This is a genomic window from Novosphingobium sp. Fuku2-ISO-50, assembly GCF_001519055.1.
Taxonomy (GTDB): Bacteria; Pseudomonadota; Alphaproteobacteria; order Sphingomonadales; family Sphingomonadaceae; genus Novosphingobium.
In genome coordinates, this window is sequence record NZ_KQ954297.1 from 1 (window position 1) to 55,587 (window position 55,587).

Genomic DNA, 55,587 nt, shown 5'->3' on the forward strand with positions numbered 1-55,587 from the left:
TTCTGGGGTCTGATGCCCCGCTGGTACCCGCACGCATCAAACATCGGCCGATTCGAGCCATATTTCCAATCTAAGTTATTGAAAAATATGGTGAGCCCAGCTGGATTCGAACCAGCGACCTACTGATTAAAAGTCAGTTGCTCTACCGACTGAGCTATGGGCCCGGCACTTATACGTGCGGTCGCGGTGCCTTAGGCAGGTGTGCGCGGCGGGTCAAGCGGGCGTGGGCATGTTTCACGCAAAGACCGGTTTTTGGGTCGCGCCAATCAGCAGCGATACGCGACGCCGGGCCCAGAACGAAGAGGCGGCGGCGATATTCGGGGTGCGGGATGGTCAGCCGGGGATCGTGCCACAGGCCGCCGCTCCACAGCACCACGTCGAGATCGAGCGTGCGGGCGCCCCAGCGTTGCCCGCGACGGGTGCGGCCGAATGCGGCTTCGATCGCCTGCAAGCAGTCGAGCAGCGCCAGCGGGGCCAGGGCCGTCTCGATCAGCGCCGCGCCGTTGGCATAACGGCGGCGCGAAGGGCCGAGCGGGGCGCTGGCGATGATCGGCGCGGCGGCGATCAGCGTGAGGCCATCCGCATCGAGCGCGGCCAGCGCGGCGCGCAGGACGCGCGGCGGGGGGCCGTGGCGCGGGTGCGCGACATTGGAGCCCAGCGCGATCAGATAGCGCGTGGGGGGCAGATAGCGCGTGGGGGGCGTCACTTGTCCTCGGTCAACCGGCCATAAAGCTGCGGCCGACGGTCGCGGAAAAAGCCCATGCCGGCGCGGCGCGTGCGCGCCAGCGCGAGATCGAGCGTGGCGACCAATACGCCGGTTTCCTGCGCGCCGTATTCGACCACCAGATCGCCCCATTCGTTGCTGATGAAGCTGTGGCCGTAAAAGGTCTGGTCGTTTTCTTCGCTGCCGATACGGTTGGCGGCGATCACCGGCATGCAGTTTGACGCGGCGTGCCCCTGCATCGCGCGGCGCCAGACGCGGCTGGTATCGAGATCGGGGTCTTGCGGCTCGGTCCCGATCGCGGTGGGATAAAGCAGCATTTCCGCGCCCATCAGCGCCATCGCCCGCGCGCATTCGGGATACCACTGATCCCAGCACACGCCGACGCCGATCGTTGCGCCAAACACGTTCCACACCTTGAATCCGGTATTGCCGGGGCGGAAATAGTACTTTTCCTCGTAGCCCGGGCCATCGGGAATGTGGCTCTTGCGATAGATCCCCATGATCTCGCCTTCGGCGTCGATCATCGCCAGGGTGTTGTAGTAATGCGGCCCCTCGCGCTCGAAAAAGCTGGTCGGGATGGCCACGCCCAAGGCTTTTGCCAGCCGCCGCATCGCCGCCACCGACGGGTCGTCAGCGAGCGGATGGGCGAGCGCAAACCGCGCCTCGTCCTCCTGCTGGCAGAAATAGGCGCCTGCAAACAGTTCGGGCGGCAGGATCACTTGCGCGCCAAGCCCGGCGGCCTGTTCGACGAGAGCGGCCACCGCGCCGATGTTGTCGGCGGAATCGGGGGCGTTGAGTTCAAGCTGCAGCGCGGCGATGGTGATTTCGGTCATGGCCGCGCGTTTTAGGGGCAAGTGACCGGCAATTCAACGACCAGACGATGACATCGCGACGCGGCGCCCCTATCTTCCGCGCCTACGAGCGATCAGGAAAGGATCCCCCATGGCCGAAGCCATCCTTGCCGGCGGCTGTTTCTGGTGCACCGAGGCGGTGTTTCAGGACGTGATCGGAGTCAGTGCGGTCGAAAGCGGCTATATCGGCGGCAGCGTGCCGGGCCCGACGTACAAACAGGTCTGTTCGGGCACCACCGGCCATGCCGAAGCCATCCGCGTGACATTCGATCCCGCAGCGATCGATCTGGCCACGCTGCTCGACATCTTTTTCGCCATTCACGACCCGACCCAGCTCAATCGTCAGGGCAATGACGTCGGCACGCAATATCGCTCGGCGCTGTTTCCGCTCGACGACACGCAGCGCGCCGAGGCCGAAGCGGCGATTGCCCGCGCCGCCGCCCATTGGCCCGCGCCGATCGTGACCACGATCGAGGGACCGGCGACCTGGTATCCGGCGGAAGACTATCATCAGGAATATTGGGACGGCGAAGGGCAGCGCAATCCCTATTGCCTGGCCGTCATTCCGCCCAAGCTGGCCAAGCTGCGCAAGAGCTTTGCCGCGCGGGCCAAATCCTGATCAGGCTCTCCAGCGGGCCGCAAAGAACCCGTCGACCCCGCCCGCCCCGGCAAGCATGCCGGGGTCGCTGCGCAGCCAGCCTTCGGCTGTCGGCGCAATGCCTTCGGGCAGTTCGGGGGCGGTGATCGGGTGCGGCGCAAGGCCGGTAACGGTTCGCGCCTGCGCCTCGCCTTCGTCCGGTTCGAGCGAGCAGACCGCATAGACCAGCGTACCGCCGGGATTGAGCCAGCCGGCCGCGCGCGCCAGCAAGGTCGCCTGCAACGCGGTCAGCTCATCGATCGCGGCCCGGCGATGAAGCACATCGGGATGGCGGCGGCAGGTGCCGGTCGCGCTGCACGGCGCATCGACCAGAATCGCGTCATAACCGCCCTCCGGCTGCCATTCGAGAGCATCGGCGGCGACCACATGCGCGGCAAGGCCGGTCCGCGCGAGATTGTCCGACAGCCGTTCGAGCCGCCGCGCCGATTTGTCGAGCGCGGTCACGTCCCAACCGGCAGCGGCCAGTTGCATCGTCTTGCCCCCCGGCGCGGCGCACAGATCGAGCGCGCGCGCGCCTTCATGCGGCGCCCTGCCAAGCAGCCGGGCGGGAATCGCGGCGGCAAGATCCTGGACCCACCAAGCGCCTTCGCCAAATCCGGCCAGCGTTTCGACCGCTTGCCCGCGCGCCAGACGGACAGATCCGGGCATCAGGCTGATCCCGCCGAGCCGTTCGGCCCATTGCGCCGTCTGAGCCGGGTCGGCGAGCGTCAGGTCGAGCGGCGGCGGCACGGTCAGCCCCGCCGCGATCGCGCCCAGCCGATCGGGCCATGCCGCGCCCCAGCGTTCGGCGACCGGCACGGGCAGGCTCGGCGCAGCGGGCAGCGCAGCCGCATCGCCGCGCGCCAAAATCGCGGAAAACACCCCATGCGCCAGACGACGCGGCCCGCCCATCAGCAAAGGCAGCCCGGTCGCGATCACCGCATGCGGCGGCAATCCCAGCCGCAACACTTGCACCAGCATCAGCCGCAGCACGCTGCGCGCCTTGGCATCTTCGGGCAGGATCTGGCGCGTGGCGCTGTCGATCAGCGCGTCGAGATCGGTCAGCCAGCGCAAGGCTTCCTGCGCGATCGCCATGGCCAGCGCGCGATCGTCGGCGCGCGGCACCGGGCGCAACAGCGGCGGCGCCGCCTGATCGAGCGGATCGCCCCGGCGCAACACCGCATCGATCATGCGCAGCGCGGCAAGGCGCGCGGCGCTTCCGGGAATTTCGGCAGGACCGGTTGGTTCCGGGGTGAAAAGGTGATTTTGGGGTGGACGCGCCATGGCCCCCTATCGCCGCATAAGCCCGTCTTGGCAATTGCGCGCATTTGGCAATTGCAATGGAGCCCGTCCGCGCCCATTTGACGGGGCATGACCGAACCGACCAAGCGCGCCACCACTCGCCCGGCGGCGTTCACTCCGCCGCCACACTGGACCAACCCGCCCGTGCCCGAACCGCGCGCGGCCGAACGCGGCGACGATCCCGACGGGCTCGACCCCACTCGCTTTGGCGACTGGGAACGCAACGGCATCGCGATTGATTTCTGATCAGGTCAGGGATTTCTGATCAGGCCGGGAATTTCTGATCAGATCGGCGATTTTCGATCAGTTCGGGTTGCTCGCCTCGGCACCGGCCAGCGGCGGCAAAGGGTGCCAGCCCCACGGATTGAGCGAAAAGCCCGAAACGGTGCCGCGCACCAGCGACCAGCGCAGCGGTCGGGCAAGCGGGATGAAGCCGTTGGCGGCGGTAATCTGCGCCTCGGCCTGGGCAAACAGCCGCGCGGCCGCGTTGGCATCGCCGGCATGGATCGCGGCCTGCACACTGGCATCCCCATCCGCATTGCAGACTTGCGGATGCGCCGCACAGCCGAGCCGTTCGAGGAACCAGCGCGCGCGGGGATAGCGCGCCACGCTGTCGATCAGCGCGAGGTCCGCCGCCTCATCCGGCGCAGCGCGGGTCAAAGTGATGCCGATCGCCGCCAGATCGGTGCGCAACCGCTGAAACAGAATGTCCGCCCCCGGCCCGTCGGGCAGCGCGAGGACAAGCACCGGCGCGCCCTTCCACGCCTTGACTCGCGACGCGGCGACCGCGCGGCGCTGATCCAGCGTCTGATCGGCCCAGCGTTCGCCGACCGCGCCGCTGTCGCCATCGAGCCCGGCAGAAATGATCCGCGTCGTCGCCGACCAGCCGCCGACACCGAATGCACTGGCCAGCGCATCGCGGTCGATCGCCATGGCCACCGCCTCGCGATTGGCCGGCTCAGCGAGAAAGCCGCGCGCGGCTACGATGTCGAGCCCGAACAGCCCGGCGACCGGATCGAACTGAAAATTGCCGCGCGCCATCGCCACGCGTGTCGCCAGCGGCAGGCTGCCGAACGTACCGCCGAGCACGAGATCGGCCTTGCCCGTCGCAAAGCGCGCCACCGCATCTTGCGCCGATTGAAACCGCAACGCGAGCGCGTGGCCCGACGCGGATGACGGAACCAGCGTTGCAAACCAGTGATCATGATCGCGCCGGATCTCCATCGGCCCGGCATGATGCTGCGCCCTTGCGCCGACGGCAACCGCGAGCTCGGGTTGGGCAAGCAGGGACAGGAGATCGGGTTGCGGCGCATCGAGGTCGATTTCGATCACCCGGCGCGCCATGACCCGCACATCGCGAATCCCGGCAAGGTCGGGCCCGAGGCCGTTGCCGCGCGCCGCCGCCAGCGCGCGGCGCAGCGCGGCGGCGACATCGGGCGCGGCGATCGGGCTGCCGTCGCTCCACTGTCCATCGCGCAAACGAAAAATATAGCCTTGCGCGTCGTCGGTCACGACCCAGCGTTCGGCCAGCGCCGGGATCAGCCGCCCTTCGGCGTCAAAGCCGACAAGGCCAGCGCGTGTCGCCGCGATCACGCCATAGCCGGCAACAGGCACACGGCGCAGGCCGATGGGAGAAAGGTCCGGCTCCGTGCCGATCACGCTGATATCGACCGGCCCCGAGCCGGGGCCGCCGCACGCTGCGGGCACAATCAGCAAGGCGCTGGCAAGAAGCGATCGGAACCGGGCCACGCCCGAGCGTTAGCAGGTTTTCGCCCCCCGGTCAGTGCCGGTCAGCGTTCCGATGCCGAAAAGCTCAAAGTTTGCGCAAGCTGCGCGGATCGGGCGGCACAATCGGCGATTTGAGATAGCGCGGCGTATGCTCGCTCGGCCCCGCATTGCTGGCGCGCACCAATCGCGGATCGATCTCTTCGAGAAAGGCTATGCCGAAGCGATTGTCCTGAATCCATGCGACCCGGCCAGGCACCCAGCCGACATTGCGCAAATTGACTTCGACCCCGGCGCCGGATGTCACCCGGACCGTGCATTCGGCCATCATGCCGTGCGCAGAAAGGTTGCGGACTTTGACCCTGTGGTCGCCCGCCTGTCCTTCGATTCTGACGTCAGCCATGAGAAACAGGCTGTCCCGTCCGACTTGCCGATGATCGATGTCAGTCACCGTCCGGTTCCGTTTCATGTCTGTCAGTCTCCGCACCAAGGAATCCTGGCCCGAAAACCCGCGCTTTCACACCCGCCACATCCGGCAAAAGCGCCGGAAAGCTCAGGCCGGAGGGTACGGCCGGAGCTGCAAACGAAGCGTTAACCCGGCGCGACGTTAACCATACGCCTTCGCCATGGTCCCGTTTTGAAACATGTCTGCAAACGGGCGGACACCGACGGCAAACACCATCCGCCGGCATCTTTTGCCACCCCGGATCGTACCCGCGCCCGCTCGCGATCAATTGTCGCGAGAGACCTTTTCGCGGCGTTCGTGCGCCTGCTGCGCTTCGACGGTCATCGTCGCGATCGGGCGCGCGATCAGTCGGCCCAGCCCGATCGGTTCGCCGGTCACTTCGCAATACCCGTATTCGCCTTCGTCGATCCGGCGCATGGCCGAATCGATCTTGGCGATCAGCTTGCGCTGACGGTCGCGGGTGCGCAATTCGATGCCCCAGTCGGTTTCGCTGGAAGCGCGATCGTTGAGATCCGGTTCGCGAATCGGCCCTTCCTGCAAGGCGGACAACGTATTCGATGCCGCCGAAAGGATCGATTTCTTCCATTCGAGCAGCAGGCGCCGGAAATAATCCTGCTGCTGCTCGTTCATGTAGGGTTCGTCATCACTGGGAACGTAGTCACCCGGCACCAAGCGCCGAGCTTTGGCCAACACGTCGATTTCGTCACTCAGAACCCCAGCCATCCGGCCCTCCGCATTCGCGCCTTGCCGACCCTGGCCCGCTTGCCGTCATGGCTTGCGGGCTCTTGGTTTGCCGGGCCTATAAGCGGGGCGATCCTCGCGCACAAGTTATTACACCACCCTCTTTTTCATGCGTCCGTCGCGATGCGGGATTTTGCCTGCGGGAACGGCCCGACCGTGCGAAACCTTTGCCGCCCTGTCATTCTTGCCGCCAACCCGGCAAAATCCTGCCGTCGTTAACCTTATGTTGACCAAACCCGGCGACCTTGCCGCTATCGCGCCGGTGTGTGGGCAATGGCGCAGATCTTTGGGGATTACGGGGTATGGATCAGGTCAGAATCAAGCTGGTCGGCGGGACCGACACGCAGGCAGAGACAAAACGGGCCGAATATGACGCAGTCGTGGCGCAATGCCTGGCTGCCGCAGAGCATGGCAGCCATGACGCGCTCTTTGATCTGGGCGTGGTCTTTTCGACCGGCGATCACGGTGTCGCGGTCGATCTGGTCGAAGCGCACAAGTGGTTCAACCTTGCCGCAGTCGGCGGTCATGAAGACGCCGCAGGCTGCCGCGCCGACATTGCCGAGGATATGACCGCGCGCGAAGTCGCCGAGGCACAACGTCGCGCCCGCGAATGGCTGCGCGCTACTCCGGCCCGCCGTGTTGCCTGATCATTACTCGGCTTCCGGCAACGGGCCTTTGCGAAACGGGGCATGCTCGCCCAGCCATTGCTGATCCTGGGCAATACCCGCCCGCTCGCGCACGAGAAAATCGGCCACCGCGCGGCGGAATGACGGATCGACGATGTAATGGGCCGAAACGGTCTGCACCGGCTCATAGCCGCGCGCCAGCTTGTGCTGCCCTTGCGCGCCGGCCTCGACCCGCGACAGGCCCATGGCAATCGCGGCATCGATCGCCTGATAATAGCACAGTTCGAAATGCAGAAAGGGCTTGTCGACCATAGCCCCCCAATAGCGGCCATAAAGCGTATCGCGGCCAATGAAATTGAGCGCGCCGGCCACGGCCTGCCCTTCGGCGAAAGCCATGACCAGCAGCACTTTGTCGGCCATGCGCGCGCCGATCAGATCGAATGCCGCACGGGTCAGATAAGGCTGCCCCCATTTGCGCGCGCCGGTATCCTGATAAAATGCCCAGAACGCATCCCAATGTTCGGGCAGGATCGCATCGCCGGTCAAGGCGCGGATCGTCACCCCGCCCTGCGCCGCGGCGCGCTCCTTGCGCAGATTTTTGCGCCGCGCCGAAGACAGCGCGCCCAGAAAATCGTCAAACGCGCGATAGCCCCGGTTTTCCCAATGAAACTGGATGTCGGCGCGCAACAGCCAGCCCGCCGCCTCGAACAGCGGCACTTGTTCGGGCGCGATGAATGTGGCGTGGGCCGATGACAGGCCATTGTCCTGTGCCACCTGTTGCGCGGCAGCCAGCAGCGCGCGGGCCAGATCGCCGTGTTGCTCCGGATGCGGCCCAAGGAGCAGGCGCGGGCCATTGGCGGGGGTGAACGGCACGCTGATCTGCAGCTTGGGATAATAGGCCCCGCCCGCGCGTTGCCAGGCATCGGCCCAGGCATGGTCAAAGACGTATTCGCCCTGGCTGTGCGTTTTCAGATAGGCGGGCAGCGCCGCCGCCGGGCGCCCCGCCCCATCCTCGATCACGATCGGCAAAGGGCTCCAGCCACTGCGCCCGCCCACGCTGCCTGAATCTTCAAGGCTCGAAAGGAACGCGTGGCTGACAAACGGATTGTCATCGCCCGCCATGCGGTCCCAGTCTGCGGCGGGGATAGAACTGACCCCCGGATAGATCCGGGCCGTGCAGATCATGCCGCAGCACCTTGCCCGATCAGCAGCGCGAGCCCTTCGCCTTCGGCAATCGGCGCATCGGCGCGCGCGCTCGCCCGCGTGACTTTCGCCGCGTTGTCGACGGTCCAGGTCAGCAGCGGAAAGCCGCGCCGTCGCTGGGCACTGGCAAACGAACCGCCAATGTCGTCGATGTCATAAGCCAGGAAATCGGGCCGCGCGCGCCACAGCGCAATGTGGCGCCGCGCTTTTGCGCCCAGCGTGCGCCAGCCCGCCTCGGTCATCACCAGTCCGCGCACGATATGCGGCGAATAGCGACCAAACCACGAGGAAACGCGCGGGTCAAAGCTCATCACCGCGACCGGCCCCGCATAGCCTTCCAGCCCACGATGCACCGCCAGACACAGCGGCGTGACCCGGCTGCCCCGCGCAATCTTCACCTCGATCAGCAAAGGCACGCGGCCCGCCACTTGCGCCAGCAAGGCGCCGAGCAGGGGAATCGTGTCGCCGCTGCCCGTCAGCGGGATCTGCGCCAGCACGCCCGCGCTTTCATCACAAACCCGCCCTTCGCGACCGGTCAGCCGCGCGAGGTCTTCGTCATGAAACACCACCGCCAGACCATCGCGGCTGCGCTGCACATCGCATTCGATGCCAAGCCCCGCAGCGATCGCCGCAGCAAAAGCCGAGGGGCTGTTTTCCACGCGCCCGCTTTCTCCGGGCCGGGCGCGCCCGTCATGCAGCCCGCGATGGGCATAGACCCACGCAGTCAGCCAGTCGCACCGGCCCGCTGGCGGAGCCGGTGCAAGCAGGCGATCAAAGAGGGCGAACAGCAAATACAGCATCGACTTCCACCGCAGCGCCCAGCGGCAGGACAGGCACGCCGACCGCGCTGCGCGCATGGCGCCCGGCCTCGCCAAAGGCGGCAACCATCAATTCCGAAGCGCCGTTGGCGACTTTGGGCTGATCGGTAAAGCTGCCCGTCGAATTGATGAACGCGCCCAGCTTGACCACACGTTCGACCCGGTCGAGCGAGCCCAGCGCCGCCTTGACCTGGGCCAGCAGCATCAGCGCGCAAGCCTGCGCGGCGGCCTGCCCGGCCTCAAGGCTGACATCTTCGCCCAGGCGCCCCGTCACCAGCGCGCCGTCGACAAACGGCAACTGGCCCGAAACATGGAGCAGCCCGCCCGCCAGCACGGTCGGCACATAGGCCGCCACCGGCGCGGCGGCCTTGGGCAGGACATAGCCGGCTTCGGCAAGCTTTTCGGCAATCGCATCAGTCATTCTTGTCTCCATGAACATGCGCCATGATCCACGGCAGCGCGTCCGGCCATGCGTCGATACGGGCATGGGCATGGCCGGCTTCGTGGGCGCAGGAAATATGCGGGGCCAGCAAGGGTTCGCCGCACAAGTGCAGGCGGCGGACATCGGGGGCGATTTCGCTGACCGAGGCGTGGTGTTGCGGCAAGTCGTCGATAAAAATCGCCCGGCTTGGGCGATATTCATCAAGAATCGCGCGCAAGGCGGGCCCTTTGGGCCCCTCGTTGGTAAACACCCGGGCGTTGATGCCATGATCGGCCAATTGCCGCGTCCGCGCCTCACGCCGGGCATCGCCCAGATTGGTCAGGATCACCACGTCGGCATGGTCTGACAGGGCCTTGATCCCTTCGACCGCGCCCAGGATCGGAACCTGACGATACATCTCGGTGTCGAAGAACAGGTTCAGCAGGCGCCAGATCTCTGCCGGTTCGACTTGCCGACCATCGGCGGCATAGCGCATCGCCTTGCCGAAATCGTTGTCCTTCATGGCGAAATCAATGCCATGGCATTCCGCCACATAGGCCTTGAACGGCGCGACCATGTGCAACAGCACTTCGTCGCAATCGCTGATCACGAGTGGCCGGTTCATCGCAATTTCTCCCAGGCGGCGGCAAGCGTTTCGGGCAGAATATCGAGCGCCGCAGCCGCCGCGACAAGGTCCGCTTCATGATTGGCGAGAAATTCGAGCACCGCGCCCATGATGACCGGATCGCCCACCCCGGCGCGCAAGGCATCGGGCGTAAGCCCGGTCAGGGCGAGAAACCGGCTCGCCCGCCCTTCGTCGCCCAGCACGAAGACCAGCGCGCCGAGCGCCAAAGCCATGGGATCGGCGTTCGAAGCGGGTTCACGCGAAGAGGGTTCACGAATGATTGCCAGCACCCTTTCCGGGGAATAGACCGCTTGTCATCGCCCGCAAGGCGATCGATTACCAGCGGGGATAGCAGGGCTAAGTGGCAAAAAGAATTCTGGTTGTCGAGGACAACGACCTCAACCGCAAGCTGTTCAGCGATTTGCTCAAGGCCAAGGGCTTTGAAGTCGAACCCCTGGCCGACGGGCATGCGGTGATCGAGCGCGCCCGCGCCTTTGCCCCCGATCTGGTGATCATGGACATCCAGCTGCCGCGCATTTCGGGCCTTGAGCTGATCGAGGCGCTCAAACGCGACGAAACGCTCAGCCGGATTCCCGTGCTGGCGGTGACCGCCTATGCCGGAAAGGGCGACGAGGAACGCATTCGCGAGGCCGGCGCCGAGGGATACCTCGCCAAGCCGGTCTCGATCATGCCGTTCCTCCAGGCCGTCGGGCAGTTGATCTGAATGCCGCACCGGGCAGGTGCGGCCAAGATCAGATAACAGCCACCAGTTCGATTTCGACCAGCATGTCGGGATCGAGGAACGGCTTGACGTGGACCAGGCTCAGCGCCGGGCCATGCGCGCCGAACACTGCGCCGTGGGCGCGGCCAACCGCTTCCCATGCGCTGATGTCGGTCAGATAGACGCGCGACTGCACCACGCGGTCAAACGACGATCCGGCATCGGCCAGCACCGCGCCGAGCTTTTCCAGAATCACGGCGGTCTGGCGTTCGAAATCGCCCTTGCCCACCACCGCGCCGGCGGCATCGGTCGCTGCGGTCGCCGAAATGTACACCATGCCATTGGCAATCACTGCGCGCGAATAGCCCATTTTCGCTTCCCACGGGGATCCCGTTGAAATCCGCTTCACGCTCATCGTATCGCTCCAAAGCCTGAGGAAAGGACGCGCTTATACGATTCCACGCCCCGCTGGGTAGTCCCGATCAGCGCCCGACCGATCAAGGCTCAACAGGGGCGAGATCGGGCAGAACCGCCGCCAGCGCCGCGCGGGCCGCCGCATCGCCGCCCATGTCGGGCCCGGCATTGGCAACCACCATGACCCCGGTCCCCCGCGCCGGGAACAGCACCATGATCGCATACCAGCAGGTGTCGGACCCGGCATGGACCAGCACCGGCCCGGCCCGCCCGGCATAGCGGGGCACGACTTCCCAGCCCATGCCATAGCCGCCGCCCAGATCGCTCTGCATCCGCCGATAGCCCGCCGCGCTCAGCAACTTCCCCTGCCCGCGCGCGCCCGCCAATTGGTCGAGGCCGAATTGCGCCCAGTCGGCCAGCGGCAGGACAAAACCCCCCGCAGGCGCAAAAAACGGCGGGTTGGTCTCGCCCGGCCCGGTCGCGTGGCCGCCGCGATGCCCTTGCGGCTCGCCCGGCCCGGTGGTGCCATAACGGGCATGATCCATCTCCAGCGGCGCCAGAACTTCGCGCCGGAGCAGATGTTCCCAATCATCCCCGGTCGCGCGTTCGGCAATCGCCGCCGCGATCAGATAGCCCGTGTTGGAATAGCCAAATGCCCCCTCGCGCCGTGCCGGCGGATCGGCCAGCGCGAGAGCGATATAGCGCCGCCGTTTGTCCGACAGGCTGGCCGCACTGTCATCGCCGAACAGCGCCGCGCGCCTGGCCGGATCGACAAGATCGTGCGGCAAGGCTGCGCGATGCGACAAAAGCTCGGCCAGCGTGGCGCGGGCATAACTCGGCTGCATCGCGACATCGGGCAGCAGGCGCCCCAGACGATCGCCCCAGTCGAGCGCCCCGCGCTCCACCAGCCGCGCCATCAGCACCGCCGTCATCGCCTTGGCATCCGAACCGATGTGCCAGGGATCGTCGGGCAGGACCGGATCGCTGCCGCCCGTCATGCGTACCCCGCGCACCGCGAGCGCGGCAATATGCCCGTCGCGCAGGATCGCCATGCCCATCGCCGGAACACGCGTCCCCGCCATCGCCGCCGAGAGCGCCGCCCCCGCATCGGCCGCGCGCGCCGCCCCGGCGACAAGCGCAACCATGCCGGCGATCACGGTCAGACAGCGGGTTGCGAAGGGCAATTTCATGGCCTGCATGCGATGCCTTGCCCACTTGCGCTTGACAAGCGGCACGATCAGCCGCTTTTCCGCCTCATTCGTCTGGCAGGGGCTGACCTGCCCAATTGGAGAACCTCTCATGGACCGCGCCGACACCAGCGCACGGATTGCCGCCGTCATCGAACCCTTCAACAAGAAGGCCGTGGCGCTGACCGACGACAGCACTTTTGCCGGGGATCTCGAATGGGACAGCCTGACGGTGATGGACTTCGTCGCCGCCATCGAAGACGAATTCGACATCATCATCAGCATGAACCAGCAGGCCGAAATCGAAACTTATGGCCAGCTGATCGACGCCGTGACCAAGATCAGGGGCTAACAGACCAGCGATGACCGACGCCGCCACCACACCCGACCTGTTTTCGAAGTTCGACGGCCTGATCGAACAGCGCCGCGCGCTGCTCGCCAACGGCATCGAGGATCCGTTCAACCTCGTCATGGAAAAGGTGCTGTCGCCGACCGTGGCGGTGTGCAACGGGCGCGAAACGATCCTGCTCGGCACGTACAACTACATGGGCATGACGTTCGATCCCGATGTCATCGCCGCCGGCAAAAAGGCGCTCGACGAATTCGGCGCGGGCACGACCGGCAGCCGCGTGCTCAACGGGACGTATGCCGGACACCGCGCGGTCGAACAGGCCTTGTGCGATTTCTACGGCATGGATCACGCCATGGTCTTTTCGACCGGGTATCAGGCCAATCTCGGCATTATCAGCACGATCGCGGGCAAGGGCGACTATATCGTGCTCGACATCGACAGCCATGCCTCGATCTGGGATGGCTGCAAGATGGGCGACGCCGAAGTCGTCCCGTTCAAACACAATGACATCGAAGCGATGGAAAAGCGCCTGCGCCGGATTCCCGAAGGCGCGGGCAAGCTGGTCGTGCTCGAAGGCGTCTATTCGATGCTGGGCGACATCGCCCCGCTCAAGGAAATGATCGCCGTGGCCAAGGCGCATGGCGCGATGGTGCTGGTCGACGAAGCGCATTCGATGGGCTTTATCGGGCCGAACGGGCGCGGCGTGGCCGAAGACCAGGGCGTGCTCGATCAGGTCGATTTCGTCATCGGCACGTTTTCGAAATCGGTCGGCACGGTCGGCGGTTTCTGCGTGTCGAACCATCCGAAGTTCGAAATCCTGCGCCTCGTGTGCCGCCCTTATGTGTTTACCGCCAGCCTGCCGCCGAGCGTGGTGCATACCGCCGCGACCTCGATCCGCAAGCTGATGCATGCCGGTGACAAGCGCGCGCACCTTTGGGAAAATTCGCGCACGCTGCACGCCGGATTGATCGCGCGCGGCTTCACGCTCGGCACGCAAACGCCGCAGAGCGCGATCATTGCGGTGATCATGCCCGATCTCGAACGCGGCGCCGCGATGTGGGAAGCGCTGTTGCACGAAGGGCTCTACGTCAATCTGGCGCGCCCGCCGGCAACGCCTGCGGGCATGACGCTGCTGCGTTGTTCGCTTTGCGCAGAACACACCGCCGAACAGGTTCAGACGATCCTGGGCATGTTCGAACGCGCCGGAAAGACCGTCGGGATCATCTGATGGCGCGCAGGGCGGTATTGCCGCTGAGCCTGGCTCTGGCGGCTGGACCGGCGCTTGCCCAAGTGCCGCAACAGCCGCCCCCGGTACCCCCACCGGCGCCGGGTGCCGTCAGCGCGATGACCGCCCAGCCCTGCCCGCCCGACCGCGATCCGCTGACCGACTGGCCATCGCAATGCCGCTATCGCGAGGCCAATCGCGCCGTCGACAAAGCATCGCGCGCGGTGTTCATCGGCGATTCGATCACGGAATTCTGGCTGCGCACCGCGCCGGGCCTGTTTGCCGCAGGCGTCGTCGATCGCGGCGTTTCAGGCCAGACCTGCCCGCAGATCATGGCGCGGTTCTACCAGGACGCGGTGCGCCTGCGCCCCCGCGTGGTACACATCATGTGCGGCACCAACGACGTCGCGGGCAACACCGGGCCGACGAGTCCGGATGACTATGCCAACGCGGTGCTGGCGATGGTCGACATGGCGCGCGCCAACGGCATCGCGGTGGTGATCGGCTCGATCCTGCCTGCGGGCGCGTTCAGTTGGCGCGTCGGCTATCGCCCGGCGCCCGAAATCGCCGCGCTCAACGCCTGGCTGCGCGATCTGGCGCAGCAGCGAGGCCTTGTCTTTGCCGACTACTACGCAGCCATGGCCGGACCCGACGGCGCGATGAAGCCAGGCCTCGCCAACGACGGCGTCCATCCCAATGCTGCAGGCTATGCCATCATGGAGCCGATCGCGCGCGCCGCGCTGGCCGAAGCGGAACGCCGCGCGCGCAAGCCCTGAAGCGCAAAAATCAGGCGGGCTGCACAATCTGCGTTGCGGCGGAACAGGCATCGCCCTTGGCGCCATGATGCCCGGTCAGGACCGAAATCGCCAGAAATCCACCGATGACCAGCGCGACGAAGCCCAAAGTGACGAGCACGAGATAGCGATCGATGAAGGCCTTGATCGGCGCGCCGAACAGGCGAAACAGGACGCCCACGATCATGAAGCTGATCGAACGCGAAATCAGGCTTGCCGCAACGAACGTCCCCATCGGAACCGCAACGAAACCGGCCGCGATCGTCACCAGCTTGAAGGGGATCGGCGTGACCCCCTTGCCCACGATCAGATAGAACGCATTGGCGCGCAGTTCGCACGCGGCATAAGGAAAGCTGTGAGACAGGTGCAGAATGCTCAGCAATTGCGCGCCGACGGTGGCAAACAGGAAATGGCCGATGGCATAGCCCAGAAAACCGCCGGCGACCGAACCGATCGTGGCGACAGCGGCATAGCGCACGGCCTTTTTCGGTTCTGCAAGACACATCAATCCCAGCAGCGGATGCGGCGGAATCGGAAAGAAGCTTGCCTCGACAAAAGCAAACAGCGCCAGCCAGGCGGCAGCGTGGCGATGCGCGGCCTTGGCCATAGTCCAGTCATACAAGCGGCGAAGCATGGCATATCCCGTCGAAAGCAAGATCTCGGGCCGAGCTGACCGGCCCAAGGCCCCGCTGAGTACGAGAGCGCGTCTTAAAGCACCAGAGGTAAACGCCAGACAAACCGCGCCGGGTTTACACGTTGTGCGACTCGGTGCGAAGAGAGATGCCGCGCGCTTGGCAAAGTTTGCGGCAAAGACCGGCCAAATCGTGTTGGACAGTCGCGATCAAGCAGGAAACAATCTTCACATGCATCGCCGTAGTGGCGGAAATGCAACACAATTGTGTTCCTCCCGCTTGCGGAAATTGCCTGAAAACGATAAACGCCATTCACGACGTAGCGAAATTACCTACATAAAGGGGAAACGATAATGCGGAAATTGGTCCTGGGCCTTGCCCTGGCAACAACCGCCATGGCTACTCCCGCCTTTGCGCGCAGTGGTCAGTGGTACGTCGAAGGCGAAGCCGGCCCTTCCATCCTTGAACACATGGATGGCAGCGATTCGGTCGGTGACAGCGGTTCGCTGACTCACCGGACCGGCGGCACTTTCAACGGTGAAATCGGTTACGATTTCGGTGCATTCCGTCTGGAAGCGGAAAGCGGCTATCGCACAAACAAGAACAAGGCGCTGACCATCAACGGCGCCACGGCTTATCCGGGTGGTTCGACCCACGCGTGGGACGCTATGGCTAACGGCCTCGTCGACTTCGGTCCCGACAACGGCCTGCAGGGCTTTGTCGGCGGCGGCCTGGGCGTTGCCCGGGTTACTGCGAACGTCCCGGTTTATGCCGTTAGCGACGCTCAGACCAAGTTTGCGTGGCAGCTGATCGCCGGCGTGCGCATGCCGATCACCGATCACTTCGACATTGGTCTGCGTTACAGCTACTTCAACGTGGACGGCCTGTTCAATCGCGCCGAAGACATCGGTGGCGGGGTCAACACGCATTACCGCCAGCATTCGTTCCTCGGCACGCTGACCTACAACTTCGGCGGCAAGCCGGCACCGGCTCCGGCAGCTCCGCCGCCGCCCCCGCCGCCCCCGCCGCCCCCGCCGCCCCCCCCGCCGCCCCCGCCGCCTGCTCCGGTGTGCAACAAGGGCCCGTACATCGTGTTCTTCGATTGGGACAAGTCGGACATCACGCCCGAAGCGGCGACGATCCTCGACAACGCGATCACCGCGTATGGCAATTGCGCCAGCGTTCCGATCCAGCTCGACGGCTACACCGACCTTTCGGGCACGGTGAAGTACAACCTGGGCTTGTCGGCTCGCCGCAACACCTCGGTCCAGGCTTACCTGACCGCGCACGGCATCCCTGCCGCCGCGATCAGCACCAAGGCTTGGGGCAAGGCCAACCCGCGCGTTCCGACCGCGGACGGCGTGCGCGAACTGCAGAACCGTCGCGTGGAAATCACGTACGGTCCGAACGCAGGCAACTGATCCCGCCTATCGGGGTGGTCATCGACCGCCCCGATACCCGGACAAGACAAGAAAGGGCCGGAGCAATCCGGCCCTTTTTTCGTGAGCTTTCGGCATCGACCGGCAAAGCGTTCGCCTGTCTCTTGTCTGAATTGGCAAACGCGGGCATTGCCCCCTGCGGGGATATGTCTCTGCCGGCCCGCAGCGCCGGCCAGGAGTCTGAAGGAAAGGAACGGGTATGGGCGATCTGACGATCGAACCGATCAGTACGCCGCGTGAACGCAGGGAATTTGTCGACCTCGCCTACCGCATCAATGCCGCCGACCCCAACTGGGTGCCGCCGCTGCACATGGAAGCGGTCGAATTGATGACCCCGGGCAAAAACCCGTTCTTCGAACATGCCGATGTGCAACTGTTCCTTGCGCGCAAGGATGGTCGCGCGGTCGGGCGGATTTCCGCGCATATCGACCATCTTGCCATCGCCATGGACCCGGTCCAGGGAATGGGCCCCGGCACCGGTAACTGGGGCCTGCTCGAAGCCGAAGATCAGGCGACCGCCCATGCGCTGATCGCGCGGGCCGAAGAATGGCTGCGCGCAAAGGGTATGACCCGCGTGCTCGCGCCGATGTCGATGTCGGTGTGGGAAGAGCCGGGCCAGTTGACGCGCGGTTTTGACCATCCGCCGACGGTGATGATGGGCCACCAGAGCGAGCGCTATGCCGATTACATCAAGGCGCTGGGCGATTATGTTCCGGCCAAGCTGCTCAAGACCTACGAACTCGACATCACCAAGGAGTTCCCCCCGCTGATCCAGCGGATCATCCAGTCGGGCGAAAAGAACCCCCGGATCCGCATCCGCGACGTCGACAAGTCAAAGTTCGACAGCGAAGCGGCGCTGATCCTCGACATTCTCAACGATGCCTGGTCGGACAACTGGGGCTTCGTCCCGTTCACCGACACCGAAATCGCCTACGCGGGCAAGAAATTCAAACCGATCGTGCACAACGATCTGATCATGGTTGCCGAATACGATGGCGAACCGGTCGCGTTCATGATGACGCTGCCCGACCTCAACGAAGCCATCAAGCCGATGGGCGGCAAGCTGTTTCCGTTCAATTTCATCAAGCTCTTGCTGTGGCTGCGCAAACCGCGCGTGCGCACGATGCGCGTGCCGCTGATGGGCGTGCGCAAGAAGCTGCAGTCCTCGCGCCTTGCCAGCCAGCTCGCCTTCATGATGATCGAATATATCCGCCGCAATTCGGTCAGCCGTTATGGCGCCAGCCGAGGCGAAATCGGCTGGATCCTTGAAGACAACCAGGGGATGGTGGCGATCGCCGACGCGATCGACAGCCACGTCAACAAGGAATACACGATTTACGAAAAGGCGCTCTGACGCCATTTCCGGCCCGGTTTCAAACCGGGCCGGTTATCTTCCCGGCTACCGCTCGTTACGTGCCAGATGCCGCCAGGCCAGCGCCAGAGCGATCAGCGCGAACGGCACCGCGACCAATATCGCGACCAGCCCGGTCCACAACGAGTGCGTTGCCTGCGATATGCGCCCGGCGGCATAAGGCCCAAGCGAAAGCCCCAGCATCGTCGCGCCCAGGAAAAAGGAAGCGGTCGCCGTTCCGCGCAGGCGCGGCGGAACGATATTGACCACCGTGCCTGCCGAACTGCCCAGGGCAGCACTGAGCAGGAACCACAGCGGAAACACCGCAGCGTAGAACACGGTCAGCGAATGCGTGCCCATCAACACCGCATTGGGCACCATCGCCAGAACCAACGCGCCAATGACCACCGCCACACGCCGCGAATGATAGAGCCCGCGCGACAGCCAGTCGCCCAGCCAGCCCCCCGCGACCACGCCGAGCGCACCGCCCGCCGCCCCGCCGCCGCCGACAATCAGCGCGACTTGCGCCGCCGGAGCGTGAAAGGTTTCCATCGCATAGAGCGGCCCGAACGCCGACGCCGCATAAGCCACCGCGCACGTCAGGCCGTAACCGACGATAAGCAGGACCAGCGCCGGATTGCGCCAGATCCGCTCGTAAGCATCGGGATCGTCATGACGCAGGCTTTGCGACCACGAAGCCACCGCATAGAATCCGGTCCCCAGCACAAACCATTGCGCCGGATCGGACACCAGCGCGGTCATTCCCGTCGCAGCCAGCATCGCCAGCGCAAGAAACAGCAGATTGGTCCGCAGCGCCCCCCACCCGCGCCGGGCCGCGGCGATCACCGTGAACGGCGGGGCAATCGCGCCGATGTCGCGCACAAACGCGCCCCAGGCCTCGCGCGTCGACATCCCCGTCACGATCGGCGCCCCCTCGAATCGTCCGCGCGCCGGTTCACGCAACGTGCGCACCCACATCGCCATGACCAGCCCCGGCAGCCCGAGACCAAGGAACGCGGCCTGCCACCCGGCAAGGCCGAGCGGGCGCGTGCCGGCCACAAAGGCATGGTCCCATGCCTGCGCGAGGCCCGTACCGATCGACAGCGCGACCCCACCGCCGAGATAGATGCCCGCCGAAAAGATCGCGATCGCCGTCGCGCGCCGTCGTGCCGGAAAATAGTCGGACAACAGCGAATAGCCGCAAGGTCCGGCGGTCGCCTCGCCGACGCCGACGCCGATCCGCGCCAGCCCGATCTGGGTAAAATTGCCCGCAAGCCCGGAGGCGGCCGTCATCGTCGACCATGTCGCCAGCCCCACCGCCAAAAGGCGCGTGCGCGGCCAGCGATCGGCCAGCTTGCCCAGCGGAATGCCGAACACGGCATAGAATACACCAAACGCGGTGCCGTAAAGAAACCCGAACTGCGCGTCGGTAATATGCAGGTCGCGCTTGATGTCGGCCGCCAGGATGGTGAGCATCTGGCGATCGATGAAATTGAGCGCATAGACCAGCATCAGCACCCCAAGGGCATACCAGCCATAGGCCGCCCCCGGGGATGATGCATCCATCTCCGGCGTTTCAGGTCGCTTCGGCGTCTCCCGCTGCATAGCGTGTTCCATCCTCTATTCCCGCTTCTGCAAAGCCCGCGCGGCGCAACCGGCAGCTGTCGCACAAACCGCAGGCCCGACCATCGGGCAAGGGATCGTAGCAGGACCAGCTCTCCCCGACGTCCAGACCAAGCCGGACGGCTTCGCGGGCAATGTCGGCCTTTTTCAGATATTGCAGCGGGGCATGGATGGTGACCTTGCCCCCCTTGTCGCCGAACGTGGTCGCCACCCGGGCCAGCGATTCAAAACCGCTGATGAATTCCGGGCGGCAGTCGGGATAGCCCGAATAATCGAGCGCATTGACCCCGATGAAGATGTCGCCGGACCCGGCCGCTTCGGCCCAGGCCAGCGCCAGCGAAAGGAACACGAGATTGCGCGCCGGGACATACGTCACCGGAATGTCCGGCCCGACCCCGTCCTTGGGCACCGCGATGTCATCGGTCAGCGCCGATCCGCCAAACTGGCGCAGATCAAGCGGCAAGACGACATGGCGCTCCACCCCGACCCGCGCCGCCACGCGCCGCGCGGCATCGAGCTCGACGCGGTGGCGCTGGTTGTAATCGAAAGTCAGCGCCAGGACGCGAAAGCCCTGTTCGCGCGCCAATGCGGCACAGACCATCGAATCGAGGCCGCCGGAAAGAAGCACCACGGCGCGTCGTTCCGCACCGGTCGTATCGCCTGCTGTCATGACCGTGGGCTAGCCGTGCCGACGCCCTTTGGCAATCACGCGTCGAGCACGATGTCGAAACTGCGTGAACAGAACGCGCAATCGACGACGATCGCGCCTGCGTCATTGGCCATGCCGCGACGTTCTTCCGGGCCAAAGCGGGACAACACTTCGCGGTAATATTCGGCGGTACAGCGGCACCCGCGCGTCAACTGCGGCCCGACATCGACGCGCACTTCGCGCTCTTCATGAAACAGGCGCCAGACCAGCGCTTCCATCGACAGCGCCGGATCGAGCAGCTCGTCGCGGCGGATCGAGCCGCCCATGATCGCCAGATGCTCCCATTCGGGATGGTCGAACTGGGCATGCAGCCGTTCGCGCCCTTCTTCGCCTTCGGGCAGGTGTTGCAGCATCAGGCCGCCGGCAATCGCCCTGCTCCCGCTGCTATCGACGCCCCCGCTGCAATCAACGGCCACGCGAATCAGCGTCGGGATCTGTTCCGACTGAAGGAAATAGCTTTCCACCGCCGCCGCCAGCGTGTCGCCATCAAGCGGAACAACCCCCTGATAGCGCTGATCGGTCGCGGCAAGATCGAAGGTTACTGCCAGATAGCCATCGCCAAACAGCGCGTGGAGCGTCGGATTGGGGCCCAATTCATCGAGCCGCGCGCGATCGTGACGGACATAGCCGCGCAATTCCCCGCCCCGATAGTCGCACACGAGCAGGTCGATCACCCCGTCGTTGGTCTGCGCCTGGAGCGTCAGCTGCCCGGTGTCATCCTTGAGCAAAGAGCCGAGAATCGCGGTAAGCACCAGCGCCTCGGCCAGCAGATTGCGGATCGGCGTCGGATAGGCATGCGCCGCCAATATGGTGTCGAGCACCGGCCCCAGCCGCACCACCCGCCCGCGCGCGTCGCGGTCGGGCACGGTGAACAGCAAGGTGCGATCGAATCCGGTTTCCTCCGACTGGTCGAGCGTGTGCATCCGATCAGACCTGTCCGAACGCCCAGCGCAGAATTGCCTTTTGCGCATGGATGCGGTTTTCCGCTTCGTCCCACACCACCGAGGCAGGGCCATCGATCACGGCATCGGTCACTTCCTCGCCGCGATGCGCAGGCAGGCAATGGAGGAACAGCGCATCGGCCCTCGCCTTGGCCATCAGCGCCGGATTGACCTGATAGGGCGCCATCGCCGCCAGCTTTTCCTCGGCATGGGCCTGACCCATCGAGACCCAGGTATCGGTCACCACGACATCGGCGCCGGCCACGGCCGCCACGGGATCGCGGACAACGGTCACATTTGCGCCGGCGGCACGCGCGCGCGCAATGAAGCCGGGATCGCTGTCATACCCTTCGGGCACGCCGATGCGCACGTTGAACCGGCACAGACCCGCCGCTTCGACGATCGAATTGAGCACGTTGTTGCCATCGCCCAGCCAGGCCCATTCCAGCCCGGCAAGCGGCTTGCCGTGCTCGATCACGGTTTCCAGATCGGCGACGATCTGACACGGGTGCGACAGGTCGGTCAGCCCGTTGATCACCGGGACAGTGGCATGGCGCGCCAGTTCCTCGACTTTGGCATGATCATCGGTGCGCAGCATGATCGCATCGGCCATCCGGCTGAGCACGCGCGCGGTGTCGGCAATCGTCTCCCCGCGCCCGAGTTGAGTCGTTCCGGCCTCGAGAATGACCGCACTGCCGCCCAACTGGCGCATGGCGATGTCGAACGAAACGCGCGTGCGCGTCGAATTCTTTTCGAACACCATCGCCAGCACGCGACCGGCCAGCGGCGCATCGGCATCGGCCTGCCCCTTGGGCAGTCCCTTGCGTACCGCCTTGCGCGCGATCGCATCGTCGAGAATCGCCTTGAGCGCCTCGGCGCCCGCATCGGCAAGATTGAGAAAGTGCCGGGTCATGCTGCCGATTCCACAAAGCTGGCGGCACCGGCCGAAAGCCTGTCCATGAATTCATCGATATGCGTGTCGTCGATCACCAGCGGCGGCAGGATGCGCATGGTCTTGTCACCGGCCGCCACAGTCAACAGCTGATGGTTGTCGCGCAAATGCACCACGAAGGGCCGCGGCTCGATCTTGAGCTTGATGCCGAGCATCAGGCCTTTGCCGCGCACCAGTTCAAACAAATCAGGGTAATTGCCGATGAACTGTTCGAGCCGCGCGCGAAGCCGCGCGCCGGTAGCGCGCACATTGGCAAGAAATGCATCGTTGGCGACGACATCAAGCACCGCCTCCGCTGCTGCCATGGCCAACGGATTGCCGCCATACGTGCTGCCATGCGTACCGATCACCATGCCGCGCGCCGCCTTTTCGGTTGCAAGGCAAGCGCCAAGCGGAAAGCCGCCGCCCAGCCCTTTGGCTGTCGCCAGAATGTCGGGCGCGATACCGTATTGCTCATAGGCATAGAACGTGCCGGTGCGCGCAACGCCGCACTGCACTTCGTCGAAGATGAGCATGAGATCGTGCTTGTCAGCAAGCGCGCGCAGACCGGTGATGAACTCCTCCGACCCGTCGCGAATACCGCCCTCGCCCTGGATCGGCTCGACCAGGAAACCGGCGGTATGCGGCCCGATCAGCGATTCGGCCGCAGCGAGATCGTCAAACGGCGCATATTTGAACCCGGGCAGCAGCGGCAGAAAGCCCTTGTGCATCTTTTCCTGATCCGACGCGCTGATCGTGGCCATCGTCCGCCCGTGAAAGGCATTGTTGAACGTGATCAGTTCGTAGCGGTCGGTGTTACCGGCAGACTGGTGATAGGCGCGCGCCGTCTTGATCGCGCATTCCACCGCTTCGGCGCCCGAATTGGTAAAGAAGACGGTATCGGCAAAGGTCAGGTCGACCAGTCTCTGCGCAATCGCCTCGCCCTGCGGGCTGCCATAGAGATTCGACACATGCATCAGCGTTGCCGCCTGACGCTGGATCGTGCCGATCAGATGCGCGTTCGAATGGCCGAGCAGGTTGACCGCGATCCCGCTGGCAAAGTCGAGATAGCGCGTACCGTCTTCGGAAATCAGGTGGCAATGCTCGCCTCGCACCGGACGCACGCCGCACCGGGGATAGACGGGCATCAGCGGGGTGATCGTCATGGCATGCTCCTGTTCACGAAACGAATCGGCTCAAGGGTTGAGAGAATTTGGGGCTGCCCGAATTTGGAATTGGGCGAATTTTGAAAAGCAGGAATCGCAAACGACAAATGGCGGCCCTGAAAGGGGCCGCCATCTGCGCGCATTTACAGTCTTGCTGACGCCCGGTCAATTCGACCGGAAGGGCAAGCTCGTCGGCTTGATCAATCCTGGCGCGGCACCAGGTTGACCGCCGAGTGCTTGCCTCGTCGATCGACTTCGAGGTCGAATTCAAGCTTGTCGCCTTCGTTCAGTTCACGCATGCCGGAGCGTTCGACTGCGCTGATGTGAACGAATGCGTCGGGCTGTCCGTCATCACGCGTGATGAAGCCGAAGCCTTTCATCGCGTTGAAGAACTTCACCGTGCCGGTGGCCTTTTCGCCGGTCAGCTGACGCTGCGGCGTGGCCGCCTTGGCGGCAACCGCGATCACGTCGCCGACGACCTGAAGATCGGCTGCGGAGATCTTGCCGCCGCGATCAACCAGGTTGAACTGCAGCTGCTGACCTTCGGCCAGACCTTCAAGACCCGCGCGTTCGACCGCGCTGATGTGAACGAACACATCTTCGCCGCCGTCTTCACGCTGGATGAAGCCAAAGCCCTTCTGGGTGTTGAAGAACTTCACGACGCCCTTGCCAGTGCCGACGACCTGAGCGGGCAAACCGCCGCCACCGCCGCCGCCGCCACGCGGGCCGCCGAAGCCGCCACCGCCGCCGCTGCGCGGACCGCCGCTGAAGCCGCCACGATCACCGCCGCCGAAGCCGCCGCGATCGCCACCGCCGAAGCCGCCACGATCACCGCCGCCGAAGCCGCCACGACCGCCGCCGCCGAAGCCGCCACGATCATAGCCGCCACCGCCGCCGCCGCCGAAACCACCGTACGGGTCGAAATTGTCTTCGCCAAAACCGTCGCGCTTGTCGCGTCCGCGACGCCGCCCTCTGTCAAAACCCATAGAAATCAATAAACCTTGTTTCCGCTCCAGCTTTCCTCGGTGCCGCAAGCCGGACGCGGGAGCCGGCGGCACAACAGGGGAACCACGCCGGCCAAAAGAGCCGGTTTAGTCCATTGCAGATCGACTATAACCCACAAAATCCTGAAGCGCGAACAGAATCGACGTCAATCCGGCTTTTTGGCTCAACCAGTGTGGCATGAATACCAGAGCCGCCCTGCAACGGGCGCCGCGCTCGACTGTTCCCTTCGCGCGCCGAAACCGCTAGTGGTCCGATTCTGACATTTGCTACCGCTCTCGGCTAGGTAGTGTGCAAATGTCAGAATCTTTTCGGACCACTAGAAACTTTTGATTCTAGTGGATTTTTCGTTTTTGACATTTGCGACCGTGCTATCCGGATGGCGGGATGCAAATGTCAAAAACAATCCACTAGGCGCTGTGCGAACAGCGTTTGCCCATAGCGCGCAAGGAAGAGACGCCATCATGTTTCGCACCATCCACGACCACCTTTTCGTCAGCCCGCAGATCGATGTCGAAGATGTCGCTGCCGCCAAGACGCTGGGCGTGGGCCTGATCATCAACAACCGCCCCGAAGGCGAATCCGCCGACCAGACGCCGGGCGAGACGATCGCCGCCGCCGCCGCGCAAGCGGGCATCGCCTATGTCGTCATTCCGGTCACGCATGCCGGATTTTCGCTGAATCAGGTCGAAGCCTTCGACGCCGCGCTCAAGCAGGCCGGCGACGCCCCGGTACTCGCCTATTGCCGTTCGGGCACGCGATCGACGCTGCTCTGGGCGCTGACCATGGCGCGCGCCGGGCTGGCCCCGGCACAGATCGCCGAACAGGCCGCAGGCGCCGGCTATGACATAGCGCCGATCCGCGCCCAGATCGACATGCTGGCGGCGACCCAGGGGAATACCGAGAAGGCATGAGCGGCAAACTCGCCGAAACGATCACCACGCTGATCGCCCGCCCGGATACAGAGCCATGGCTGGTGCTGACTGCTGAGACACTGGTCTCGCTGGTCATGGTGCTGGGGCTCTATGGGCTTGCGCGCGCGATGCGGCTCGGCGGTGATGTGCGCCTGATCGATGCCGACCATGCCATTCGCCTGGCCGAGGCGGCGATTGCCGGGTTCGATGCCCGCGAAGTCACGCTCGACCGCGCCCGAATCGGCGCGCTGGTCCGCAATGGCGAAGGCCGCGTCCTGCTGATCCGCCGCCACGGCGCGCGATTCGTCGGCCGTGAAGTGACCTCGCACGAAGGGATCCGCCTCGACCGTCACACACTGACGCTCGAAACCGGCGATCCCCGATTCGGCCCCTTGACGCTCGACCTTGGCGAGCAGGCGCAGATCTGGGCCGCCAGCCTGCGCCGGTTGCACGCCGATCAGGAACATGCGGCATGACCCTGCCCGCGCTCGCCGATCTCGCCCGCCAGGCCGCCGTGTCGGGGCTCGATGTCGTGCCCTTTGCCGTGCCGTTTTTCGTGGCTGCGATCGTTGTCGAAATGGTCTGGGCGGCGCGCCATGCGCCCGGCGCCTACGAACCCGCCGACACGCTGACATCGCTGCTGATGGGGCTGGGCAGCACGGTGATCGGCACGCTGGTCGCAGGCGTGATCGCGCTAGCGGCAGGCTGGCTCTATGCCCATCGCGTTGCGACCGTGCCGGTCGCGTGGTGGAGCTGGATCGCGATCTTTGTACTCGACGATTTCAACTATTACTGGTTCCATCGCGCCGCGCATCGCGTCCGCTGGTTCTGGGCGAGCCACGTCAACCATCATTCAAGCCAGCATTACAACCTGTCGACCGCGCTGCGCCAGACCTGGACCGGGTTTCCGGCGCTGTCGTTCGCCTTTCGCATCTGGCCGGCCTTCGTCGGCTTTGCGCCGGGCATGCTGCTGACCGTGGGCGGGATCAATCTCGTCTATCAGTTCTGGGTCCATACCGAGGCGGTCGGGCGCATGCCGCGCTGGATCGAAGCGGTGATGAACACGCCATCGCACCACCGCGTTCATCACGCCACCAATCCGCGCTATCTCGATCGCAACTATGCCGGGGTGTTCATCGTCTGGGACCGCCTGTTCAAGAGCTTTGCGCCCGAACGCGATGATGATCCGGTGCGCTATGGCATCGTCCATCAGCTCGGCACCTTTTCGCTGACGACAGTGGCGTTCCACGAATGGCGCGCGATCGGGCGCGATCTGTGGCGCGCGCCGTTTTCCGCCAAGCTCGGCTATCTGTTGCGCGCGCCCGGCTGGAGCCATGACGGCAGCCGCGAGACGTCGGACATGATCCGCGAACGCTGGCGCGCCGCTCACGGCGACGACATCCACACTTGAACCGGACCGCCCGAACGGTTCAGCCGACCAGCCGCAAACCGTTCGCGGCGTCGGGTTCGGGCTGATCGGGCCAGATGCCGCGCGTGTCATAGACCGCCTTGCCCTGCCGTTCGGCCAGGGGGACGACGCGAAACACGTCGTGATCGACCAGAACGATCAGCACATCGCATGTTTCGAGCGCGGTATCGATGTCGATCAGGCTCGCGCCGGTATCGTTGAATTCGACCGGCAGCGCGGCGGCATAAGGCTCGACAATGTCCACCCGCGCGCCATAGCGGCGGGCGATCCGCGCCGCGACGAAGCGCGCCGGGCTTTCGCGGAAATCGTCGATATTGGCTTTGAACGCGAGGCCGAGGCAGGCGATTCGCGCCGCCGGATGCGCCTCGATCAGCGCCACCGAGCGTTCGATGACATGGTGCATCTTGGCATCGTTGACCTGTCGCGCGGTACGGATCAGCGCGGTATCCTCGGGCGCTCCATGGACGATGAACCACGGATCGACCGCGATGCAGTGCCCGCCAACGCCCGGCCCCGGCTGCAGGATGTTGACGCGCGGGTGGCGGTTGGCCAGCCGGATCACTTCCCACACGTCGAGCCCCATGCGATCGGCAACCATCGACAGTTCGTTGGCAAAGGCGATATTGACGTCGCGATAGGCGTTTTCAACCAGCTTGGTCATTTCAGCCGAGCGCGCGTCGGTGGTCACACAGGCGCCGCGCACGAACCGTTTGTAGAAGGCCAGGGCCTTGCGCGCGCAACGCGGCGTGATCCCGCCGATCGAGCGGTCGTTGTTGGCCAGTTCTTCGAGAATCCGGCCCGGCAGGACGCGTTCGGGGCAATAGGCGATCGCGACATCAGGCGTTTCGCGCGTCACACCGGGAAATTTCAGATCGGGGCGCAGGCCGGCCATCAGATCGCGCATCGCTTCGGTCGTGCCGACGGGCGAGGTCGATTCGAGAATGACCGTATCGCCCGACTTGAGCGCGGCGGCGACTTCGGTCGCGGCCGCCATGACATAGGACACGTCGGGCGTATGATGCCCGTCCTTGGCAAACGGCGTCGGCACGGCGATGACAAAGACATCGGCAGGCTCGATCACGGTCGATGCGCGCAGCAGGCCGCGCTGCACCACACCGCGGACCAGCCCGTCGAGATCGACTTCCTCGATATGGATCTCGCCCCGGTTGATCGTGTCGACCACGCTTTGCGTCACATCGAGCCCGAGCACCGGGCAACCGGCGCGGGCGACAATCGCGGCCGTGGGGAGGCCGATATAGCCCAGGCCCACGACACAGACCTGCGGCTTTGAATCACCCTGCATTGGCAAGTAGCTCCATGATGCGCGACGCGGACTTGCCGTCGCCAAACGGATTGTGTGCGCGCGCCATTGCGCCGTAGGCCTCTTTATCGTCCAGCAGCGTGAAAATTTCGGTAACGATGCGCGCCGGATCAGTGCCGACCAGCCGCGCGGTCCCGGCAGCGATGCCTTCGGGGCGCTCGGTCGTTTCGCGCATGACCAGCACCGGCTTGCCCAGCGCCGGCGCCTCTTCCTGCACCCCGCCGCTGTCGGTCAGCATGATCTCGCAAATCGCCAGCAGACGCGCAAAATGCGGATAATCAAGCGGTTCGATCAGCGCGACATTGTCGAGCCCCGCCAATTCCGCCTCCATCACCCGCCGCACGTTGGGATTGGGATGAACGGGAAAGATCAGCGCGACGTCGGGCCGCTGCGCAATCGTGCGGATGGCGCGCGCAATCGCTTCCAGCCCGCCGCCGAAATTTTCGCGCCGATGGCTGGTCACGCCGATGATCCGCCGCCCGGCAAAGCGCGCCTCGAGTTCGCCCAATCCCGCAGCCAGCGCCGGTTCGTCCGCGATCCGTCGCGTCACCCATTGCAGCGCGTCGATCACCGTGTTTCCGGTGACATGGATCGTTTCTGGCGCGACATTTTCTGCGCGCAAGGCCTCGGCGGCGGTCTCGGTCGGCGCGCAATGCAGCGCGGCGATCGTGCCGATGATCTTGCGGTTCACCTCTTCGGGCCAGGGGTGATAGATATTGTGGCTGCGCAGCCCCGCCTCGACATGCGCCACGCGAATCTTGCGGTAATAGGCGGCCAAGGCCCCCGCCATCGCGGTCGCGGTATCGCCCTGCACCACGACCCAGTCGGGCTTTTCCGCGTCCATCACCTGCCCCAGCCCGGTCAGGAGCGCGGCAGTCAGCGCATCGAGCGTCTGATCCGGGCGCATCAGGTCGAGATCATGGTCGGCGGTGATCCCGGCGATGGCCATGACCTGATCGAGCATCCCGCGATGTTGCGCCGAAATGCATACGCGGACGCGAAAGCGCGGATCGGCCCGCAAGGCATGAACCACCGGAAACATCTTGATCGCTTCCGGGCGCGTACCGAAAACGACAAGAACGGTCTGGCGAGCTGGGCTGTCAGTCATGCCGAACGCCCTAGCCCCCCAAGGTTAATACCCGGATAAATCCGGCGGAAATCACGCGCTCGGCAATTGCTGGCTGGAACAATGAAAGCCGCCCCCGCCTGCCAAAACCGCATCGGCCATGATCCCGACCGTCTCGCACCCCGGAAACAGCGCCGCAATCGCCGCAACCCCGTCGACATCATGGGGCGATCCGAAAATCGGCACGATCACCGCATGGGTCGTCACGACAAAGTTCATATAGCTTGCCGGCTGAATGTGCCCGTCCCATTCGATCCGCCCGGGCGAGGGCACTTCGACCACTTCGACGCCGAAAGCGCGCGCCCGCGCGGCGGCATCGGCATAGATCGCGGCGTTGGGATCGTCCGCCCCGGTCGCGCGCGGCAGCGCCAGCCGATTGGCCGCGACAAACCGGGCCAGATTGTCGACATGGCCATCGGTGTGATCGTTGATCAACCCCTCGCCCAGCCACAGCACCCGGTCAAAGCCGAGATCGCGCGCCAGCCGCATTTCGAGATCGGCGCGCGCCAGATGCGGATTGCGATTGGGATTGAGCAGGCACTGTTCGGTCGTCGCGACCAGCCCGGTGCCATCGCCATCGAGCGCCCCGCCTTCGAGCACCCAGTCGGCGCGCGTCGCCGCCAAACCGACACTCGCGGCAAGATCGGCGCCGATTGCCTGATCCCCCGGCATCAGGTATTTCCCGCCCCAGCCGTTGAAGCCGAACAGCCGCGCGGCCCGTGCGCCCGCGCCATCATGGACCACCAGCGGCCCGGTATCGCGCAGCCAGACATCGCCATAGACGCGGGTTTCCAGCACGACACTCGCAGCCACCAGACTGCGCGCGCGCGCCGCATTGGCCGCATCGCGCACGATCAGCCGCACCTCTTGCCCGCTGTCGGCGACGGCATTGGCAAAGGCGGCGATCTGTTCCTGCGCGCGATCGATCACCCCGCCCCATTCGTCGGCAATATGCGGAAAACCGATCCACAGCAGATCCTGCGCGTGCCATTCGGGGGGCATGCGTCCTGCGCCCGGTATCGTCATCATGCGGCCTTTCGCGTGGCGGTTGAAACGTGCCCCGCCGGTAGTCGGTTTTTGCCCGATACGCCATGCCCGGCAATCATTGCACCACTTGAACACGCCGCCACCAGAGCGCAGTGAGAGGCGATGACCGACTGGACCGATGCCCTGCACCGCGCGCGTGCCCACGCCCCGTTTCTGGCGCGCGCGCTCGACCGGCGGGCGGATCTGGGCGAACTGCTCGGCGCGGGGCGGCTTGACGAAGCGCTCGCGCGAACGGCGGGCGATGGCAGCGACGATGTCGGCGTGGCGCTGCGCCGCGAACGGCTGGGCTTGAGCCTGGTCGTCGCGATTGCCGATCTGGCCGGGGTTTTCGATCTCGGTCAGGTGGTCGGCACGCTGTCCGATTTTGCCGATCGCGCGCTCTCTGCGGCGATCGCCGCCGCGATCCGCCGCCGTGTCCCCGATGCAGAATCGATCGGCTTTTCGGGGATCGCGCTGGGCAAGCATGGCGCGCAAGAGCTGAACTATTCGTCGGACATCGACCCGATCCTGCTGTTCGATCCCGAAGTTCTGCCCCGGAAAGAGCGCGACGATCCGGCCGAAGCGGCGCAGATGGTCGCGCGCCGGGTAGTCGAGCTGCTCTCGACGATGACTGCCGAGGGCTATGTCTTCCGCGTCGACCTGCGCCTGCGGCCGCAAGCCGAAGTGACCCCGCTGGCGCTGTCGTTTGCAGCGGCGATCACGCATTACGAATCGAGCGCGCTCGCCTGGGAACGCGCCGCCTTTATCCGTGCCCGCGCCGCTTCGGGCGACATCGCGCGGGGACAGGCGTTTCTCGACACGATCCGGCCCTTCGTATGGCGCCGCAGCCTCGATTTCGGGGCGATTGCCGAAATCGGCCGACTGACCACGCGCATCCGCGATCACTATGCCGGGGGCCAGGCGGTCGGCCCCGGCTATGACCTGAAACGCGGGCGCGGCGGCATTCGCGAAGTCGAATTCTTTGCCCAGACGCATCAGTTGATCCACGGCGGGCGTAACCCGGCGTTGCGCCTGCGCGGGACGCGCGCCTCGCTCGATGCGCTGGCCGACGCCGGGATCATCGCCGCGCACGATGCCCGCATACTGGGCGAATCCTACGACCGGCTGCGCACGCTCGAACACCGCCTGCAGATGGTCGGCGATCAGCAGACGCACAGCCTGCCTACCGACCCCCAGGCGCTCGACAATGTCGCCCGGCTCGACGGGCTGAGCGACGGCGCCGCGCTGGTGGCCGAGCTGGCGACGATTTCGGAACAGGTCGGCAGCCGGTTCGACGCGCTGATCGCCGCATGGGCGCCGCGCGGGGCCATCGCCGTGACCGACCAACCGCTGGCGCGCGACCTTGACGCGCTGGGCTTTGCCGAGCCCGAGGCGCTGGCCGGGCGCATCGAAAGCTGGGGCAACGGCAAATTTCGCGCGCTGCGCAGCGAAGCCGCGCGCGAGGCGTTTGCCCGCATCCGCGGCCCCTTGCTGCGCGCGCTGGCCGCCGCGCCCGATCAGACGCGCGCCTTGCTGCGCTGGGAACAGTTGATCGAGCGGCTGCCCTCGGCGATCAATGTGTTCCGCCTGCTCGAAGCGCGCCCGGCGCTGTTCGACGTGGTCATGCGCGTGCTCGCCCATGCGCCGACTTTGGCCGACCACCTGGCCCGGCGCGCCGACTTGCTCGACGCGCTGATCGACATGACCGCGTTTGATTTGCCGGGCGATGTCGCGACGATCGCCGCGCGGCTTGCCCGCTCTGAAAAGGGCGATGATTACCAGTGCCTGCTCGATGCGGTGCGTCGCCGGGTGGGCGAAATGCGTTTTGCGCTGGGCGTGCAACTGATCGAACAGGCGCATGACCCGCTCGCCATCGCCGCCGCGCTGTCGCGCGTGGCCGAGGCGACGATTGCCGTGCTCGCAGCGGCGACCGAGGCCGAATTTGCCCTGGTCCACGGGCGCGTGCCCGACAGCCGGCTGGTGATCCTCGGGCTCGGGCGGCTTGGCGGCGGGGCGCTGACCCATGCCTCGGACCTTGACCTCGTGTTCCTGTTCAGCGGCGATTTCGCGCAGGAATCGGACGGCGCCCGCCCGTTGGGGGGCACGCTCTATTATACCCGGCTGAGCCAGCGCGTGGTGGTCGCGCTGTCCGCCCCGACTGCCGCCGGCGCGCTCTATGAAGTCGATACGCGGCTGCGCCCGTCGGGCACGCAGGGGCCCATCGCAGTCAGCCTCGACAGCTTTGCCCGCTATCAACGCGAAGAGGCGTGGACCTGGGAACACATGGCGCTGTGCCGCGCGCGCGCAATCCATGGCAGCGCGCAAGACCGCGCCGCGCTCGCGGCCATCATCGACGACGTGTTGACCATGCCGCGCGATGCACAAATCCTGCGCGCCGACGTGCTCAAGATGCGCGGCGACATGGCGCGGCACAAACCGCCCAAAGGACCGCTCGATGTAAAGCTGGCGCGCGGCGGACTGGTCGATGCCGAATTCATCGTCCATTATCTGCAATTGCGCGAACGGACCGCATTCGATCCCGATCTCGGCCTGGCGATTTCCGAGCTTGCCGAAGCGGGCTTCGTGCCCCATGCGATGCGCGACAGCCACGATCTGCTCACGCGGTTGCTGGTGGTGGTGCGGCTGGTTGCCCCCGATGGTGCATTCCCACCCGAGGCCAGCCGTGGCATTGTCGCGCAAGCGTGCGGCAAAGCGGATTGGGACAGCATGATCGCCGCCATTGCCGCCGCAAAGACCACGATTGCCGCCGCGTGGCAGACCACATTTGGCGAACCGCTGGAGACCTGACGCATGACGCTTGCCCTTGGCGAAAGCCTGCCCGACATCGCGCTGACCACCCCCGACGGCGAAAGCGTGCGCCCGTCCGATTTCGCGGGGAAAAAGTTCGTGCTGTTTTTCTACCCCAAAGACGACACGCCCGGCTGCACCACGGAAAACAAGGACTTTTCCAAGCTTTCCGCTCGCTTTGCCGCCGCCGGAACCGCGCTGTTGGGGATCAGCAAGGACACGCCGCAAAGACACCAGCGGTTCATCGACAAACATGGCCTGGCCGCGCCTTTGGCCAGCGATGCCGAAACGGACGGCCTGTCCGACGCGCTCGGCATCTGGACCGAAAAATCGATGTACGGGCGCAGCTATATGGGCATGGAGCGGACCACGCTGCTGATCGGTGCCGACGGGCGCATCGCACGCATCTGGCCCAAAGTTAAAGTCAAAGGACACGCCGAGGAAGTGCTCGCCGCCGCCGAGGCACTTTGATGGACGAGCCGCGCACGAGTGTTGCGCGCGCCGTTCGGGCCGCGATCCTGACAGCTGACCCGCGCGCAAAAGCGATGGCCGCGCGGCAGGTGGCGCGCGACTGGGCGGCGGGGCGGCTTGCTCCGGTGTTCGACATTGCCATGCCCGACATGCCGGCCCGCCCGGCGCTTCCCGAGCTGCTGCCGCCCAATGCCATGCCCAAGCGCGGGCGCGGCGGGTCGGAACGCGGGCGGATCGCGCTGATCCATGCGCTGTGTCACATCGAATTCGTGGCGATCGATCTTGCGCTCGATGCGGCGGGGCGGTTCGGCGGGGAACGGGGGCCACGCTTCGTCTCCGACTGGCTGGGCGTGGCCGCCGACGAAGCGATGCATTTCGCGCTGCTCGCGCGGCGGCTGGTCACGCTCGGCAGTCACTATGGCGCGATGCCCGCGCATGACGGGCTGTGGGATGCGGCGCGCGAAACCGCGCATGATGTCGCCGCGCGGCTGGCGGTCGTGCCGATGGTGCTCGAAGCGCGCGGGCTCGACGTGACGCCGGTCACCATCGAGCGGTTCGAAGCGGCGGGCGACACGCGTACCGCGCGCATCCTGCAACGAATCCTTGACGACGAAATTCGCCACGTCCGTTTCGGCACCAGCCATTTCAGCGCGATCTGCACCGAACGCGGGGATTCGCCGCCCGCTCAATGGAAATACCTGGTTACGCGTTACTTCAGAGGGGCCGTTAAGCCTCCGTTCAACGACTCGGCGCGTCGTTCAGCCGGTCTGTCGTATGAATTCATGGAAGGGGTTGCCTGACCGCGCCCCATACCCCTAGGCCTGCGACCACACCGGAGATGCCGGAGCGTGAGGCCAGCAAGGCCCGCCCGAAGCATCATCCGGACCGAGCGTAACGGGCCGCAAACGCGGTAACGGCGCGAAAAAAGGGTTCGCACGGGTCGCAATGCTGCTCAACAGATTTCTTCCCTTCGCGCTGGCCATCGCCGCCGGCATCATCGCCCAGCCGGCTCTTGCCAGCAGCGCCGCTTCTGCCGACATCACCGCGCCGCTGCGCGCCGCTGAAGCGAGCCGCACCGGCACGACGGCCGCCCCGGGCGATACCGAATTCCGTCAGCTTTTCGCCAACTGGCGCGCGCTCGACACCGGTCGTCCGAATGCCGGCATGGGCACCTCGATGGCCGACACGGGTTCGGCGTCGATCCCGATGCTCGTCCCCGTGACCAGCAGCCGCTCGATGAGCAGCAATTTCGGCATGCGCGTTCACCCGGTTCTGGGTGGTTTCCGCATGCACAAGGGCGTCGATCTGCCCGCCACGACCGGCACCCCGATCCATGCCACGGCAGACGGCGTGATCGGACGCGCCGACTGGTTTGGCGGCTATGGCCTGTGCGTCGAAATCGAACACGGCGCCAATCTTGAAACGCGCTATGGCCACATGTCGCGCATTGCCGTTGCTGAAGGGCAGCATGTGCATCGCGGCGACGTGATCGGCTATGTCGGCTCGACCGGCCGTTCGACCGGCGCACACCTGCATTACGAAGTGCGCATCGGCGGCGAAGCGGTCAACCCGGTGCCTTACCTGCAAGTCGCCGAAGCCAATTCGAACATCGTGCTGGCCAGCAACGCCGTCACCGCGGCACCGCAGAGCCCCGAGGAATAACCCCAAGTTTCCATCCAGGCCGAAAATCGGCCGGGTCGCATTTGGGAGAGGATGCGACAAAACGAAAAGGGCGCCGGCAACGGCGCCCTTTTTTTGGTGATTGCACCGCGCGCGAGTGGACGATCCGAATGGCCGAAAGTGGTGGGGAGCGGACTTTCAAAGAGTGGTCAACTCATCGGTCCCGTTACGCAAGCGCGCACAACCCAGTTGACTTTTCGCTTCTCAAGTGTGCATTGTTCAGAATTCATACCCCAACCTTGCCCCCACGGAATGGCAGTGATTATCCAGACCGTTGCCAAGTTTCCGTTAAAAGTTGGACGCGAAAATCCCGTAGATGGACCACGTTCTTCGTACGATGAAATAGGAGGTGGTTTTATTGAGTAAGAAGCCCAAGGGCATTGATTAACATAACCGCCCTTCGATGAAGTTTTGTAAAATATCTTAAATTGCTCCTTGTTGGGGGCAACTTGATCCCAATGATAACTATGACGCCCCAGAGCTACCCATACATCACATTCTTCCCGTGTCGCCGCACTGTCCGGTGCATCGCGACCGACGTCGCTATCTTGAACAGTGAGGGTGCTGGCACCGAGCGCAACGGTGGCGAGCAAAAAAATTAATCCGTTCAGCATTGCGTCCCTTATCTCTCGCGTTGCCAGCCACATCCGGATGCCGTAATTTACCGGCATTAGGAATGACCGCAACTGGGCGCAACCCGTCATCCGCTTCGCCATGCGCTTGCCGGCGCCCTCCATTCGCCGAGCGCTGACCAGCCCCCAATTCAGACCGAGAGTTCGTATTCTCCGACAAGCCGGTCGGTCGGAATGTGCCATGAGCGGTGCAGCTTGCGAATCATCGCGAGTGTCAGCGGTCGCTGCCGCTTGAGGATTCGGTTGCGCGACTTTTGCCGACAATGCGCGTCAGGTCGGTCAGTGTGCGACCGTTCAATTCCATGTCGGCCTTGATGGTGTCGACCGGGTCAAGATCGGCGATCGGCCAGCGTTTCGCCTCATAGGCATCGACGAGCGTACTGAGCACTTCGAGACGATTGAAATCGTCAGTCCCTTCCCTGGCATCCCACAGGCGCTCGATCTCATGAAGGGCAGCCCGGTGATCCGCATCGGTGCGAACGGGGGTGATGTCCATTGGCGGTTCCTCTGGAATGCGCTGACCGTCAGCGCATCAATGGCATCGACATGCTGCATCTTTACAGAGTCATGCCCGCCTCGCCAATTCCCGTTGCATTCCTTAATCGGTCAGTTAAACTACTCGGAACAACCCTGCCGCAAACGGCAGAACCACCGGCCGCCGGCGCCGGGGTGAACCCGAGAGGACCGCCATGCACTATCATCCCAGCGTTCATGCCCGGACGAAACCGGAAAAGCCCGCGGTGATCATGGGATCGAGCGGAGAGGTCATCACTTATGGCGAGCTCGATGCGGCCAGCAACCGCTTTGCCCAGTTGCTGCGCGCGCGCGGGTTGCGGATCGGCGACACCATTGCGCTGTGCTTTGACAACAATCCGGTGTTCTTTGCCTTGTGCTGGGGCGCGCAACGCGCCGGGCTGATCTATGTCGCGGTCTCGTGCCGGCTGACTGCGCCCGAAATCGCCTATATCGCCAAAGACAGCGGCGCGCGCCTGCTGGTCGGCAACGGCGCTTTTGGCGATGTGTTCGATGCAGTCGCGCAGATCGAGCCCGAGCTTGCCCAATTGCGCCTCGGCGGCACGGGCGAACACGATCTGACCGCCGCGCTGGCCGCCATGCCTGCCGAACCGATCGCCGACGAACGCGCCGGGATCGACATGCTCTATTCCTCGGGCACCACCGGCAAGCCCAAGGGCGTGCGCGTGCCCCTGCCCGAAGATCCGGCGATCGGCAGCGGCAATGGCCTGCTCGATCTGGCGCGCGGCGCCTTCGGTCTGGACGAAGACACGATCTACCTGTCCCCTGCCCCGCTCTATCATGCTGCGCCGCTGCGCTGGTCGCTGACCGTGCAAAAGCTCGGCGGCACGGTGGTCTGCATGGAAAAATTCGACCCCGAACTCGCGCTGCAATTGATCGAGCGCCATCGCGTGACCGCCAGCCAGTGGGTGCCGACGCATTTCGTGCGCCTGTTGAAACTCGACGAGGCGGTACGACACCGCTACGACTTGTCGAGCCTGCGTTGCGCGATCCATGCGGCGGCGCCCTGCCCGGTGCCGGTCAAGCAGGCGATGATCGCATGGTGGGGGCCGATCCTGCGCGAATATTACGCCGGGACCGAAGGCAACGGCTTTACCTTCATTTCCAGCGAAGAATGGCTGCAACGCCCCGGCTCGGTCGGGCGGGCGCTGCTCGGCGTGATCCATATCTGCGACGAACACGGCGACGAAGTGCCGCGCGGGACCGAAGGCCAGGTGTTTTTCGAAGGCGGCAGCGCGTTCACCTATCACAACGATCCCGACAAGACTCGCGATGCCACCAACAAGCACGGCTGGACCAGCCTCGGCGATGTCGGGCGGCAGGATGACGAAGGCTATCTGTACCTTACCGACCGCAAGAGCTTCATGATCATTTCAGGCGGGGTCAACATCTATCCGCAGGAAATCGAAAATCTGCTCGTGACACATCCCAAGGTCGCCGATGTCGCGGTGATCGGCGCGCCCGATCCGGACATGGGCGAACGTGTCGTCGCCATCGTCCAGCCGGTCAATTTCGGCACAGCGGGCCCCGCGCTTGCCGAAGAGCTCAAAGAATGGCTCGCCCCGCAATTGAGCCGGGTAAAAATGCCGCGCCAGATCGATTTTCGCCCCGACCTGCCGCGCGAACCGACCGGCAAGCTGTTCAAGCGGCTGCTGCGCGACGAATACAAGGCAATCGCCGCGGCAAGCGCATAAAACCTCGCTTCAGTCGATCTCGGCTGCCAGTCGCCTGATCAGCACGCGCACGTCGTCGGCCATGTCCGGACGCGCCAGCGCGAGTTCGAGCGTGGCTTCGACAAAGCCGGCCTTGCTGCCGCAGTCATAGCGCCGACCGGCAAATGTCACCGCATGAAACGGCTGGGTGCCGATCATGCGCGCCATGGCATCGGTCAGCTGGATTTCGCCCCCCGCGCCCTTGCCCTGGTCTTCCAGCGTGCGCATGACTTCGGGTTGCAGGATATAGCGGCCCGAAATGATCAGGTTTGACGGCGCATCCTCGCGGCGAGGCTTTTCCACCAGCCCGATCACTTCGGTCAGAGACGGCGAAATCTTCGCGCCGGGCTTGATCACGCCATAGCTCGACACTTCGTCCTCGGGCACTTCGAGCACCGAAATGAGATTGCCGCCGACTTCGTTATAGGCCTCGACCATCTGCTTCATGCAACCGGGCGTGCCGATCATCAGTTCGTCGGGCAGGAAGATCGCAAAAGGTTCATCACCGACGATCGCGCGCGCGCACCAGATCGCATGGCCCAGCCCCAGCGGCACCTGCTGGCGCACGGTGACCAGATTGCCCGGCTGGATTCGCGTCGCATCGAGCACGTCGAGCGACTTGCCGCGCCCGGCCATCGTCGCTTCGAGTTCGAACGCGGTGTCGAAATGCTCGACAATCGACGTTTTCCCGCGCCCGGTTACGAAAATAAGCTGCTCGATTCCCGCCTCGCGCGCCTCGTCGACGGCATACTGGATCAATGGCCGGTCGATAATCGGCAGCATTTCCTTGGGGATCGCCTTGGTCGCCGGAAGGAAGCGCGTACCCAGCCCAGCGACAGGAAAAACGGCCTTGCGGATAGGCTTGCGGATCATCGCGTTGGTCATGTCCGTTCCAATACCCCGGCAATTGTTGCAGGGCTGTTATGCGTTACGAAGAATCGTAAGCAACCATCTTTTGCAACCGATATTGCGCCGCCGCAGATTCTCGGTAAATCGCGGCGATGGACAAGATCATCATTCGTGGCGGGCGCAAGCTTTCCGGTACCGTTCCCGTCTCCGGGGCCAAGAACGCGGCGCTCACCCTGCTGCCTTGCGCGTTGCTCACCGAAGAGCCGCTGACGCTGCGCAATCTGCCGCGCCTTGCAGACATCGACAGTTTTCAGCACCTCTTGAATCAGTTTGGCATTTCGACTTCGATCGCCGGGGCGCGGCCAGAGGATTTCGGGCGGGTCATGACGCTGCAGGCGACGCGGCTGACGTCAACCGTCGCGCCCTATGATCTGGTCCGCAAGATGCGCGCGTCGATTCTCGTCCTCGGGCCGATGCTGGCGCGCGCGGGCGAAGCGACGGTTTCGCTCCCCGGTGGCTGCGCCATCGGCAACCGCCCAATCGACCTTCACCTGAAAGCGCTCGAAGCTTTTGGCGCGCGGATCGAACTCGCCGCCGGCTACGTCCGCGCCCATGCCCCCGACGGCGGACTGCCGGGCGGGCATTACACGTTTCCGGTGGTCTCGGTCGGCGCGACCGAAAACGCAGTCATGGCCGCCGTGCTCGCCAACGGCACATCCACGCTGCACAATGCCGCACGCGAGCCGGAAATCGTCGACTTGTGCAACCTCCTGGTGGCAATGGGCGCGGAAATCGAGGGCATCGGCAGCTCTCACCTGACCATCCACGGCGTGTCGCGGCTCCACGGCGCGACATACATGGTCATGCCCGACCGTATCGAGGCCGGCTCTTACGCTTGTGCCGCGGCGATCACCGGCGGCGATGTCCTGCTGGCCGGTGCACGAATCGAGGATATGACGGCGACCGTCCAGGCGCTGACCGATGCGGGCATTCATGTCGAACAGACACGCGGCGGGCTGCACGTCGCGGCCAATGGCGCGATCCGCCCGGTGACACTGTCGACCGCCCCCTATCCCGGCTTTGCCACCGACATGCAGGCGCAGTTGATGGCGATGCTGTGCATGGCCAAGGGGTCGTCGGTGCTGACCGAAACGATCTTCGAAAACCGTTATATGCACGTGCCCGAACTGAACCGCATGGGCGCGCGCATCGAAACCAAGGGACGCACCGCCATCGTGCACGGCGTCGATCACTTGGTCGGCGCCGATGTCATGGCGACCGACTTGCGCGCCTCGATGAGCCTGATCATCGCGGGCCTCGCCGCCGAGGGCGAAACCAGCGTCCACCGCGTCTATCACCTCGATCGCGGTTATGAACGGCTCGAAGAAAAGCTGGCGCTCATCGGTGCCGATGTCGAACGCGTCGGCAACGATTGATCATTCGGGGACTGATCATTCAGGGATTGATCCTTCAGACTGTAGGCCGGGCGGCTGCGCCAGGAGCCGTCCCGCCAGCCACAGACGGATCGCACCGGCAAGACCGGGCGGAGTGGCAGCGGCGATGCGTTCTGCGTCGATTCGCGCGACCAGCGCATTAACCGGCACGCCATCTGCGGCCGCAACGCGCCGCAGCCAGTCCCAGAACAAAGGTTCGAGGCTGATCGACGTCTTGTGCCCGGCAATTTCAACCGAGCGCTTGACCGGGGGGTGATAGATGTCTGCCATCGGCCACCAAGGGCGGGCGACAGGAAAACCCCTGCCGCCCGGTCCTGTCAGTACATGTGCTGCCCGCCATTGATCGACATCGTCGACCCGGTGACAAAACCGCCGTCTTCAGAGGTGAGGAAGGCAACGCCGCGCGCGATTTCGTCGGCTTGCCCCAGCCGGCCGACCGGGATCTTGGCAACGATCTTTTCCAGCACCGCCGCCGGGACTGCGGCCACCATGTCGGTATCGATATAGCCCGGCGCGATGGCGTTGACGGTCACCCCATATTTGGCGCCTTCCTGCGCCAAGGCCTTGGTAAAGCCATGAATGCCCGACTTTGCAGCAGCGTAGTTGACCTGACCATATTGTCCGGCCTGCCCATTGATCGAGCCGATATTGACGATCCGGCCCCAACCACGCTCGCGCATGCCGGGAAAAGTTGCCTTCGCCAGATTGAAGCAGCCGCCCAAATTGATGCGCATGACTTCATTCCAGTCCTCGTAGCTCATCCTGTGCAGCACCGCGTCGCGGGTAATCCCTGCATTGTTGACCACGATATCGACCGGCCCATAGTGCTCGGTAATCTTCGCCACGGCAGCGAGCGTCGCTTCATGATCGCCGACGTCCCAGCGCACCGCGGGGATACCCGTGACTTCGGAAAAAGCCCGGGCCTTTTCTTCGTTGCCGGCATAATTGGCGATCACCCGGCGTCCTTGCGCCTGCAGCGCGATGCTGATCGCTTCACCGATACCCCGCGTCCCACCCGTCACAATTGCAACACGCGTCATGTCAGATCCTCTCCGGCAAAAATCCCCATCCCATCGGGACGCCATTGGTACGATCATGGCATCCGTGCGGCAAGGCTTCTCCGAACCGTAGAGGTCATTTGTCGACGGTGGCAGCTGGACCTTTGGCCAAGGTCAAACGCGCAGAAAACTGCGGCATAAACCGATTGGAACAAGTTTCAGACAGACAGGGAGCGCGGCAACGAGGCCCGCGCAGATCAGAAGCGGAACTGCGTCCCGACATAGAGCGCCTGACTGTCCTGACGATGGTCCGTCAGCGCACGCAAACGTTCGCGATCCGACGAGTAGCGCAAGCCCGCCGTGACATCGAGATTGCCGATCAGGCGATAGCTGCCGCCCATATTGACCTGGTAATCGCTCTGCGTACCCAAAGTGCGCGGCGCACGCCCGACGGATGCACGTTCGTCAAATGCGACGCTGGGCTCAAGCCGGGGCGAATGGCTCGTCGATTCGCTGGGCTGCGGCGCCAGCGAATAGGTGCGCACTTCGGCATTATCGTGCCCGAGGTCATGAACCGCGCTCGACGCGGGCAACGCAAAGCTCTGATACCCGCGCGCCAAACCGAGGTTATAGGCCACCGGCGTAATCCGCATGGCAGCAAAGCTCGCGCCGGTTTCGACCTGAGCCGCATGCGTGCCGATCAGGTGCCCTCGCGCATCGGGCAGGCGCACCGCCACAGTCACCGCGTGATCGGGGCGGTTATCCATCCCGGCCGGGGTAAAGCGAAACAGCTTGCCATGGGAAAGCGCACGAATCGACACTTGCGCCACCAGACGCGAATCGACCGACGCCGGCGTAAAGGAACCGAGCGCGCCGCGCGCGGACAAACGCACCGGCAGCGATTCGGTGCCGCTGGAAAAAGCATTGACGACCGTCGGCGCAACCAGCGCCGAGACAAGGATGCACACGCCGCTGATCACCGGCGCACGCAGAAACCGGCGCAGACCGCCGCTTTTCGCGCTTTTGCCCCTGATCGCACGCATGATTTTCAATCCATCCCTTGGTCTAGGCACAAGCGCCAACTCGCCAACCTGCATCAGCCTTTCGGCCAACGGTCACCTTCTATGACGCCGACGCTCCGTTCGCGCCACACCTTATTGCTGGTCTATATAGCGATGGCCCGCCGGTTTCCAGTGATCAAAGCCCTCCCCTTCCGTCGCGGCAACGGTTCCTGGGCGACTGTTGCAACCAATCCACATACGCACGCGCCGGACTCGTCGATTGAATCGACCGCAATGCGCTTGCCGCCGGTAGCGACAGGGTGTTAGAGGCCTTGCCTGGAACAGTGCAGGCCGAAACCTGCCCCGTCATCGCGTGCATCGCGCTCGCAAGATGGCAAAGGGCAGGCAGCCGGTCGACCGTTTCGGTTTGTGGCCGGCCCTGCGTTACCCTCGCATGGCTCGCACCAGCAAGGACAGGATTGACAGTGACGTTGAGCGCCAGCCCCAAGACGACCAATTTCCCGAAGACACCGGGCTCCCTTGCTGCAACCGCTGCTCGCGGGTTGGTCATCGGCGCGCTTGTCGTCTCGCTTGGCGCCTGCACGCATCACGTTGCCAAGTCCAAGAAAAAGCTGCGCGAAGCCGCCGCGCTTGCCCCGAGCAAAGTCACGCAGATCGGTGTCAACGCCTATCTGTGGCGCGCCACGCTCGATACGCTGTCGTTCATGCCGTTGCTTCAGACCGACAGCAACGGCGGCGTCATCGTCACCGACTGGTATGCCAATCCGAAGAATCCCGGCGAACGCGTCAAAGTGACCGTGTCGATCCTCGATCAGGATCTGCGTGCCGATGCCGTACGCGTTGCCGCCAGCCGCCAGGTCTTGCAGCAGGGCGGCGCGTGGATCGACGCGCCCGTCGAAGCGGCCACCGTGCAGAAGCTCGAAGACGTCATCCTGACCCGCGCCCGCGACCTGCGCCGCCGCACCATTCGCGGGTAAGCGCTCCCGGTTCCGCCGGGGCGCGCGGCGTTTTGGCGCGACCCGGCTTTTTATCAAGCGTAACGCCCCCGCTCGCACGCCTGCACTACGGTTGCGCGATGGGTCGCGTCTCGCGTAGAGGGCTGTCATGACTGCAGACCGTTACGATCCGGCCACGTCCGACATCCGCTGGCAAAAGGCGTGGGACCAGGCCCAGACTTTCCGCGCCGACGACGCTTCGCCCAAACCGCGCAGCTACGTGCTGGAGATGTTCCCCTACCCTTCGGGGCGCATCCACATCGGCCATGTGCGCAACTATACGATGGGCGACGTGCTCGCGCGGTTCAAGCGGATGAAGGGATTCGAAGTCCTGCATCCGATGGGCTGGGACGCCTTTGGCATGCCGGCGGAAAACGCCGCGATGGAAAAGGGCGTGCACCCCGGCGGCTGGACCCGCGACAATATCGCCAACATGAAGGCGCAATTGAAGCGGCTTGGCTTCGCACTCGACTGGAGCCGAGAACTCGCCACGTGCGAGCCCGAATATTACGGTCAGGAACAGGCACTGTTCCTCGATCTCTATGCCGCCGGCCTTGTCTATCGCAAGGAATCGGCCGTCAACTGGGATCCGATCGACCAGACCGTGCTGGCCAACGAGCAAGTGATCGACGGGCGCGGCTGGCGCTCGGGCGCGCTGGTCGAAAAGCGCAAGCTCAGCCAGTGGTTTCTCAAGATCACCGCATTTGCCGACGATCTGCTCAATGGATTGGGCGCGCTCGACAAATGGCCCGAAAAAGTCCGCGTGATGCAGGAAAACTGGATCGGCAAGAGCCAGGGGCTGCAATTCCGCTTCGACTTGTCGAACGGCGAAGCGCTTGAAGTCTATACCACCCGCCCCGACACGATTTTCGGCGCGAGCTTCGTCGCCGTTGCCGCCGATCATCCCGTGGCGCAAGGCGTCGCCGCAACGCAACCGGCAGCGCAGAATTTCATCGCGCTCTGCCGCAAGGGCGGGACCACGGCAGCCGAACTTGAAACCGCTGAAAAGCTCGGTTTCGCCACCGGCCTGACCGCGCGCCATCCGTTCACCGGCGAAGATCTGCCGGTCTATATCGCCAATTTCGTGTTGATGGATTACGGCACCGGCGCGATCATGGCCGTGCCGGGCCACGACCAGCGCGACTTTGACTTTGCCCGCAAGTACGGCCTGCCGATCCTGCGGGTGGTCGCCGCCTCTGCCGATATGGCGGGCACACCATTTGGCGACGAAGCCGAGGCCGGCGACGGGATTCTGGTCAATTCGGGCTTCCTCGACGGCATGGCTGTGGCCGAAGCAAAGGCCGCCGTCATTGCCCGCTCGGAATCGGAAGGCTGGGGCCAGGGCAAGACGGTGTGGCGCCTGCGCGACTGGGGCGTTTCGCGCCAACGCTATTGGGGCACGCCGATCCCGTTTGTGCATTGCGAAATCTGCGGCGTGGTCCCGGTGCCGAAAAAGCAGTTGCCGGTGACGCTGCCCGACGATGTGGACTTTTCGGTGCCGGGCAACCCGCTCGACCGCCATCCGACGTGGAAGCATGTCGCGTGCCCGCAATGCGGCCATCCCGCCCGGCGAGAAACCGACACGCTCGACACCTTCGTCGATTCCTCCTGGTATTTCCTGCGTTTTGCCAGCCAGCCGGCAGACCGTCCGTTCGATCCCGCGGTGATCGCGCAATGGCTTCCGGTCGAACAGTATATCGGCGGCATCGAACATGCGATCCTGCACTTGCTCTATGCCCGGTTCTGGACGCGCGCGCTCGCTCATATCGGGCTGATCCAGATCACCGAGCCCTTCGCCAGCCTGTTTACCCAAGGCATGGTGACGCACGAGACCTACGAACGGCGCAATCCCGACAACGGCCAGCCGATCTTTTTCAGCCCCGCCGAAGTCGATCGCAGCGGCGATGGCGCGACTTTGCGTGCCGATGGTGCCCCGGTCGAGGTCGGCCGCGTCATCAAGATGTCGAAGTCCAAGAAGAACGTGGTCGATCCCGACGAGATTGTCGCTCGTTTCGGCGCGGACGCGATCCGCTGGTTCATGCTGTCGGACAGCCCGCCCGAACGCGACCTGCCCTGGTCAGAGGCGGGCATCGAAGGTTGCGCGCGCTTTGTGCAGCGGCTGTGGCGCCTGTTTGCGCACTATGACCCCGCCGCGACCGGCGAAGACATGACCATCGCACGCAAGGCGCACCAGACCGTCGATGCCGTTGCCTCGGACATCGGGGCGCTGGGCTTCAACAAGGCCGTCGCGCGAATCTATGAACTGACCGGCGCCATCGAAAAGGCAGCGCCTTCGACCGATCGCAGCGCTGCGATCCGCTCGCTGCTGCTGCTGGTCGCCCCGATGATGCCGCATCTGGCAGAGGAAGCCTGGACTCGGGTCGGAGGGGGGCTGATTTCCGACGCCGCCTGGCCGGACGTCGATCCGGCGCTTTTGATCGACGATGAAGTCACCGTCGCAGTGCAGGTCAAAGGCAAGCTGCGCGACACGCTGATCGTCGCCAAGGGCACCCCGCGCGATGTTCTCGAGCGTCTGGCGCTTGCTTCGGACAAAGTGCAGCGCGCGCTCGATGGGGCGGAAGTGAAAAAGGTGATCGTCGTGCCTGACCGTCTGGTGAACCTTGTCGCCTGAGGCGCGCCCGTGGCGGCTCGCCGCATTGGCGCTCGCCGCGTCCCCGCTCGCTGCGTGCGGGCTGCAGCCCATGTATGCCGATGGCGCATCGGGCGCCGTCGTGCACAACATCGGCGCGGTGACGATTTCGCCGATCGAGGGCAAGGCGGGCTATCTCGTGCGCAACGCGCTCGCCGACCGGCTCGACGCCGCCGGGACAAGCACGCCGCGCTATCGCCTCGACGTCCGGCTCGATGAAAAGCTCACCGGAATGATCGTCCAGTCCGATGATTCGGTCAGCCGCGAGCGCAGAGTGATGCGCGCGCGGTATCAGTTGGTCGACCTGTCGACGGGCGCCATCATGCTCGACAGCACAGCCGATGCCGACGCCGGGATCGATATCGTGTCCAGCGAATATGCGGTCATCGCCGCAGAGCAGACCGCGCAGGAAAATCTCGGCCAGGACATCGCCAACCAGATCGTCACCCGCGTCGCCACGCGCCTTCGTCAAGAAAATCGCGGCAAAAGGGAAGCCGGAAAGCCACGATGAAGGCGACCCAAAAGACCTTTGCCGGCATGGTCGACCGGGCCCTGCACAAGGTCCGGATATTCTATTTCTGCGGCGCCGACGAAGCCGGCGCGGGCGATGCCGCCGCGCTCGTGACGAACCGGTTGGGCAAGGCCGAAGTCGTTGAAATAACCGGATCAGAACTGAAGCGCGATCCACCGCGCCTGGCTGACGAAGCCAGATCGACATCGCTGTTCGGCGACAAACGGATCATCCGCGTAACCATGTCGGGCGATGAGGCGCATGACGCCATTGCCGCGCTGGCTGCCGATCCGGTGTCCGGCTGGCCGGTGCTGATCGTGGCCGGTGGCGCGACCGACAAATCCCGCGTGGCCAAGCTGCTGACGGATCGCGACGACGCGCTGGTCACCATATTTTACCCCCCTGACACGCGAACGGTTGCCGAAGCCGTGCGAAACGGCGGCGATGCTGCGGGGCTGCGACTGAACAGCCAATTGGCCGAACGGATCGCGCTGGCCGCAGGGCTCGACACGCGCATTGCACGGTCCGAAGTCGAGAAATTGGCGCTCTATCTCGACGCCAGCCCGGAATCGCCCAAGACGGCCTCTGCCAAGGATCTTGCAGCGATCGGCACCGAGGCCGGAGACGACAGCATGGCGCCGATCGTCAACGCGACGCTGGGCGGTTTGACCGACCGGCTCAGACACGAACTGCCCCGGCTTGCCTCTGGAGACATCAATCCGGTGGGGTTGTTGCTGGCCTTCGAACGCCGCGCAGTCCAGTTGGCGCAACTGGCCGCCAGGCTCGGCCCCGGCGGCAACGTGAACGCCTTGATTGAACAGGAAGCGCAGGCAAGACGCATCTTTTTCAAGGACAAAGCCGATCTTATGCTGCAACTGCACAAATGGCGAGGCGCTCGTCTCGAGCGCTTGCTGAACCGCCTTACCCTGTTGCACCGCGCGATGCTGACCGACAGTGCGGGCGCACAGCTGCGGTTGCGACAAGGGCTGGCCGAGATTGCGCGCGCTGCTGCGCGCTGATCCGCCACGCCTTGCCGACCCATGGCGCAGCCCTCATCAGCCACTATGCGCGCACCATCACGCGCACTTTATGCAGCGATGGGTCTGGAAATAAAAAATGACTCCATACGACTTTAAATAAAGCGCCGGTTCAGCGGAAAAAATTAATTTTCTAAAAATGCGCACAGCTACAGGAAATACGTTATAAAATTCCACGGATAATTTTTATTTAATTCACTTATCCGCACCGTCCGCGCTTGCTATGTTTTGAATCAACGCGATTTCTTGATTCGAGCGCAGATGGACGGCGCCCGAATTTTCCCGCGTCGACAAATGGCACGACGGCGAAACGATTAATGTCTACTTTTTCACTTAGCTAATATAGGTCAAAGGTCAGCTTCGCCGGAAATGATGAGTTGAGCACAGTGCACGACGAAGCGACATTTCACCAAGAAACTAGCGGTTGCACCGAATCGGATTTTTCCGTAATTGATGCAACGCAAAATCTCTTGGCGCCAACATTTCAACACGACTTGAGGCTTTGGACAGCAGATGCACGGGGGGCGGGGTGACATGACCATGACCACCAATCATGCCTTTGTGCTGCCGAGCAAAGATGGTGCCGGCACGGGCGACAGGCGCCGCTTCACGTTGCCGCTGGGCCCTTCGCTTGAACGTCGGCGGTTGCAAATTTACCTTGCACTGATGGCGTTCGATGCGGTCGGCATCGCGGTGGCGTTCCTGTCGGTTGGCCGGACTCTCGCCACAAACAATGATCGCAGCATTCTGGCCGATCTGGTACTGCTGTTCATCCCGGTCTATTGGGCCGTCGCCCTCAGCCTGCGACTTTATTCGGTCAGAGCGCTGACAGCGCTCCGCTTTGCGCAATTGCGGGTGGTCTATGCGCTATTCGGAACGGTCACCACGCTGATCTTCATGGCTTATCTGGCACACAGCCCACTCACGGTGGGTCGGCTGCCGATGGGTGTCAACGTGCTGGCAGCGGCCATCGTCTTGGTCAGCATCCGCAGCGTGATGCGCCGATTTGTGCTGCTTCGTTGCGGCCCAACGGCTGAAAACGTTCTCATTATCGACGATGGCGGCGTACCGGTGCGGCTACCTGGCGCTTGGACCATCAAGACGCGTGAACACAATCTCAAACCCGACTTTTGCGACCCCCACATGCTCGATCGGCTGGGCCTGTTCATGACAAACATGGACCGCGTGCTCGTGTCTTGCGAACCCGAACGCCGCGCGGCTTGGGCCATGATTTTCAAAGGTTCGAATGTCTCCGGTGAAATCGTCGATCCCGATGTCCATAGCCTGGGCGTGGTCGGCGCGCGCCGCTGCTATTCCTTTGGCACTCTGGTCGTCTCGGTCGGCCCGCTCAGCGCGCTCGACCGAGCCATCAAGCGCGCGATGGACATCGCGACTGCCGGCTCAGCACTGCTCTTCATGCTGCCGTTGCTGATCTGCGTCGCCATCCTGATCCGCGTCGAGGATGGCGGTCCGGTATTCTTTCTCCAACAGCGTCAGGGGCGAAACAACCGGCTGTTCTGGATCTACAAATTCCGTTCGATGCGCGTCCAGCAACTCGACCTTACCGGAACCCGTTCTGCCAGCCGCGATGACGAGCGCGTCACGCGCATTGGCCGGATCATCCGCCGCACCAGCATTGATGAATTGCCACAATTGATCAATGTGTTGCGCGGAAATATGAGCGTCGTGGGACCGCGCCCGCATGCTATCGGCTCGCTCGCCGGCAACAAGCCGTTCTGGGAAGTCGATCCGCGGTACCTGTTGCGCCATTCACTGAAGCCGGGCTTGACCGGGCTCGCTCAGGTGCGCGGGCTGCGCGGGGCGACGGACACCGAGATCGACCTCACCCATCGGCTTCAGGCCGACCTTGAATATCTCGACGGCTGGACTGTCCTGCGTGATGTGAAGATAATCCTCGGGACAATCAAAGTCCTGTTTCATGACAAGGCGTTTTAGCGCCTGATGCAGCTTTATTGCCGCACACTCTAAACCATCGGTCAACCAACGGCTGACATAACCGATCCGGCGACGAGGGCACGACCGGATGCAATCGCGCACGCTTGCGATAGAAAGTGGAATCATTGGTAAAAGTTCTTGTAACCGGATCGGCGGGATTCATCGGCTTTCACCTTTGCCGTCGCCTGCTTGAAGAAGGCTTTGACGTCGTCGGCTACGATGCGATGACCGACTATTATGATGTCAGCCTGAAACGCCGACGCCATGCGATGCTTCTTCAGTCCGCCCGATTCAAGGCGACCGAGGCGCGACTTGAAGACATGGCGGCTTTGACCAGGGTATTCATCGACGAACGGCCCGATGTCGTGGTGCACCTCGCTGCACAAGCGGGGGTGCGCTACAGTATCGAAAATCCGCGCTCGTACCTCGAAAGCAATCTTGTCGGCACATTCAACGTGCTGGAATGCGCGCGTGAATTTACCATCGGACATCTGCTTATGGCATCGACGTCGTCGGTCTATGGCGCCAGCACAACGATGCCCTACAGCGAAAAGCATCAGACCGATCATCCGCTCACATTTTATGCTGCAACAAAAAAATCAACCGAAATCATGGCCCACAGCTATTCGCACCTGTGGAACCTGCCCACGACCATGTTCCGCTTTTTTACGGTCTACGGGCCGTGGGGGCGCCCCGACATGGCGCTGTACAAGTTTGTCAGAGGCATTTTCGAAGGAACGGCGATTGACATTTACAACCACGGCGAAATGTATCGTGATTTCACCTATGTCGCCGACCTGGTTCACGCCATTCGCCTGTTGATCGATGCCGTACCCGCGCGGACCGATGACCCGACGAATGTTCCCGAATGGGATACGCTAAGCCCATCCGCCCCGTTCCGCGTGGTCAATATCGGCAATTCCGACACAGTGAAACTGACCGATTTTATCGACGCCATCGAGGACGAATGCGGCCGCAAGGCGATTCGCAACTACCTCGAGATGCAAAAAGGCGATGTTCCAGCGACTTGGGCAGACGCAACCCAGTTACGCGAATTGACGGGCTATGCCCCCTCGACTCCGGTTCGGGAAGGTGTTCGCGCATTCGTCAATTGGTATCGCGACTATTTCGGAACATAAAACAAAGCCCCAACCCAGCAATGCGTTGCGGAAATTTCGATTTTGGTGACATAAATATTTGCGTTTTCAACACGATGCATGCCTTATTACGCGCATGAGCTAATCGCCCGATTTTTAATCCGTTTCGGCGTTCCTTTATCGTTTCGCTGTTGCAACATACCCGCAGATGGTGATAAAGAAAGGCTCGACCGGAAATCTGGAGGTTCTCGATGAAAGCCACGCATATCGCTCTCGTTGCATTGGCCGGATTGGGCCTGGCAAACGCTCAACTCGCTCATGCCGATACCATGCCGGGCGCTGCCCTGCCGTCCGTCGTTCGCGCTCACCCTGCGAAAGTAAGCCGCTTGGTCAACAAGCACGAGCAGGCCGGGGTTGCCAGTGATGGTGGCATTTCGGCTGTTGGGTTCGTCCTCGGCGCAGCCGTTTTGGGCGGGCTGATTGTCGGCATCGTCGAAGCCACCAAGAGCAGCAACCCGGTATCGACCGGAGCCTGATTGTCAAATGTAACGATTGAGTTGCTTTAGGCATACTGATTTTTTTAAGAGCTCGCCTGAACGAACATCAGGCGGGCTCTTATTTTGCCCGTCGATCACGCGAATCGGCATGCGGTAGGTTGGCGAGCGCTGCACGAATTTTGAATTCCGCAAGACACTTCAACACCGAGGTTCACTGACACGAACACAAACTGCCCTTCCCCGCTTATCTACCAAAAATTCCCTCAAGTTATGGTGAAGCGCAGGATGCAATGCTCCGAAATTTGGCTACCGCCTGCATGCATTTATATGCATTCATACTTTAAGCCGCTATTTTGACATCAAAGTCGCCAGATTTCACACTGGCTCCAGATTTTTCGCACGTTGCTCCAAGGTGCCGACATGATTTCAGCGCGTCCCCGTTCATCGCGAAATCGCGCCCGGTCAAAGCCAGAGGGAACATCGCGCCGTACACGCTCGGGATTCAGACCAGACCGGCAAAGCGGCCTCGCCGCCCTGATGCTCGGCACGTGCCTCGTTCTGGGAGGAGGAGGCACGAGCAATCCGTCATCCGAGCTTGCACTTGAATTGCTCTTGCCGCTTTTTGGCGTGGCCGTCGCGTGGTGGCCACCGCCCCGTTCAGACGGAAGGCTGGAAACAGCGCGTTGCCCGCGAACAGCACTAGTGATTGCAGCCCTGGCATTGTTAATTCCGGTCGCTCAGTTGCTGCCCCTTCCCCCGCCAATCTGGCACGCCTTGCCCGGACGGCAAGCGGAAGTGGCATCCCTGACATTGGTAAACCAAGCCAATCACTGGATGCCGTTGACGCTCAGTCCGGCCCGTACATTGGCATCATTGCTGGCGATTCTGGCCGAACTGGCCGTTTTTCTTGCAGTCGCGCGCCTCAATATTGCTGGGCGGCTGAGCCTGTGCTTCGCGATCGTCGCAGTCGCGATCGCGTCGGTCATGCTCGGCAGCCTTCAACTGTCACTTGCCGGTGGCTACAGCTGGTCGCTCTATTCCCAATCAAATATTGGGTGGCTGCTTGGCTTTCACGCCAATCGCAATGCGGAAACCGACACATTGCAGGTGGCCATTCTCGCACTTGCCGCGATCATGGCGAGCGTATCGCACCGCCGCCACCTGCAAGCGATCGAACTGACTCTCTTTATGGCCGTGATGACCGGATTCGCGCTTGGAGCGATCCTCACCGGTTCGCGGACCGGCACCTTGCTCCTGCCGTTGACCTACGTTTTTGCGGTATGGATACTATGGCCGACCATCACGCACCAAATGTCGTTCCTGCCGAAGTGGACTCTGCTGATACCCGTTGTTGGCTGCCTCATTTTGGCTCAGACTGAGCAGGTGCAGCATGCCATGAGCCGATTCGGAGGCATTGGCGAGCGGCGGTGGGATATCTGGCACGATACCATCAAGGCGATCGCTTCGGTCTGGCCGATGGGCGGAGGGATCAGCAGCTTCCAGGTTGTCTATGATGCAACCCAGAGCATCGAACGCCTGATCCCCGAGATGGACATGCGCGCCCACAACGACTGGCTGGAATGGGTTCTCGAATCGGGGGCCCCGGGGATCATCGTTCTGACAATCATCTGCATGATTTTGATCGGCAGCGGAGCGCAGGCCCTGCGCTCGGTCATGCGCAGAGGCGCCAGCACGGACTATCGCGCGCAAGTAATCTTCGCAACTGGCACTTTGCTGCACATCGGGCTGCACGGTCTGCTCGATTATCCCATGCGCAGCATGGCACTTGCGGCACTTGCTGGCACGGCCGCAGCAATGCTCATGCCGTTACGGATTCGGGCTCATGCGTCGGAATGACACCATCGGATTCACGCCTCCATGCGTCAGCACCTGATATATTGTGCGCAGCACAAAAAAATGACAAAGATCGTTTCGCAGGCTAGGCTGAAGCTCATATGTGCGGTTACTATCGAAGCATGGTGCGATGGCCGGCAAGGCTTATGACCATGGCAGGCAGATGACGTAGAACGGATGAATACGGTATAACCACGCTAACGAGGCCCAAGGATGCGGTTAAGGGCGGATGCTTTGTCCAGCACAAACCGACCTGGCTGGCTGTCGGAAAAGTGGCATGCCGAATTGAGGAGTAGCTAGCATCGTGAACCTGCCCAAAGTCGCTGCAGCGACCGCAGCCAGTCTTTGTCTCGCTGGATGCGGTCCGCATCTTTACAACCATCTTCCATCGGACGCCCCCGCCTACAAGATGATGCCACCGATTGAGGATGCGGTTAGCCCATCCCAGTACCAAATTGCGCCGGGCGATGAATTGACCTATTCGGTTCTCGGCGAACCGGACATGGCGATCCAGAAGCTGGTCGTTGACGATGCCGGATATATTCAGGTGCCGCTTGCAGGGTCGATCAGGGTCGGCGGCTTGACAACAACGGCCGCCAAACAACAAATCGAGCAGGTGCTGGGCGCCCGTTATATCAAATCGCCCGATGTCACGCTCAACATCACGACCCCGATGCCGCATCTGGTGAACATCGAAGGTGAGGTAACCCAACCTGGCAGCTATGCGGTTACCCGGGATACGACTCTGCTCGGCGCATTGGCCTTGGCAAGGAGCCCGACCAACAGAGCCAGCTTTACCGAAGTTGTGATATTCAGGACGCAAGCTGGCAAACGGCTGGCAGCTCGCTTCAATGTGACGCGCATTCGCGCCGGGGTTGACCCAGACCCGCAGATTCTCGGTGGAGACCTCGTCGTGGTGGGCCTGTCCCATTCCAAGTCGATCTATCGGGACGTCTTGCAGGCTGCGCCCCTGTTCAATGTCTTCACCCAGCTCAAATATTGACAAGGTCCAGCTCCGTGCAGCCCACCCAAAACCATCCCGTCACGGAATACGAGGCGGCTATGTCCAGCCTGCAGACCGCCGATACCGGCACCGAGGAAAAGCAGGGAGCAGACCTTCGCAAGCTGGTGGTTATCGTCCTGGGATATGGCCGATTCATCGGCATGATCCTGGCTTTCTCGCTGCTGGCCGCTCTGGGTGTGACGCTCCTGACCACGCCGCGCTATACCACATCGACGTCGGTTCAGATCGATAACCAGACGGCACAGGTGCTGGGCAAGAGCTCCGGCATGGATGCAAGCGACACGGAAATCGCCAGCGCGGCTGATACCGATCGCTTCCTCCAGACCCAGATGGACATCATCAACTCGCGCGCCATTGCAGAACGGGTCGCGCAGCGGTTGAACCTTGTCGGCGACGTCAACTTCTACAAGGCGGTCGGCAAGCGCGAAGACCTTGCAAAAACACCCAAGTCGAAAATTTTCGACGACACCATCAAGGCGTTGCTCGACCACAAGGTCGCCAACATGCCCCGCAACTCGCGCCTTGCGACGATCAGCTTTACAGCGACCGACCCGGCCCTGGCCGCAAAAATCACCAACGCATGGGCAGATGAATATATCCAGGCCAACTTGCAGCGACGGTTTGACAGCTCGGCGTACGCGCGCGAATTTGTCTCGAACCAGTTGAACGAAGCGCGCGCCAAACTCGAACAGTCTGAGCGTGATCTCAACAGTTACGCCCGCTCTGCCGGGTTGATCAAGACCCATGACGAAAGCGCCCAGGTCGCAGGCGTGGCCGGGATGGTGCCGAATTCGGTGACAACGGCCAGCCTGCTGCAACTCAACATGCTGGCCAATACCGCAGAACAGCAGCGCATCGCCGCAGAGCAACGCTGGAACGCTGTCTCGCATGGTGATCTGCTGAATGCGCCCGAAGTGCTGGGCAATACGACGATCAGCGCCCTGCTGGCGAGTCGGGCACAAATCGACGGCGACCTGCAGAGCGAGCGCGCGCGTCATCTCGACGATTTTCCGACCGTGATAAAGCTCAAGGCGCAACAGGCCGCGCTGAGCAAGCAGATCGCGGGACTTGCGACGAGCATTCGCAATTCGGTCAAACAGCAATATGACGCGGCCCTCGATGCCGAGAACAAACTGAATGCCCAGGTTAGCCTGCTCAAGGGGTCCTCGCTCTCGGAGCAGGACAAGATGGTGCGCTACAACCTTTTGTCGCGCGACGCGGATACCAACCGGTTGCTGTATGACAATCTGCTGCAGCGCTACAAGGAACTGACCGCATCGGCAGGTATCAGCGCGAGCAACATCTCGATCATCGATCGGGCCGAAGTGCCGATCAAGCCAAGTGCCCCCAACATCGTCCAATAT

At 63.6% G+C, this 55,587-nt stretch carries 57 protein-coding genes and 1 tRNA gene (1 of these 58 only partly in view); 28 read left to right on the forward strand and 30 right to left on the reverse strand.

Annotation, left to right across the window (positions count from 1 at the left end; translation table 11 throughout):
- Positions 1-88: 88 nt before the first annotated feature.
- The 3 genes from AQZ50_RS15080 to aguB all read right to left on the reverse strand — a co-directional run bounded on the left by AQZ50_RS15080 (position 89) and on the right by aguB (position 1,557).
- Positions 89-164: transfer RNA gene (locus tag AQZ50_RS15080), tRNA-Lys, on the reverse strand.
- 5 nt (positions 165-169) lie between these two features.
- Positions 170-706: a 2-amino-4-hydroxy-6-hydroxymethyldihydropteridine diphosphokinase gene (gene folK / locus AQZ50_RS15085; protein ID WP_231730324.1), complete on the reverse strand. Its 537-nt coding sequence runs from the start codon at positions 704-706 to the stop codon at positions 170-172.
- On the reverse strand, positions 703-1,557 hold the full coding sequence (gene aguB, locus AQZ50_RS15090; protein ID WP_067747418.1) for an N-carbamoylputrescine amidase: 855 nt from the start codon (positions 1,555-1,557) through the stop codon (positions 703-705). Before aguB ends, folK begins: the two co-directional genes overlap by 4 nt.
- Before the next feature lie 109 nt (positions 1,558-1,666).
- On the opposite strand from aguB, the gene msrA reads away from it, so the two are divergent.
- On the forward strand, positions 1,667-2,194 hold the full coding sequence (gene msrA / locus AQZ50_RS15095; RefSeq protein WP_067747419.1) for a peptide-methionine (S)-S-oxide reductase MsrA: 528 nt from the start codon (positions 1,667-1,669) through the stop codon (positions 2,192-2,194).
- Here the strand turns inward: msrA and AQZ50_RS15100 are convergent, their stop codons facing one another.
- A complete protein-coding gene (locus AQZ50_RS15100; protein ID WP_067747421.1) occupies positions 2,195-3,496 on the reverse strand; it encodes an RsmB/NOP family class I SAM-dependent RNA methyltransferase in 1,302 nt (433 codons plus the stop codon).
- 87 nt (positions 3,497-3,583) lie between these two features.
- Here AQZ50_RS15100 and AQZ50_RS20145 point away from each other — a divergent pair, with 87 nt between their 5' ends.
- On the forward strand, positions 3,584-3,760 hold the full coding sequence (locus tag AQZ50_RS20145) for a DUF1674 domain-containing protein (RefSeq protein WP_082703690.1): 177 nt from the start codon (positions 3,584-3,586) through the stop codon (positions 3,758-3,760).
- A 57-nt stretch (positions 3,761-3,817) separates the two neighbouring features.
- Here the strand turns inward: AQZ50_RS20145 and AQZ50_RS15105 are convergent, their stop codons facing one another.
- The 3 genes from AQZ50_RS15105 to dksA all read right to left on the reverse strand — a co-directional run bounded on the left by AQZ50_RS15105 (position 3,818) and on the right by dksA (position 6,428).
- Positions 3,818-5,263 carry an ABC transporter substrate-binding protein gene (locus tag AQZ50_RS15105; RefSeq protein WP_067747422.1) on the reverse strand — a complete coding sequence of 482 codons (1,446 nt, stop codon included), beginning with the start codon at positions 5,261-5,263 and terminating at the stop codon, positions 3,818-3,820.
- A gap of 64 nt (positions 5,264-5,327) precedes the next feature.
- The gene (locus tag AQZ50_RS15110; protein WP_067747424.1) at positions 5,328-5,708 is read right to left on the reverse strand and encodes a PilZ domain-containing protein; all 381 of its coding nucleotides are present in this window, start codon (positions 5,706-5,708) and stop codon (positions 5,328-5,330) included.
- 261 nt (positions 5,709-5,969) lie between these two features.
- Positions 5,970-6,428 carry an RNA polymerase-binding protein DksA gene (dksA, locus tag AQZ50_RS15115; protein WP_067747426.1) on the reverse strand — a complete coding sequence of 153 codons (459 nt, stop codon included), beginning with the start codon at positions 6,426-6,428 and terminating at the stop codon, positions 5,970-5,972.
- Positions 6,429-6,748: 320 nt separating this feature from the next.
- Between dksA and AQZ50_RS15120 the strand changes: the two genes are divergently transcribed.
- On the forward strand, positions 6,749-7,093 hold the full coding sequence (locus tag AQZ50_RS15120; protein ID WP_067747428.1) for an SEL1-like repeat protein: 345 nt from the start codon (positions 6,749-6,751) through the stop codon (positions 7,091-7,093).
- 3 nt (positions 7,094-7,096) lie between these two features.
- On the opposite strand, the gene AQZ50_RS15125 is transcribed toward AQZ50_RS15120, so the two are convergent.
- Genes AQZ50_RS15125 through AQZ50_RS15145 form a run of 5 tightly spaced genes read right to left on the reverse strand, consistent with a single transcriptional unit; the run spans position 7,097 to position 10,372 of the window.
- Positions 7,097-8,257: a GNAT family N-acetyltransferase gene (locus AQZ50_RS15125; protein WP_067747430.1), complete on the reverse strand. Its 1,161-nt coding sequence runs from the start codon at positions 8,255-8,257 to the stop codon at positions 7,097-7,099.
- Positions 8,254-9,075 (reverse strand): glycerophosphodiester phosphodiesterase family protein, encoded by an 822-nt coding sequence (locus AQZ50_RS15130; RefSeq protein ID WP_067747432.1) that lies wholly within the window; start codon positions 9,073-9,075, stop codon positions 8,254-8,256. Before AQZ50_RS15130 ends, AQZ50_RS15125 begins: the two co-directional genes overlap by 4 nt.
- Positions 9,047-9,514, reverse strand: coding sequence for a RidA family protein (locus tag AQZ50_RS15135; RefSeq protein WP_067747434.1), 468 nt, complete (start codon positions 9,512-9,514; stop codon positions 9,047-9,049). Before AQZ50_RS15135 ends, AQZ50_RS15130 begins: the two co-directional genes overlap by 29 nt.
- Positions 9,507-10,139 carry an HAD family hydrolase gene (locus AQZ50_RS15140; RefSeq protein ID WP_067747436.1) on the reverse strand — a complete coding sequence of 211 codons (633 nt, stop codon included), beginning with the start codon at positions 10,137-10,139 and terminating at the stop codon, positions 9,507-9,509. The genes AQZ50_RS15135 and AQZ50_RS15140 overlap by 8 nt, the downstream gene beginning before the upstream one ends.
- Positions 10,136-10,372 (reverse strand): DUF3572 family protein, encoded by a 237-nt coding sequence (locus tag AQZ50_RS15145; protein WP_067747562.1) that lies wholly within the window; start codon positions 10,370-10,372, stop codon positions 10,136-10,138. Before AQZ50_RS15145 ends, AQZ50_RS15140 begins: the two co-directional genes overlap by 4 nt.
- Before the next feature lie 128 nt (positions 10,373-10,500).
- On the opposite strand from AQZ50_RS15145, the gene AQZ50_RS15150 reads away from it, so the two are divergent.
- On the forward strand, positions 10,501-10,863 hold the full coding sequence (locus AQZ50_RS15150) for a response regulator (RefSeq protein WP_067747438.1): 363 nt from the start codon (positions 10,501-10,503) through the stop codon (positions 10,861-10,863).
- A 28-nt stretch (positions 10,864-10,891) separates the two neighbouring features.
- Here the strand turns inward: AQZ50_RS15150 and AQZ50_RS15155 are convergent, their stop codons facing one another.
- Both AQZ50_RS15155 and AQZ50_RS15160 read right to left on the reverse strand, forming a co-directional pair.
- A complete protein-coding gene (locus AQZ50_RS15155) occupies positions 10,892-11,230 on the reverse strand; it encodes a Rid family hydrolase (protein ID WP_197412512.1) in 339 nt (112 codons plus the stop codon).
- Positions 11,231-11,357: 127 nt separating this feature from the next.
- Entirely contained in the window at positions 11,358-12,464 is a 1,107-nt protein-coding gene (locus AQZ50_RS15160; RefSeq protein WP_231730326.1) for a serine hydrolase domain-containing protein, read from the reverse strand.
- Between the two features lie 109 nt (positions 12,465-12,573).
- Here AQZ50_RS15160 and AQZ50_RS15165 point away from each other — a divergent pair, with 109 nt between their 5' ends.
- Genes AQZ50_RS15165 through AQZ50_RS15175 form a run of 3 tightly spaced genes read left to right on the forward strand, consistent with a single transcriptional unit; the run spans position 12,574 to position 14,814 of the window.
- A complete protein-coding gene (locus AQZ50_RS15165; RefSeq protein WP_067747444.1) occupies positions 12,574-12,813 on the forward strand; it encodes an acyl carrier protein in 240 nt (79 codons plus the stop codon).
- A 10-nt stretch (positions 12,814-12,823) separates the two neighbouring features.
- Positions 12,824-14,041, forward strand: a complete 1,218-nt coding sequence (locus AQZ50_RS15170; protein WP_067747446.1) for a serine palmitoyltransferase — start codon at positions 12,824-12,826, stop codon at positions 14,039-14,041.
- Positions 14,041-14,814, forward strand: coding sequence for a GDSL-type esterase/lipase family protein (locus AQZ50_RS15175; protein WP_067747447.1), 774 nt, complete (start codon positions 14,041-14,043; stop codon positions 14,812-14,814). Before AQZ50_RS15170 ends, AQZ50_RS15175 begins: the two co-directional genes overlap by 1 nt.
- A gap of 10 nt (positions 14,815-14,824) precedes the next feature.
- Here AQZ50_RS15175 and AQZ50_RS15180 read toward each other — a convergent pair whose 3' ends face one another.
- Entirely contained in the window at positions 14,825-15,466 is a 642-nt protein-coding gene (locus AQZ50_RS15180; RefSeq protein ID WP_067747449.1) for a YqaA family protein, read from the reverse strand.
- Positions 15,467-15,817: 351 nt separating this feature from the next.
- On the opposite strand from AQZ50_RS15180, the gene AQZ50_RS15185 reads away from it, so the two are divergent.
- Together AQZ50_RS15185 and AQZ50_RS15190 are read left to right on the forward strand one after the other, a co-directional pair.
- Entirely contained in the window at positions 15,818-16,885 is a 1,068-nt protein-coding gene (locus AQZ50_RS15185) for an OmpA family protein (RefSeq protein WP_067747451.1), read from the forward strand.
- A 217-nt stretch (positions 16,886-17,102) separates the two neighbouring features.
- Positions 17,103-18,257, forward strand: a complete 1,155-nt coding sequence (locus tag AQZ50_RS15190) for a hypothetical protein (RefSeq protein ID WP_067747453.1) — start codon at positions 17,103-17,105, stop codon at positions 18,255-18,257.
- Between the two features lie 45 nt (positions 18,258-18,302).
- Here AQZ50_RS15190 and AQZ50_RS15195 read toward each other — a convergent pair whose 3' ends face one another.
- From AQZ50_RS15195 to AQZ50_RS21200, 6 genes are all read right to left on the reverse strand, one after another.
- Positions 18,303-19,820 (reverse strand): MFS transporter, encoded by a 1,518-nt coding sequence (locus AQZ50_RS15195; RefSeq protein WP_067747455.1) that lies wholly within the window; start codon positions 19,818-19,820, stop codon positions 18,303-18,305.
- 10 nt (positions 19,821-19,830) lie between these two features.
- Entirely contained in the window at positions 19,831-20,547 is a 717-nt protein-coding gene (queC, locus tag AQZ50_RS15200) for a 7-cyano-7-deazaguanine synthase QueC (protein WP_067747457.1), read from the reverse strand.
- 35 nt (positions 20,548-20,582) lie between these two features.
- Positions 20,583-21,509, reverse strand: coding sequence for an Hsp33 family molecular chaperone HslO (locus AQZ50_RS15205; protein WP_067747458.1), 927 nt, complete (start codon positions 21,507-21,509; stop codon positions 20,583-20,585).
- A 4-nt stretch (positions 21,510-21,513) separates the two neighbouring features.
- Positions 21,514-22,440, reverse strand: a complete 927-nt coding sequence (gene argF, locus AQZ50_RS15210; protein ID WP_067747460.1) for an ornithine carbamoyltransferase — start codon at positions 22,438-22,440, stop codon at positions 21,514-21,516.
- A complete protein-coding gene (locus AQZ50_RS15215) occupies positions 22,437-23,624 on the reverse strand; it encodes an aspartate aminotransferase family protein (protein WP_067747462.1) in 1,188 nt (395 codons plus the stop codon). Before AQZ50_RS15215 ends, argF begins: the two co-directional genes overlap by 4 nt.
- Before the next feature lie 200 nt (positions 23,625-23,824).
- A complete protein-coding gene (locus AQZ50_RS21200; protein ID WP_067747464.1) occupies positions 23,825-24,610 on the reverse strand; it encodes a cold-shock protein in 786 nt (261 codons plus the stop codon).
- 480 nt (positions 24,611-25,090) lie between these two features.
- Here AQZ50_RS21200 and AQZ50_RS15225 point away from each other — a divergent pair, with 480 nt between their 5' ends.
- The 3 genes from AQZ50_RS15225 to AQZ50_RS15235 are packed head-to-tail and all read left to right on the forward strand — an operon-like array spanning position 25,091 to position 26,951.
- Positions 25,091-25,540 carry a protein tyrosine phosphatase family protein gene (locus tag AQZ50_RS15225; RefSeq protein ID WP_067747466.1) on the forward strand — a complete coding sequence of 150 codons (450 nt, stop codon included), beginning with the start codon at positions 25,091-25,093 and terminating at the stop codon, positions 25,538-25,540.
- On the forward strand, positions 25,537-26,016 hold the full coding sequence (locus AQZ50_RS15230) for a hypothetical protein (RefSeq protein WP_067747468.1): 480 nt from the start codon (positions 25,537-25,539) through the stop codon (positions 26,014-26,016). The genes AQZ50_RS15225 and AQZ50_RS15230 overlap by 4 nt, the downstream gene beginning before the upstream one ends.
- Complete coding sequence (locus AQZ50_RS15235; protein ID WP_067747470.1) at positions 26,013-26,951, forward strand: sterol desaturase family protein; 939 nt, start codon at positions 26,013-26,015, stop codon at positions 26,949-26,951. Before AQZ50_RS15230 ends, AQZ50_RS15235 begins: the two co-directional genes overlap by 4 nt.
- A 19-nt stretch (positions 26,952-26,970) precedes the next feature.
- Here the strand turns inward: AQZ50_RS15235 and wecC are convergent, their stop codons facing one another.
- From wecC to AQZ50_RS15250, 3 genes are read right to left on the reverse strand one after another with little or no spacing between them, the layout of a single operon-like run.
- The gene (wecC, locus tag AQZ50_RS15240) at positions 26,971-28,272 is read right to left on the reverse strand and encodes a UDP-N-acetyl-D-mannosamine dehydrogenase (protein WP_067747472.1); all 1,302 of its coding nucleotides are present in this window, start codon (positions 28,270-28,272) and stop codon (positions 26,971-26,973) included.
- Entirely contained in the window at positions 28,262-29,398 is a 1,137-nt protein-coding gene (gene wecB / locus AQZ50_RS15245) for a non-hydrolyzing UDP-N-acetylglucosamine 2-epimerase (RefSeq protein ID WP_067747474.1), read from the reverse strand. The genes wecC and wecB overlap by 11 nt, the downstream gene beginning before the upstream one ends.
- Before the next feature lie 51 nt (positions 29,399-29,449).
- Positions 29,450-30,445 carry an agmatine deiminase family protein gene (locus AQZ50_RS15250; RefSeq protein ID WP_369801430.1) on the reverse strand — a complete coding sequence of 332 codons (996 nt, stop codon included), beginning with the start codon at positions 30,443-30,445 and terminating at the stop codon, positions 29,450-29,452.
- Positions 30,446-30,565: 120 nt separating this feature from the next.
- On the opposite strand from AQZ50_RS15250, the gene AQZ50_RS15255 reads away from it, so the two are divergent.
- The 4 genes from AQZ50_RS15255 to AQZ50_RS15270 all read left to right on the forward strand — a co-directional run bounded on the left by AQZ50_RS15255 (position 30,566) and on the right by AQZ50_RS15270 (position 35,383).
- Positions 30,566-33,250: a bifunctional [glutamine synthetase] adenylyltransferase/[glutamine synthetase]-adenylyl-L-tyrosine phosphorylase gene (locus AQZ50_RS15255; RefSeq protein ID WP_067747476.1), complete on the forward strand. Its 2,685-nt coding sequence runs from the start codon at positions 30,566-30,568 to the stop codon at positions 33,248-33,250.
- Between the two features lie 3 nt (positions 33,251-33,253).
- The gene (locus AQZ50_RS15260; protein ID WP_067747478.1) at positions 33,254-33,721 is read left to right on the forward strand and encodes a peroxiredoxin; all 468 of its coding nucleotides are present in this window, start codon (positions 33,254-33,256) and stop codon (positions 33,719-33,721) included.
- Complete coding sequence (locus tag AQZ50_RS15265) at positions 33,721-34,521, forward strand: ferritin-like domain-containing protein (RefSeq protein WP_067747480.1); 801 nt, start codon at positions 33,721-33,723, stop codon at positions 34,519-34,521. Before AQZ50_RS15260 ends, AQZ50_RS15265 begins: the two co-directional genes overlap by 1 nt.
- 148 nt (positions 34,522-34,669) lie before the next feature.
- The gene (locus AQZ50_RS15270) at positions 34,670-35,383 is read left to right on the forward strand and encodes a M23 family metallopeptidase (protein WP_067747566.1); all 714 of its coding nucleotides are present in this window, start codon (positions 34,670-34,672) and stop codon (positions 35,381-35,383) included.
- A 167-nt stretch (positions 35,384-35,550) separates the two neighbouring features.
- On the opposite strand, the gene AQZ50_RS20545 is transcribed toward AQZ50_RS15270, so the two are convergent.
- Together AQZ50_RS20545 and AQZ50_RS15275 are read right to left on the reverse strand one after the other, a co-directional pair.
- Positions 35,551-36,117, reverse strand: coding sequence for a hypothetical protein (locus AQZ50_RS20545; RefSeq protein ID WP_156427389.1), 567 nt, complete (start codon positions 36,115-36,117; stop codon positions 35,551-35,553).
- Positions 36,118-36,247: 130 nt separating this feature from the next.
- Entirely contained in the window at positions 36,248-36,529 is a 282-nt protein-coding gene (locus AQZ50_RS15275) for a helix-turn-helix domain-containing protein (RefSeq protein WP_231730328.1), read from the reverse strand.
- A 193-nt stretch (positions 36,530-36,722) separates the two neighbouring features.
- On the opposite strand from AQZ50_RS15275, the gene AQZ50_RS15280 reads away from it, so the two are divergent.
- Positions 36,723-38,261 carry an acyl-CoA synthetase gene (locus AQZ50_RS15280; protein WP_067747482.1) on the forward strand — a complete coding sequence of 513 codons (1,539 nt, stop codon included), beginning with the start codon at positions 36,723-36,725 and terminating at the stop codon, positions 38,259-38,261.
- A gap of 9 nt (positions 38,262-38,270) precedes the next feature.
- On the opposite strand, the gene galU is transcribed toward AQZ50_RS15280, so the two are convergent.
- Entirely contained in the window at positions 38,271-39,152 is an 882-nt protein-coding gene (gene galU, locus AQZ50_RS15285) for a UTP--glucose-1-phosphate uridylyltransferase GalU (protein ID WP_369801431.1), read from the reverse strand.
- A gap of 128 nt (positions 39,153-39,280) precedes the next feature.
- On the opposite strand from galU, the gene murA reads away from it, so the two are divergent.
- A complete protein-coding gene (gene murA, locus AQZ50_RS15290) occupies positions 39,281-40,564 on the forward strand; it encodes a UDP-N-acetylglucosamine 1-carboxyvinyltransferase (protein WP_067747484.1) in 1,284 nt (427 codons plus the stop codon).
- Positions 40,565-40,579: 15 nt separating this feature from the next.
- On the opposite strand, the gene AQZ50_RS15295 is transcribed toward murA, so the two are convergent.
- The 3 genes from AQZ50_RS15295 to AQZ50_RS15305 form a co-directional block, all read right to left on the reverse strand.
- Positions 40,580-40,852 (reverse strand): ribbon-helix-helix domain-containing protein, encoded by a 273-nt coding sequence (locus AQZ50_RS15295; RefSeq protein ID WP_067747485.1) that lies wholly within the window; start codon positions 40,850-40,852, stop codon positions 40,580-40,582.
- A gap of 47 nt (positions 40,853-40,899) precedes the next feature.
- Positions 40,900-41,622: an acetoacetyl-CoA reductase gene (phbB, locus tag AQZ50_RS15300; protein ID WP_067747486.1), complete on the reverse strand. Its 723-nt coding sequence runs from the start codon at positions 41,620-41,622 to the stop codon at positions 40,900-40,902.
- Between the two features lie 215 nt (positions 41,623-41,837).
- On the reverse strand, positions 41,838-42,623 hold the full coding sequence (locus AQZ50_RS15305) for a hypothetical protein (protein WP_231730329.1): 786 nt from the start codon (positions 42,621-42,623) through the stop codon (positions 41,838-41,840).
- Between the two features lie 443 nt (positions 42,624-43,066).
- Between AQZ50_RS15305 and AQZ50_RS15310 the strand changes: the two genes are divergently transcribed.
- The 10 genes from AQZ50_RS15310 to AQZ50_RS15355 all read left to right on the forward strand — a co-directional run.
- The gene (locus AQZ50_RS15310; protein ID WP_067747487.1) at positions 43,067-43,579 is read left to right on the forward strand and encodes a DUF3576 domain-containing protein; all 513 of its coding nucleotides are present in this window, start codon (positions 43,067-43,069) and stop codon (positions 43,577-43,579) included.
- 127 nt (positions 43,580-43,706) lie between these two features.
- Complete coding sequence (leuS, locus tag AQZ50_RS15315) at positions 43,707-46,229, forward strand: leucine--tRNA ligase (protein ID WP_067747488.1); 2,523 nt, start codon at positions 43,707-43,709, stop codon at positions 46,227-46,229.
- A gap of 70 nt (positions 46,230-46,299) precedes the next feature.
- The gene (gene lptE / locus AQZ50_RS15320) at positions 46,300-46,758 is read left to right on the forward strand and encodes an LPS assembly lipoprotein LptE (protein WP_082703692.1); all 459 of its coding nucleotides are present in this window, start codon (positions 46,300-46,302) and stop codon (positions 46,756-46,758) included.
- Positions 46,755-47,777, forward strand: coding sequence for a DNA polymerase III subunit delta (gene holA, locus AQZ50_RS15325; protein ID WP_067747491.1), 1,023 nt, complete (start codon positions 46,755-46,757; stop codon positions 47,775-47,777). Before lptE ends, holA begins: the two co-directional genes overlap by 4 nt.
- A 552-nt stretch (positions 47,778-48,329) precedes the next feature.
- Positions 48,330-49,751, forward strand: a complete 1,422-nt coding sequence (locus AQZ50_RS21030) for a sugar transferase (RefSeq protein WP_231730330.1) — start codon at positions 48,330-48,332, stop codon at positions 49,749-49,751.
- 125 nt (positions 49,752-49,876) lie between these two features.
- Complete coding sequence (locus AQZ50_RS15335; RefSeq protein WP_067747493.1) at positions 49,877-50,890, forward strand: NAD-dependent epimerase/dehydratase family protein; 1,014 nt, start codon at positions 49,877-49,879, stop codon at positions 50,888-50,890.
- Positions 50,891-51,099: 209 nt separating this feature from the next.
- On the forward strand, positions 51,100-51,384 hold the full coding sequence (locus AQZ50_RS15340; RefSeq protein WP_067747494.1) for a hypothetical protein: 285 nt from the start codon (positions 51,100-51,102) through the stop codon (positions 51,382-51,384).
- A gap of 663 nt (positions 51,385-52,047) precedes the next feature.
- The gene (locus tag AQZ50_RS15345) at positions 52,048-53,202 is read left to right on the forward strand and encodes an O-antigen ligase family protein (protein WP_197412513.1); all 1,155 of its coding nucleotides are present in this window, start codon (positions 52,048-52,050) and stop codon (positions 53,200-53,202) included.
- A gap of 301 nt (positions 53,203-53,503) precedes the next feature.
- The gene (locus AQZ50_RS15350) at positions 53,504-54,202 is read left to right on the forward strand and encodes a polysaccharide biosynthesis/export family protein (RefSeq protein WP_231730331.1); all 699 of its coding nucleotides are present in this window, start codon (positions 53,504-53,506) and stop codon (positions 54,200-54,202) included.
- 59 nt (positions 54,203-54,261) lie between these two features.
- Positions 54,262-55,587 carry the 5' portion of a GumC family protein gene (locus AQZ50_RS15355; RefSeq protein ID WP_067747574.1) on the forward strand. Its footprint extends 849 nt past the window's final position, so only the first 1,326 of its 2,175 coding nucleotides appear in the window; it begins with the start codon at positions 54,262-54,264; the stop codon falls past the right edge of the window.

Bases quoted from the DNA above. Each gene is read 5' to 3' on its own strand.
- AQZ50_RS15155 (WP_197412512.1), bottom strand. From the start codon at position 11,230: ATGGGCTATTCGCGCGCAGTGATTGCCAATGGCATGGTGTACATTTCG.
- AQZ50_RS15120 (WP_067747428.1), top strand. From the start codon at position 6,749: ATGGATCAGGTCAGAATCAAGCTGGTCGGCGGGACCGACACGCAGGCA.
- AQZ50_RS15130 (WP_067747432.1), bottom strand. From the start codon at position 9,075: ATGCTGTATTTGCTGTTCGCCCTCTTTGATCGCCTGCTTGCACCGGCT.
- argF (WP_067747460.1), bottom strand. From the start codon at position 22,440: ATGACCCGGCACTTTCTCAATCTTGCCGATGCGGGCGCCGAGGCGCTC.
- AQZ50_RS15305 (WP_231730329.1), bottom strand. From the start codon at position 42,623: ATGCGTGCGATCAGGGGCAAAAGCGCGAAAAGCGGCGGTCTGCGCCGG.
- AQZ50_RS15340 (WP_067747494.1), top strand. From the start codon at position 51,100: ATGAAAGCCACGCATATCGCTCTCGTTGCATTGGCCGGATTGGGCCTG.
- AQZ50_RS20145 (WP_082703690.1), top strand. From the start codon at position 3,584: ATGACCGAACCGACCAAGCGCGCCACCACTCGCCCGGCGGCGTTCACT.
- AQZ50_RS15140 (WP_067747436.1), bottom strand. From the start codon at position 10,139: ATGAACCGGCCACTCGTGATCAGCGATTGCGACGAAGTGCTGTTGCAC.
- lptE (WP_082703692.1), top strand. From the start codon at position 46,300: ATGTATGCCGATGGCGCATCGGGCGCCGTCGTGCACAACATCGGCGCG.
- dksA (WP_067747426.1), bottom strand. From the start codon at position 6,428: ATGGCTGGGGTTCTGAGTGACGAAATCGACGTGTTGGCCAAAGCTCGG.
- AQZ50_RS15170 (WP_067747446.1), top strand. From the start codon at position 12,824: ATGACCGACGCCGCCACCACACCCGACCTGTTTTCGAAGTTCGACGGC.
- AQZ50_RS15275 (WP_231730328.1), bottom strand. From the start codon at position 36,529: ATGGACATCACCCCCGTTCGCACCGATGCGGATCACCGGGCTGCCCTT.
- AQZ50_RS21030 (WP_231730330.1), top strand. From the start codon at position 48,330: ATGACCATGACCACCAATCATGCCTTTGTGCTGCCGAGCAAAGATGGT.
- holA (WP_067747491.1), top strand. From the start codon at position 46,755: ATGAAGGCGACCCAAAAGACCTTTGCCGGCATGGTCGACCGGGCCCTG.
- phbB (WP_067747486.1), bottom strand. From the start codon at position 41,622: ATGACGCGTGTTGCAATTGTGACGGGTGGGACGCGGGGTATCGGTGAA.
- AQZ50_RS15110 (WP_067747424.1), bottom strand. From the start codon at position 5,708: ATGAAACGGAACCGGACGGTGACTGACATCGATCATCGGCAAGTCGGA.
- AQZ50_RS15280 (WP_067747482.1), top strand. From the start codon at position 36,723: ATGCACTATCATCCCAGCGTTCATGCCCGGACGAAACCGGAAAAGCCC.
- AQZ50_RS15295 (WP_067747485.1), bottom strand. From the start codon at position 40,852: ATGGCAGACATCTATCACCCCCCGGTCAAGCGCTCGGTTGAAATTGCC.
- AQZ50_RS15175 (WP_067747447.1), top strand. From the start codon at position 14,041: ATGGCGCGCAGGGCGGTATTGCCGCTGAGCCTGGCTCTGGCGGCTGGA.
- AQZ50_RS15125 (WP_067747430.1), bottom strand. From the start codon at position 8,257: ATGATCTGCACGGCCCGGATCTATCCGGGGGTCAGTTCTATCCCCGCC.
- AQZ50_RS15195 (WP_067747455.1), bottom strand. From the start codon at position 19,820: ATGGATGCATCATCCCCGGGGGCGGCCTATGGCTGGTATGCCCTTGGG.
- murA (WP_067747484.1), top strand. From the start codon at position 39,281: ATGGACAAGATCATCATTCGTGGCGGGCGCAAGCTTTCCGGTACCGTT.
- aguB (WP_067747418.1), bottom strand. From the start codon at position 1,557: ATGACCGAAATCACCATCGCCGCGCTGCAGCTTGAACTCAACGCCCCC.
- AQZ50_RS15100 (WP_067747421.1), bottom strand. From the start codon at position 3,496: ATGGCGCGTCCACCCCAAAATCACCTTTTCACCCCGGAACCAACCGGT.
- AQZ50_RS15205 (WP_067747458.1), bottom strand. From the start codon at position 21,509: ATGCACACGCTCGACCAGTCGGAGGAAACCGGATTCGATCGCACCTTG.
- wecB (WP_067747474.1), bottom strand. From the start codon at position 29,398: ATGACTGACAGCCCAGCTCGCCAGACCGTTCTTGTCGTTTTCGGTACG.
- msrA (WP_067747419.1), top strand. From the start codon at position 1,667: ATGGCCGAAGCCATCCTTGCCGGCGGCTGTTTCTGGTGCACCGAGGCG.
- AQZ50_RS15225 (WP_067747466.1), top strand. From the start codon at position 25,091: ATGTTTCGCACCATCCACGACCACCTTTTCGTCAGCCCGCAGATCGAT.
- AQZ50_RS21200 (WP_067747464.1), bottom strand. From the start codon at position 24,610: ATGGGTTTTGACAGAGGGCGGCGTCGCGGACGCGACAAGCGCGACGGT.
- galU (WP_369801431.1), bottom strand. From the start codon at position 39,152: ATGATCCGCAAGCCTATCCGCAAGGCCGTTTTTCCTGTCGCTGGGCTG.
- AQZ50_RS15235 (WP_067747470.1), top strand. From the start codon at position 26,013: ATGACCCTGCCCGCGCTCGCCGATCTCGCCCGCCAGGCCGCCGTGTCG.
- AQZ50_RS15215 (WP_067747462.1), bottom strand. From the start codon at position 23,624: ATGACGATCACCCCGCTGATGCCCGTCTATCCCCGGTGCGGCGTGCGT.
- AQZ50_RS15190 (WP_067747453.1), top strand. From the start codon at position 17,103: ATGGGCGATCTGACGATCGAACCGATCAGTACGCCGCGTGAACGCAGG.
- wecC (WP_067747472.1), bottom strand. From the start codon at position 28,272: ATGCAGGGTGATTCAAAGCCGCAGGTCTGTGTCGTGGGCCTGGGCTAT.
- AQZ50_RS15185 (WP_067747451.1), top strand. From the start codon at position 15,818: ATGCGGAAATTGGTCCTGGGCCTTGCCCTGGCAACAACCGCCATGGCT.
- AQZ50_RS15145 (WP_067747562.1), bottom strand. From the start codon at position 10,372: ATGGCTTTGGCGCTCGGCGCGCTGGTCTTCGTGCTGGGCGACGAAGGG.
- AQZ50_RS20545 (WP_156427389.1), bottom strand. From the start codon at position 36,117: ATGGCGAAGCGGATGACGGGTTGCGCCCAGTTGCGGTCATTCCTAATG.
- AQZ50_RS15255 (WP_067747476.1), top strand. From the start codon at position 30,566: ATGACCGACTGGACCGATGCCCTGCACCGCGCGCGTGCCCACGCCCCG.
- AQZ50_RS15260 (WP_067747478.1), top strand. From the start codon at position 33,254: ATGACGCTTGCCCTTGGCGAAAGCCTGCCCGACATCGCGCTGACCACC.
- AQZ50_RS15250 (WP_369801430.1), bottom strand. From the start codon at position 30,445: ATGATGACGATACCGGGCGCAGGACGCATGCCCCCCGAATGGCACGCG.
- AQZ50_RS15160 (WP_231730326.1), bottom strand. From the start codon at position 12,464: ATGAAATTGCCCTTCGCAACCCGCTGTCTGACCGTGATCGCCGGCATG.
- AQZ50_RS15230 (WP_067747468.1), top strand. From the start codon at position 25,537: ATGAGCGGCAAACTCGCCGAAACGATCACCACGCTGATCGCCCGCCCG.
- AQZ50_RS15135 (WP_067747434.1), bottom strand. From the start codon at position 9,514: ATGACTGATGCGATTGCCGAAAAGCTTGCCGAAGCCGGCTATGTCCTG.
- AQZ50_RS15165 (WP_067747444.1), top strand. From the start codon at position 12,574: ATGGACCGCGCCGACACCAGCGCACGGATTGCCGCCGTCATCGAACCC.
- leuS (WP_067747488.1), top strand. From the start codon at position 43,707: ATGACTGCAGACCGTTACGATCCGGCCACGTCCGACATCCGCTGGCAA.
- AQZ50_RS15180 (WP_067747449.1), bottom strand. From the start codon at position 15,466: ATGCTTCGCCGCTTGTATGACTGGACTATGGCCAAGGCCGCGCATCGC.
- AQZ50_RS15265 (WP_067747480.1), top strand. From the start codon at position 33,721: ATGGACGAGCCGCGCACGAGTGTTGCGCGCGCCGTTCGGGCCGCGATC.
- queC (WP_067747457.1), bottom strand. From the start codon at position 20,547: ATGACAGCAGGCGATACGACCGGTGCGGAACGACGCGCCGTGGTGCTT.